Genomic DNA, 56259 nt, shown 5'->3' on the forward strand with positions numbered 1-56259 from the left:
TTACACATTGTCGGAGATTTGTGCGACGAAGCCGCTGCCGGTAAAAATGCCTACTGGGTTATCAGTCGCTATTGAGCAAGTATTGGCAGAGGGGGGCTTTGGAAACTGTCGGGTATTCCGAGTTTTGCGGTGGGTGTGCTCGCGAAAGCGATCTGTCAGTCGCCCGACTCCCCAAGCCCTTCCCGCCATTCGCTGTATCATCCGGTATCGTTTTTGCCCCCGACCTTTTCTCGACTCGCTGCGATCGCCGGCTAGGCTTTTGACTCCGCAGCAGTCAATGGAGTGACAGCTTATGCACAACACCCTGGAACAGGTTTTCGGTTATCCACAATTTCGACCCGGTCAGGAGGCGGCCGTCGGTGCTGTGCTGGCGGGGCGCTCGGCGGCGGCGATTTTCCCCACCGGTTCCGGCAAATCCCTTTGCTACCAATTGCCGGCGCTGTTGCTGCCGCACCTGACGCTGGTGGTCTCACCGCTGCTGGCGTTGATGCAGGATCAGCTGGCGTTCCTGCAACGCCACGGCATCTCGGCGGGCAGTATCGATTCTTCGCAGAATCGCGAAGACGCCAGCGATGTCATGGCCCGGGCGAAGTCCGGCGAACTGAAGATTCTGATGATCTCCGTGGAGCGCCTGAAGAACGAGCGCTTCCGGCATTTTTTGCAGCAAGTACCGATCTCGCTGCTGGTGGTGGACGAGGCGCACTGCATTTCCGAATGGGGGCATAACTTTCGCCCGGACTACCTCAAGCTTCCCGACTATCAACGCCAGTTCAACATCCCGCAGGTATTGCTGTTGACCGCAACGGCGACGCCCAAGGTCATTGCCGACATGCAGGCGAAATTCGCCATCGCCGTCGACGATGTGGTGACCACCGGTTTCTATCGCCCGAACCTCAATTTGCTGGTGGAGCCGGTTCGCGGAGCGGACAAGCGCAGGCGTCTTGTCGAGTGGATGAGCCAGCGTCCGGACCAGCCGAGCATCGTCTATGTCACCTTGCAGAAAACCGCCGAGCACATCGCTGAACACCTGAACCGCAACGGCATTCAGGCCGAGGCTTATCACGCCGGGTTGCCCCACGAGCAACGGGAAGCGATCCAGCGCCGATTCATGGGCGGGCAGTCCAATTGCATCGTCGCCACCATCGCTTTCGGCATGGGTATCGACAAGAGTGACATCCGCAACGTGGTGCATTTCGACCTGCCCAAATCCATCGAAAACTACAGCCAGGAAATCGGCCGCGCCGGGCGTGACGGGCAGCCGTCGGACTGCCTGGTGTTGGCCAACCGCGACAGCCTCAATGTGCTGGAGAACTTCGTCTACGGCGACACGCCCGAACTGGATGGCATCCGTTGCGTGCTTGACGAGATGCATGCCGCTGCAACCGAAGGCCAGTGGGAGTTTCTGCTGGGGCCGTTAGCAGACCAGAGCAATATTCGCCAGTTGCCGCTCAAGACCTTGCTGGTGCAACTCGAATTGCGCGGGCTGATCGCCCCGCGCTACGCGTACTACGCCGAGTACCGTTTCAAGTATGTGCAGGAGCCCGAGGTGCTATTGGCGCGTTTCGAAGGCGAGCGCAGGGATTTTGTCGCTGCGATCATCCAGACCTCCAGCCGCGCCCGGACCTGGGCCACGGTGAATTTCGAGGCGTTGTACGAGCAGCATCAGGCCGAGCGCAGTCGGGTGGTCAAGGCACTGGATTACTTCCAGGAAAAGGGCTGGGTGGAGCTCGAAAGCAAGCAGATGACCGAGGTCTACAGCGTGCTGCTAAGCGGTTTCGACAGCGCCGCATTGAGCGAGGAACTGCACAGCTATTTCACTCGGCATGAGCGCACCGAGGTCGCGCGGATTCACGCGATGCTGGACCTGTTCGCCACCGACCGTTGCCTGGGTTATCGCTTGGCCGAGTATTTCGGTGATCACAATGCCCCGCAGCAATGCGGGCATTGTTCGGTGTGTCATGGGCAAGTGGCGCGGCTACCGGCACCACCGGAGTTGCCGGCGCTTGTGGATAAGAATTTCGAGGCGCTGTGTGGCGGTTTTATCCACAGGCACGAGCAGCACACGGGCAACCTGCCATCGGCTGAACGCGTGACACGGTTTCTGTGCGGGATCAGCGTGCCGTTGTTCACAAAGCTCAAGGCGCGGTCGATTCCCGGGTTTGCGGCGCTGGAAGATTATCCGTATGCCGGGGTGCGCAGTTGGGCCGAGCGGCATCTTGCCGGCTGAACCAAAACCCTTTGGGATCTCAGGGCCTGGCAGTGCTACATCCATCCGCTGAATGTTGCTCATCACAGGAATAAATTTCAAAAAAACCCGGTGGCTGACTATGGTGGTGGCTGTCTTCGGATCGCCAACAAGAGAACAAAACATGAGCCAGACACCGTCGAATATTCAGCGCGCCGCCGTCATCGGCGCGGGCACCATGGGCCGTGGCATTGTCATGTGCCTGGCCAACGCCGGAGTGGCCGTGCAGTGGGTCGACAACAATCCGCAAATGCTGGAGCAAGCGCTGGCCACCGTGGCGGACGCCTACGCTCACAACGTACGTCAGGGCCGCATTGATCAGGGCGAGGCCGATGCCCGTGTCGCGCGCGTGACTGCGGCAGATGGGTATGTGGCCATCCGCGATGTCGACCTGGTCATCGAAGCAGTGTACGAAAACCTTGAGCTCAAGCAGAAAATCTTCCGTGAGCTCGATGGCTTGCTCAAGCCTGAAGCGATTCTGGCGAGCAATACTTCGGCACTGGACATCGATGCCATCGCCGCAGCCACACGCCGGCCGCAGCAAGTGCTGGGCCTGCACTTCTTCAGCCCGGCGCACATCATGAAACTGCTGGAAATCGTCCGTGGCGCGCAGACTGCACCGGCGGTGCTCGACGCGGCGCTGGCGCTCGGCCAGCGCATGGGCAAGATCAGTGTGGTGTCGGGCAATTGCGACGGTTTCATAGGCAACCGCATGCTCAATACCTATGTGCTCGAAGCGCGGAAAATGCTGCTGGAAGGCGCTTATCCGTATCAGGTGGACGCAGCGCTGCAGGGCTTCGGTTTCGCCATGGGGCCGTTCCGCATGTTCGACGTGGTGGGCGTCGACCTGCAATGGCGCTCGCGCCAGTTGTCCGGTATCGGGCAGGATGCACCGGAGGTCCAGGTGGATAACCGTTTGTGTGAGCAGGGACGTTTCGGCCAGAAGAGTGGCAACGGCTTTTATCACTATGAACCGGGCAGTCGTCAGGCCGAACACGATCCGCAGGTCGACGCACTGGTGCTTCAAGTCAGTGAGGAACTGGGGTTCCAGCGCCGCGAGATCGGCCCGGAAGAGATTCTCGAGCGCTGCTTGCTGGCACTGGTCAACGAAGGCGCGAAGATCTTGCAGGAAGGCATTGCCGGGTCGGCTCACGATATCGATCTGGTCTACCTCAACGGTTACGGTTTCCCGGCGGACAAGGGCGGGCCGATGGCCTGGGCGGATCAGCAAGGGTTGGCGGACATTCATCGGCGCTTGATGGACCTTGAAACGCGTCAGGGCGATCACTGGAAACCGGCGCGGGTGATTGGCGAGTTGGCGGCGGCTGGCAAAGGCTTTGCTGACAAGTGATTGTTGTGGCGCCTGTGAGGGCGCCTTCGTCGGATCGCCGCCCGGAGCAAGCCCGCTCCCACATTTGATCTTCGGTGAACACAGATTTTGTGTACGACCGATATCCAATGTGGGAGCGGGCTTGCTCGCGAAGAACGATAACGCGGTTTTCGCCTTAGACTTGGCGACCCAACTCCAGGAATCAACGCTGATGCCCCAACGCACCGACTACCCCCACTTCCAGCCCATCACCACCCGCTGGCACGACAACGACGCCTACGGTCACGTCAACAACGTGACCTACTACAGCTTCTTCGATACGGCGGTGAACACTTACCTGATCGAAGTCGGTGGCCTGGATATCCATGACGGTGAGGTGGTGGGGTTCGTGGTGAGCTCTTCCTGTGATTACTTTGCTTCCATTGCCTTCCCTGACCGCATCGAGATCGGTCTGCGGGTGGGCAAGTTGGGCAACAGTTCGGTGCAATACGAACTGGCCGTGTTCAAGCAAGGGGAAGATGAAGCCTGCGCGGCGGGGCGCTTCGTGCATGTGTTTGTCGATCGTGCGTCGAATCAACCCGTGGCGATTCCTGCCGGGTTGCGCGGTGCGCTGGAGCGTCTGGTGGTTCAGTAAGGCAAAAAAAATCGCAGCCCTTGGGCTGCGATTTTTGATGTACCAGTTATAGCCAGGCGATGGATGCCTTAGTCGTCGTCGTGCCAGCGATGCTTGCGGTGGCCATAGGCATGGCCGCGGCCCGGATGGCCGTCACGGTAGTAACGACGATCACCATGGCCGCGATAGTAACGACGATCGCCGTCATCATCATTATCGTACTCTTTGCCCATGTGGTTACCCAGCGCGCCACCGGCACCGCCGCCTGCTGCGGCGCCGATCAGGCTGCCGGTGGTGCCGCCCAAGCTGCGGCCGACCACGTTACCGCCTGCAGCACCCAACGCGCCGCCAATGGCTGCTTCGCCACGGCTGTGTTTGTTTGCGCCGACGGCGCTACCACCCGCGCCACCCAGGGCCGCGCCGATGGTGGAACCTGTACTGCCGCCTAACGACTGACCGACGACCGAGCCTAAAACCCCGCCCAATGCGCCGCCTACGCCGGCTTCGGTAGTGCCGCCAGCAGACGCAATACCGCTGACCAGGCCAAGGGACAACAAGAGAATCGAGGAGAACTTCATGGAGGAACCTCAAGGGGATGACGGCGCGATCCTGAGGCTCTGGAATGGGCGTGACAATCGAAATCCGACGAATAACACGACCTGTATACAATATTGCAAGTTACTGTTTTTTGGGCGGAACTTAACGTTTTTTTGCCGGTCTTTTACTTATTCGCAAAGGCCGTTTTCATTAGGAAACGGCCTTTTTTGTGGGCGATTGGAAAGTGCAGGGTCCGGAGTCTTTGGTGATTGGTCTGGCCTCATCGCGAGCAAGCTCGCTCCCAACAGGGGACCATCGTCGAGCACAAATTTTGTGTCCGCTTAAGATCTGAATGTGGGAGCGAGCTTGCTCGCGATGGGGCCAGTTCAGACAACCTGTTACGCCGACCTGGCCATGATCAACCCGGTCTCACTCGCCGCTTCCAGCCGGATCGCCACAAACTTCGACGTCGGCGTATGGCTGCCATCGCCGGTGCTTTCCAGCGGCACCAACGGATTCACTTCCGGATAGTAGGCCGCCGCTTGCCCGGCCGGGATATCAAACGCCAGCAGCGTGAAGCCTTTTACCCGACGTTCCACGCCATCGTCCCAGAGCGAAACGATGTCGGCCTTTTGCCCCGGCTTGAAGCCCAGGCGAATAATGTCGGCTTCGTTGACGAACAACACGTCCCGCTGGCCTTTCACACCGCGATAACGGTCGTTGAGGCCATAAATGGTGGTGTTGTACTGATCGTGAGAACGCATCGATTGCATGATCAGGTCCGGCAGCACACCAGTGGCGCGGGTGCGTTCGTGCACCAGGTCTTTGGGCAGCGCGTTCGAGCGGAAATTGGCCCGGCCCGAGGCGGTGTCCCACTTGCGTGCACCGGCACTGTTGCCCAGGTAGAAACCGCCCGGGTTCTTGACCTTCTCGTTGAAGTCCTTGAAGCCGGGAATGGTCTCGGCGATCAGGTCGCGGATGCGGCTGTAGTCGGCCACCAGCCAGTTCCAGTTCACCGGGTGGCTGCCCAGGGTCGCGGCAGCGATGCCGGCCAGGATCGCCGGTTCCGAGCGCATCTGGTTCGACAGCGGCTGCAGCTGTCCATTGGAGGCGTGGACCATGCTGAACGAGTCTTCGACGGTTATCGCTTGCGGGCCTTGGGTCTGGATATCGATGTCGGTGCGGCCCAGGCACGGCAGGATCAGCGCGTCCTTGCCGTGGGTCAAATGGCTGCGGTTGAGCTTGGTGCTGATCTGCACTGTCAGGTCGCAGTTTCGCAGGGCCTGGAACGTGCGCGGGCTGTCCGGCGTGGCCTGGGCGAAGTTGCCGCCCAGGCCGATGAAGACTTTCGCCCGGCCTTCAGCCATCGCATGAATCGCCTCGACCACGTTGTGGCCGTTGTCGCGTGGCACCTTGAACTGGAAGCGCCGCTCCAGGGCATCGAGGAACGCGGCAGGAGGGCGTTCGTTGATGCCCATGGTCCGGTCGCCCTGCACGTTGCTGTGGCCACGCACCGGGCACAGGCCGGCGCCCGGCCGGCCGATGTTGCCGCGCAGCATCATCAGGTTGGCGATTTCCTGGATGGTCGCCACCGAATGACGATGCTGGGTGATGCCCATGGCCCAGCACATGATGACGTTCTTGCCTTTGGCGTACATGCGCGCCGCTTGCTCGATTTCCACCAGGCTCAGGCCGGACTGCTCGACGATCTGCTCCCACGGGGTGTCGTCGATGACGGCCAGGTAATCCAGCACGTTGACGCTGTGCTCGTTGAGGAAGTCGTGGTCGAACACCGCCGGCTCACCGGTTTTCTGCGCGTCGCGCTCCCACAGCAGGAGGAATTTCGCCATGCCGCGCATGATCGCCATGTCGCCACCCAGGGCCGGGCGGAAGAATGCGGTGTTGGTCGGCTTGTCGCCGTTGGTGAGCATTTCGATCGCGTGCTGCGGGTGCTGGAAGCGCTCCAGGCCACGCTCCTTGAGTGGGTTGATGCACACCACTTGGGCGCCGCGCTTCACCGCTTCGCGCAGCGGTTCGAGCATCCGTGGGTGGTTGGTGCCGGGGTTCTGGCCCCAGACGAAAATCGCATCGGCGTGTTCGAAGTCGTCGAAGGTCACGGTGCCTTTGCCGACCCCGACGCTTTGCGACAGCGCGACACCGCTGGCCTCGTGGCACATGTTCGAGCAGTCAGGGAAGTTGTTGGTACCGTAGGCGCGCACGAACAGTTGATAGAGGTAGGCCGCTTCATTGCTGGCCCGGCCCGAGGTGTAGAACTCGGCCTGATCCGGGCTCGACAGGCCGTTCAGGTGTTTGGCGATCAGGGCGAATGCGGCGTCCCAGCTGATCGGCTTGTAGCGATCGGTCTCGGCGTCGTAGCTCATCGGCTCGGTCAGGCGGCCCTGGTATTCGAGCCAATAGTCGCTTTGTTCCTGCAGCGAAGTGACGCTGTGTTTGGCGAAGAATTTGGCATCGACACGGCGTTTGGTCGCTTCCCAGTTCACCGCCTTGGCGCCGTTCTCGCAGAACATCACCATGCCCTTTTCCGGAGAATCGCCCCAGGCGCAACCCGGGCAATCGAAGCCGCCGTTCTGGTTGGTCTTGAGCATGATGCGCAGGTTTTTCAGCGCGTTGTCGCTGGTCAACCAGGCCTGGGCCACGCTGATCAGTGCGCCCCAGCCACCGGCCGCGCCTTTGTAGGGCTTGTAGCGAGGGACGGGTTTCTGATCGGCTTGACGGTGTTGACTCACGCTTGATTCTCCAACGTTGGGCTGTAGACCCGCGGTGCATTCTTCTGTGGCAGATGGATGAGATTGAGGTTGTGGCGACGGGCCCATTGCACGGCAAGGCCCGTAGGTGACGACAGGCTGACCAGGGTCTGGATGCCGGCGCGCAAGACTTTCTGGATCAATTCGAGGCTGCAGCGGCTGGTGACAATTGCCAGGCCGCCAGCGGTCGGGATCTTCTGGCGGATCAATCCGCCGATCAGCTTGTCGAGGGCGTTGTGGCGGCCGATGTCTTCGCGACCGAGCAGCAACTCGCCTTTGTCGTTCATGAACACTGCCGCATGCACCGCACCGCAATGCTGGCCTAAGGGCTGGAAGGCGCCGATGCGCTCGCGCAGGCCATCAAGCCACTCGACCGGCGGCAACGGGGCGCCGGGCAATACCTGAAGGTCCGGCAACGCCTGCTCGAGCGCTTCCACGCCGCACAACCCGCAACCGCTGGTGCCGGCCAGCTGCCGACGCTGCTGCTTGAGGTTCCAGAACGCGCGATTGGCGATGGTCACTTGCGCGTATTGCGCCGACCCCGAGCCGCTGAGTTGCAGGTCGTAGATGTCCGTGGCGTCCTGGATGATGCCGCTGCCCAGGCTGAAGCCGACGATGAAATCTTCCAGGTCCGTGGGCGTTACCAGCATGACCGCCTGGCTGATGCCGTTATAGGCAATCGCCAACGCAACTTCTTCGGCCAGCGCGGTGCTGGCCGATTCGGAGTATTCGAGATTGCTATAGCTGTACGTCTGGCTGGCGGCGGGCGCGGGCGTTTCGAGGGCAGGCGCCGCGCATGCAGGGCGCTTGGTGTTCATGGCATCACCGACGGTTTGATCAGCTTTAAGACTAGGCGCGGCAAGTTGTCACGTCTAATCGCTAATACTGATCTACCGATAGATACCGTCGATCAAGCACCAATCAGCGATTGTTGATAGAGGGTAAAACAGGCTTCTGCCAGCGCTGAGCGCGGTGCGCTGCGACGCATGATCAGCCCCAGGCGGCCGAGGGTCTGGGCGTTCTCGATCGGTTGCAGGCGCAAGTGTTCGGTCAGCCCTTCGAGGCCGCCGTCCAATGGCATCACGGCGCAACACAGACCGCCGTGCACGGCTTGTAACAGTTGATGCACGGCATCGGTCTGCAACAACGGCTGCGGGGTCAGACCACGGCTGTGGAAGTTGTGGTCGATGGACTGGCGAAAGTGCATGCCGCTGGTGAGCATGCCCAGCGGCAGCTCAATCAAGGATTCCCAGCTCAGCGGCGCCTCGCCAAAGGTGAAGAAGCGTTGATCGTACAGCAGGCCCATGCGGGTTTCGCTGAAGGCCAGGGAGTCGAAGTGTTCGGTGTTGAGGCGCTCCAGATAGGAAACACCGAGATCCAGGCGATTGTTCGCCAATTGCTCGAGGATCTGCTCCGAACTCAGGGCCGAGAGTTCGAAGCGCAGGTTCGGGTGTTCGGCGTGCAAGCGTTGCATCAGTGGCAGCGGATCGAAGCTCGACAACGGCACTACGCCCAGGCGCAAGGTGCCGACCAGATTGCCGCGACAGGCAGCCGCCTCGGCGTACAAGCCGTCGTAGGCCGCCAACACCGTGCGCGCCCAGGCCAGCACCCGCTCGCCTGGCGCGGTGAAGCCTTCGAAGCGCTGACCGCGATTGACCAGCGGTAGGTCGAGTTCTTCTTCAAGGCTGCGCAGGCGCATGGACAGGGTCGGCTGAGTGATGTGGCAGCGCGCGGCGGCCTGTCCGAAATGGCGGGTTTCGTCGAGCGCGATGAGGAATTTCAGCTGCTTGATGTCCATCTGCGCTCCAGGGGGTGGGAAGGTGCGGATTCTATCGCAAGCGGGGTCATTGGTCGGGTTGGATTCGTAAGTGACGACCGTGGTCTAGGCTTTGACGTCTGGAACCCGAAACCCAAGGAGAGTGCACCATGAGTCTTTTGAGCTTTGTGAAGGAAGCAGGCGAAAAATTGCTGGATTTGCTGACCCCAGGCAACGCCAATGCCAGTGAGCAGTTGAAGGAGCACATCAGCAAGGTCGGCTTGGGCAACCCGAATGTGCAGGCGACGGTCGATGGCGACAAGGTCACGGTGACCGGTGAAGTGGCGAGCCAGGAAGAGAAGGAAAAGATCCTGCTGGCGGTGGGCAATATCGCCGGGGTTGGCAGTGTGGATGATCAGATTACCGTGACTGGGCCTGTCGTTGCTGCCGCAGTGTTTGTCACCGTCGTGAAGGGCGATACCCTCAGTGCGATTTCCAAGCGCGTGTACGGCGATGCCAACAAATACAACAAAATCTTCGAGGCCAACAAGCCGATGCTGTCGCACCCGGACAAGATCTATCCAGGGCAGTCGTTGCGGATTCCTGAGTAACACCAAATCTGTGGCGAGGGGGCTTGCCCCCGTTGGAGTGCGAAGCACTCCCAATTCGGCCAATGCGTTCTTTCCGATAGATCGCGTCAGCTGAAAGGCGACTGCTGCGCAGCCGAGCGGGAGCAAGCTCCCTCGCCACATTGACCGCGCCAGGTTCAAAGCCCCGCAATCAAATCCCGATAATCCCCGACCGCCGCAAACTCCGCCGTATCCTTCGGCCCCTTGCGGCTGTCCGGCTCACGCACGGCCAGCAAATGCGCCACGCCAAAGTCCCGTGCACTGCGCAGGATCGGCAACGTATCATCGATGAACAGGCTGCGCGCAGGATCGAAATCGATATCGGCTTGCAGCGCATCCCAGAACTGCGGGCTTTCCTTGGGGAAGCCGTAGTCATGGGAGCTGATCAAACGCTCGAAGTAGGGCGCCAGTTCGATTTTTTCCAGCTTCAACGACAGCGCATCCCGATGGGCATTGGTGATCAGCACCACGCGCTTTCCGGCCCGTTTGATCGCCGCCAGAAAGGTGTCGGCATCCGGGCGCAGGGCGATCAGATGCGCGGTTTCCAGTTTCAGGTCGCGAACCGACAGTTTCAGTTCGGCGCTCCAGAAGTCCAGGCAGTACCACTGCAACTGGCCGGCATGGCGCTCGAACAACGGCTGCAGTTCCATCTCGGCCATGGCCCGGCTGACCCCGTGCAGTTCGGCGTAACGCTGGGGCAGGTGCTCCATCCAGAAGTGGTTGTCGAAATGCAGGTCCAGCAGCGTGCCGTCCATGTCCAGCAGAACGGTATCGATGTCGGACCAGGGTAATGAAGGCATGGCAACGTCTCGGGCAGTAGAAAGATTTCTGGCGTAAACAATCGGGAAAGCCGCGTTATAGTAGCGCGTTCACGCCAAGGAGCTTTGCATGCGCCAGAAACCCACCATACTCGCCCGCGAAATTGTCGCCACCAGTCGATTGTTCTGCGTGGAAGAGCTGAAGCTGCGCTTTTCCAACGGCGTGGAGCGCACGTATGAACGCCTGGTCGGCAAGGGTGCCGGGTACGGCGCGGTGATGATCGTGGCGATGCTCGATGCCGAGCATGCGGTGCTGGTCGAGGAGTATTGCGGCGGCACGGATGAATATGAAATGTCATTGCCCAAGGGTTTGATCGAGCCGGGCGAAGACGTGCTGGCAGCAGCCGAGCGTGAACTCAAGGAAGAGGCCGGTTTTGGCGCGCGGCAACTGGAGCACCTGACCGAGTTGTCGCTGTCCCCCGGTTACATGAGCCAGAAGATTCAAGTGGTGCTGGCTACTGACCTCTACGAAGCGCGTCTGGAAGGCGACGAGCCAGAGCCTATGCGGGTGGACAAGGTCAATCTGCGGGAGCTTTCGGCGCTGGCGCAAAACCCGCAATTTACCGAAGGCCGTGCCTTGGCGGCGCTGTACCTGGCCCGAGACCTGTTGACTCAGCGCGGAGCGTTCCAGCCATGAATTTCCCGCATCCGTTGATGGCGCCGGTAATTGAGCTGGCCTTGCAGGCCGGTGATGCGATCCTGCCGTTCTGGCGCACAGGTACGGCCGTCACGGCGAAGGCTGATGACTCGCCGGTGACCGCTGCTGACCTGGCCGCGCACCACCTGATTCTGGCCGGGCTGACGGCGCTCGATCCGAGCATCCCGGTGCTCTCCGAGGAAGACGCCAACATTCCCCAAAGCGTGCGGGCCGGATGGCAGCGCTGGTGGCTGGTCGATCCGCTGGATGGCACCAAGGAATTCATCAACGGCAGCGAAGAGTTCACCGTCAACATCGCGCTGATCGAAAACGGTCGGGTGGTGTTCGGTGTGGTGTCGATGCCGACCAACGGGCGTTTTTACGTCGGTGGTGCGGGACTCGGCGCCTGGCGTGGCGATAAAGGTGGCACGCCCGTGGCGATCAAGGTGCGTGATGCATTAGCGCCCGGCGAGTCGTTCACCGTGGTGGCCAGTCGTCGCCATTCGAGCCCGGAGCAGGAGCGTTTGCTGGCGGGGTTGAGCGCCAGCCTTGGCGAGCTGCAACTGGCCAATATCGGCAGTTCGCTGAAGTTTTGCCTGCTGGCTGAAGGGACGGCGGATTGCTATCCACGCCTGGCACCGACTTCCCAGTGGGACACGGCTGCAGCGCAAGGTGTGCTGGAAGGTGCGGGCGGTGAGGTGCTGGAGTTGAGCGGTGAGCCGTTCAGTTATCCGGCAAGGGAGTCGCTGTTGAATGCGTTCTTCCTGGCGTTGCCGGCGAAGGCGGCTTGGCGGGAGAAGTTGTTGGAACTGGCACGGTCCTGAGCTCGCCTTTACTTTGTGGCGAGGGGGCTTGCCCCCGTTGGGCAGCGAAGCTGCCCCAAATCTGCCCTCGCGCAGTATCCGTTAGAATCGGTTGTCTGGATTGCGCCTGCTACGCAGTCGAACGGGGGCAAGCCCCCTCGCCACAGGTGTTGTGTCAGCCGGTTCAGCGGTGCAACACGTACTGCCCGACAAACCTAACCGCATCCTCATCACGGCCTTCATTGACGACCCGCGTATGCAGCGTCAACCGTGCTCGGCTGTATCGCTGGAAGGTGGTCAGGAATTTCTTCCAGATCACCGGGTCCGGCGCCTGGCAAATGGCATTGGCATCCCCCGTCACCGGCAGCGGATAGCTGATCTGCCCTTCCTGAATAACGATGTGCCCGTCGGTAATGCCTTCTTCCTTGAGGCGCAGATGCAGCCAGCCCCAACCGGCCAGGACCGCGCCGCAATACAGGCTGCCACCGAACATGGTGCTCTTGTGGTTGACGTTGGCTTCCAGCGGCAAGTGCAAACGCAGTTGCTGGTCATGCCAGTCGAGCACTTTGAGGCCCATGTCCCGGGTGAGAGGAATGTCGTGATGGAGAACGGATTCCAGTTGTCGACTGTCGCGGCTCATTGAGGGGCCTCTGGCGTGAAGTGGATGATTGGACGGTAGCTCAGTCGAGGTCGTCAGGGTGGGCCGAGGCACCACTGTCGGCGAAACTCAGACCGTGCTTGCGCAGTTTGTCGTGCAGGGTCTTGCGGGGAATGCCGAGGGCTTCGGCGACGCTGCGCACCGAGCTGTGCGAGCGTGCCAGTTCGGCGGCGATGAGGGTTTTTTCGAAGTTCTCCACTTGCTCGCTCAAACCGCCGCTGACGGCTTCGACCCTGTTGCCAGTGCCGCCTTCCGGTGTGCTGTTGTCGAGGGCCAGTTCCAGCCCGAGGGCAAAACGTTCGGCCGCATTTTGCAGCTCGCGCACGTTGCCCGGCCAGGTGTGGCGCAGCAGCAAGGCACGTTGTCCCGGTTGCAGTTCATGGGGCGGCAAGCCGTGGCGGGCACTGGCTTCATCGGCAAAATGCTGGAACAACATCAGCGCATCTTCGCCCCGTTCGCGCAGCGGTGGAATCCGTAGCGGCGCGACGTTCAGGCGGTAATACAGGTCGGCACGGAAACGCCCTTGATCCGCTGCCTGACGCAGGTCTTCCTTGGTGGCGGCGATGATGCGGATGTCCAGCGGGATCAGTTGATTGCCGCCCAGGCGTTCGACCACCCGCTCTTGCAGCAAGCGCAGCAATTTGACCTGTACATCCAGGCTCATGCTTTCGATTTCATCGAGGAACAGCGTGCCGCCATTGGCGAATTCGAACTTGCCGATGCGGCGTTTCTGCGCGCCGGTGAAGGCGCCGGGCTCGTGGCCGAACAGCTCGCTTTCGACCACTGATTCGGCCAGGGCACCGGCGTTGATTGCCACGAACGGTCCGTTGCGGCGACTCGATAAATCGTGCAGCGCCCGGGCCACGACTTCTTTGCCTGCGCCGGTTTCGCCGAGGATCAGCACATCGGCCCTGGTCGCCGCCAGGGCGCCGATCTGCTCGCGCAGGCGCAGCATCGAAGGTGAGTGGCCAACCAGCCGCGTGCTCAGCTCGTTGCGGTCACTCAAGGCCAGCCGCAGGCTTCGGTTGTCCAGCACCAGCCGGCGCAGGGCCAACGCGCGGCGCACACTGTCGAGCAGGGCGTCGCTGGCGAAGGGTTTTTCCAGAAAGTCATAGGCCCCGGCGCGCATGGCCTGCACGGCCAGCGGCACATCGCCGTGGCCGGTGATCAACAGCACCGGCAGCTCAGGGTCCTGGGCGTGCAGTTCAGTCAGCAGTTCGAGACCGTCCATGCCGGGCATGCGGATGTCGCTGACCACCACCCCCGGCCAGTCGCGTTCAAGTTGTGCGGCCAGCCCTTTGGCTTCGGCCAGCGGCAGGATTTTCAGGCCGGCCAGGTCCAGCGTCTGGCTCAAGGCCTGGCGCAAGTGGGGATCGTCGTCGATCAACACGACCTGAATGCGGTTGTCGATGGTCATGCACTTCGGTCCTCGGACGGTTGCAGGCTCACGCCCGGTGCGCCTGCGCGCAGCTTCAGGGTAATCAGGGCGCCGCCCTCCTTGTGGTTGGCGAACGACAGTTCACCGCCGAAGGCGCGCATCAGGGTTTCGCAAATCGCCAGCCCCAAGCCGAGACCCTGGGTGCGGGTCTTGGTGGTGTAGAACGGCTCGCTGGCGCGCCCAAGGGCTTCCATGCAAAAGCCGGGGCCATTGTCGCGAATGTACAGGTTGACGCCATCGGCCGTGGATTGGGCACTGAGCCAGAGTTTACGTGGCGGGCCTTTCTCCGTCAGGGCATCCAGGGCGTTGGCCAGCAGATTGCCGAGTACCTGGCGCAGGCGGGTTTCCCCGGCCTCGACCCACAGGGTGGCGGCGGGCAAGTCGCGGATCAGTTCGACTTCCATGCTGCGTCGACGCTTGGCCAGCAAGGCCAGGGCATCGTCCAGCGCCGGTTGCAGGGCGACGCTTTCCGGGGCGTGCCGATCGCGTCGGGCAAAGGCGCGCAGGTGGGCGATGATCGAGGCCATGCGACCGGTCAATTCGCTGATCAGCTTGAGGTTGCCGCGGGCATCGTCGGTGCGCTGGTGATCGAGCAACACTTCGGCGTTTTCCGCGTAGCTGCGAATTGCTGCCAGCGGCTGATTGAGTTCGTGGCTGATGCTCGCCGACATGGTGCCCAGTGCCGACAATTTGCCGGCCTGCACCAGATCATCCTGGGCGCGGACCAGCTCCTGCTGAGCCTGTTCGCGCTCCAGCACTTCCTGTTTAAGGCGCCGGTTCAGGCCTTCGAGATCGCTGGTGCGCTCGGCGACCCGGCCTTCCAGCTCGCGACGAGCCTTGGCTTCGAAAGCAATGCGCTCGAGGTAATGGCGGCGGCGCTGCATCATCAAGCCAAGCAACAGCATCAACACCAACAACGCTGCGCCACCGATGGCCACCACCGTGCGCACCGGACGGTCGATCAAGGTGCGCGGGGCGAGGATGCTGACGTCCCAGCCGGTTTCGGCGATCTGCTGGGTCTGGGTCAGCCAGGCATTGGGGTTGAGCTTCAGCGGTTTTGGATCGCGGGTTGGATAGGGCTGGATCGCAGTGATGGCTTTGCTTTCGTCTTCGCTCAACGAACGGGTCGAGCGGAATCGCCACTCCGGTCGCGAGGTGAGAATGACCACGCCGTTGTGATCGGTCAGCAGCAGTTGCTCCGGGGTTTTGCCCCACAGGCTTTCGGTGTGGTCGAGGTCGACCTTGACCACCAATACGCCGACGATTTTTTCGCCGTCGCGCACACCGGCGGCGAAGAAGTAACCGCGCTTGGCGGAGGTCGTGCCCAGGCCGAAAAAGCGCCCGAGCCGCCCGGCCATGGCTTCGCTGAAATATGGCCGGAAGGAAAAGTTGCGCCCGACGAAACTGTCGTGTTTGTCCCAGTTGGAGGCGGCCAGGGTCTTGCCGGTGGCGTCCATCAGGTACATGACTTCGGCACCGGTCTGGGTGGCGATGTTTTTCAGCAGGCGGTTGGCATTGCCTTGGGTGACGCCATCGTCCGGCGCGCCGAGCACGGCACGCAAGGCGGGCAGGTCGCCGAGGATCTGCGGCAACACTTCATAGCGGTGCAGGGTACCCAACAGGTTGGCGACGTAGAGGTCGAGGGTCTGACGATTCTGACTGGCCAGCTCGCTGCGGTAGTAACGCTCGGCGAGATGCTCCAGCGGCCACAGCAACGGCGCCAGGCACAGTGCCAGCAGGGCCAGGCTGCGCCAACGGGGTCTGGGGGGGAGAGTCGGTTTCATGAGCAGCATGCGCCTGTGGGTACAGGCGCATTATGCCTAGGCTTGCCCGCCTTGGGTCAGCTGCATCTTGATCGGCCAGCTTCAGCCGGCCTTTCAGGCAAAGACGTCGGCATCCTTGAAGAATACGCCGGCCTGATCTTTCGCCGACAGCTGCGGCGTGTCCTCCAGTTGCCAGTCGATGGCCAGGTCCGGGTCGTCCCAGCGAATGCTGCGCTCGGCCGATGGCGTGTAGTAGTCGGTGGTTTTGTATAGGAACTCGGCAAACTCGCTCAAGACCACGAACCCGTGGGCGAAACCTTCCGGAACCCAGAGTTGGCGATGATTGGCGGCAGACAGGCGCACAGCGACCCATTTACCGAAGTGCGGTGAGCTGCGACGGATGTCTACGGCGACGTCCAGCACTTCACCGGCCGTGACGCGAACCAGTTTTCCCTGGGTATTTTCCAGTTGGTAATGCAGACCGCGCAGCACGCCCTTTTGTGAACGGGAGTGATTGTCTTGAACGAACTCAGTGTCCAGTCCGGTGGCCTCTTTGAAAGCCCTGGCGTTGAAGCTCTCGTAGAAGAAACCACGTTCGTCACCAAAGACCTTGGGTTCGAGGATCAGAACACCGGGCAGGTCGGTGGTCACTACATTCATGGTCTTTCTCCAGTAACAGGCGTTTGATGGCCGCCATTCTTGCGCAAAGTGCAGATCGAGGCGAGTACGCAGGGATAAAACGCTCAATACCGCCCCGACAAACGACCGGCGCCGGCAGTGGGGGGGTTGCGTATCGCCCGAACCAGTGGCGATATAGGCGCCTAATAAAATTTCAGGGGTCGTTGTATGCCGCTCGCCACGTTGATTCATCGCGCCAGTTTGCCCAGCCCGCAGGTGTCTGTGGAGCAAGCGCTAGGGCTGCTGGAAGAACATTACGGGCTCAGCGGCAGGTTGCAGGCCCTTGGCAGCCAGCAAGACCTGAACTACCGCGTCGACAGCGAGCGGGGACGTTTCGTCCTGAAAATCTGCCGTGGCGACTACTCGGTACTGGAGATTCAGGCACAACACGCCGGGCTCAAGCATCTGGGCGAGCACCCGGATGTACAGGTGCCGCATGTTATCGCGGCGAAAAACGGTGCAGACCTGCTGTCGCTGGACGTGGACGGCCAGGCGGTACACGTTCGCCTGCTCGACTACATCGAAGGCCAGCCGCTGACGAGCCTCGGCCATTTCAACCCGACGGTGGTGTCCGGCTTCGGGCGCCTGTGCGGTGAAATGGACCTGGCCCTGGCGGATTTCGACCATCCGGGGCTGGTGCGAACCCTGCAATGGGACGCCCGCCATGCTCACGCCCTGATCGCGCATTTGCTGCCGGTGATCAAGGATGAAGCCAAGCGCAAACTCATCGTCGAAGCGTCCGGGCAAGCCGAGCGGCATTTGCAGCCGCTACAGGACAAACTGCCGGTGCAGGCCATTCACATGGACATCACCGACGACAACGTGGTGTGGCAGCGCGATGCGCAGCGCCATTGGCAGTTGCAAGGCGTGATCGATTTCGGCGACCTGGTGCGCACCTGGCGCATTACCGATCTGTCGGTGACCTGCGCCGCGCTGCTGCATCATGGCGAGGGCGATCCGTTCTGCATTTTGCCGGCAATCCAGGCGTATCACGCGGTCAACCCGTTGCAACACGAAGAACTGCTGGCGTTGTGGCCGCTGATCGTCGCCCGTGCGGCGGTGTTGGTGCTCAGCGGCGAACAGCAGGTCAGCATCGATCCGGGCAATGCCTACAGCCGCGATAACCTGGTCCATGAGTGGGAAATCTTCCGTGTGGCCACGTCGGTGCCGTTGGCGCTGATGGAAGCGGCGATCCTCACCGCCGTCGGCCAGAACCTGCCCACCATCGGCAGCGAAGGCTTCGCGCCGCTGTTGCCGAGCCTGGTGGGGCGTGAGTTCGCCTTGATCGACCTGGGCGTGCTCAGTCCGCATTTCGAAGCGGGGAACTGGGAGCAGGAGGGCGTCGATCAGCGCCTGCTGGATGAAGCGGCCGTGGCACATGGCCTGGCGGCCAGTCGTTACGGGCAATACCGCCTGTCCCACACCCGCCCGGACAGCGCCGCTGAACCGGACACTTGCCCGTTGCACGTCGAGTTGCGTGTGCCTCAGGGCACAGCGGTCGAAGCGCCGTTTGCCGGGGTGGTGCATCACCCATCGGTGGGCGTGCTGCAATTGGACGGCCCGCAACTGAGTGTGCGGCTTTGGGGTGTCAGGCCGTCTCTGCACAGCGGCGCAGCCCTGGTCAAAGGCCAGGTACTGGGCTCGGTCAGCGGGCCATTGATCGTGCAGTTGTGCCGTGGCGCGTCGATCAATGCGCCGTTGTTCTGTACACCTTCGCGCGCGGCGGCCTGGCAAGCATTGTGCCCTTCGCCGGCAGCGTTGCTGGGGCTGGCCTGTGACGCCGAAGCCGAGCTCGACGGCCCGACCCTGCTGGCCCGGCGCGATGCCAGCTTCGCCCGCACGCAAAAACACTACTACGTCGACCCGCCGCGCATCGAACGCGGCTGGCGCAACCATTTGATCGACATGCAGGGCCGTTCCTACCTCGACATGCTCAACAATGTCGCGGTGCTGGGTCACGGCCATCCACGCATGGCCGCCGTCGCCAGCCGCCAGTGGTCATTGCTCAACACCAACTCGCGCTTCAACTACGCTGCCGTGGCCGAGTTCTCCGAACGTTTGCTGAAGCTGTCCCCTGACGGCATGGATCGCGTGTTCCTGGTCAACAGCGGCAGCGAAGCCAACGACCTGGCGATTCGCCTGGCGTGGGCCTACAGCAGCGGCCGCGACATGCTCAGTGTGCTGGAGGCCTACCACGGCTGGACCGTGGGTGCGGATTCGGTGTCGACCTCGATCGCCGACAACCCCAAGGCGTTGAGCAGCCGCCCGGACTGGGTGCACCCGGTGACCGCGCCAAACACCTATCGCGGTGAATTCCGTGGCCCCGACAGCGCACCGGATTATGTGCGCAGCGTCGAACACAACCTGGCGAAAATCGCCGAGCAGAATCGCCAACTGGCCGGTTTCATCTGCGAACCGGTGTACGGCAATGCCGGCGGTATCTCGCTGCCACCAGGCTATTTGAAACAAGTCTATGCAATGGTCCGGGCTCGGGGCGGCGTGTGCATCGCCGACGAAGTGCAGGTGGGCTACGGGCGCATGGGCGATTTCTTCTGGGGCTTCGAAGAGCAGGGCGTGGTGCCGGACATCATCACCATGGCCAAGGGCATGGGCAACGGCCAGCCACTGGGCGCGGTCATCACCCGCCGGGAAATCGCCGAGGCGCTGGAGGCCGAGGGTTACTTCTTCTCGTCCGCCGGCGGTAGCCCGGTCAGTTGCCAGGTTGGCATGGCCGTGCTGGATGTGATGCACGAGGAAAAGCTCTGGGAGAACGCCCAGGTCGTAGGCGGGCACTTCAAGAAGCGCCTCGAAGCGTTGATCGATATTCATCCGTTAGTGGGCGCGGTGCACGGTTCCGGTTTCTATCTGGGCGTCGAACTGATACGCAACCGCGAAACCCTGGAGCCAGCCACCGAAGAAACCACCGCACTGTGCGACCGTTTGCGTGAACTGGGGATCTTCATGCAGCCGACCGGCGATTACCTGAACATCCTCAAGATCAAGCCGCCGATGGTGACTTCGCGCCAGAGCGTGGATTTCTTCGTGGACATGCTGTCGAAGGTGCTCGCGGAAGGGCTGTAAACACATCCCCCTGTGGGAGCGAGCCTGCTCGCAATAGCGGTCTTTCAGTCGAAAAGTATGTGACTGGAATGGCCTCATCGCGAGCAAGCTCGCTCCCACAGGGGTGGTAGTGCTAGTTCGATTGATATCGGCTTTCGATCGGTTGTTTTTGTAACTCTGGATGTAAGGTGCTTTAAAAGCCGATATTTATCGGATATAAAGTGGCCAGTCCACGGCGTGTATCAATGCGCTTCCATTTCTGTCAGGTATCAATGTCACTCCGGAGTCCTGAGCCATGACCACGTTGAACAGCTCCCCTCGCGCCGACGGCTTCTACATGCCAGCCGAATGGGCACCCCAAACCCAGACCTGGATGATCTGGCCCGAGCGCCCGGACAACTGGCGTCTGGGTGGCAAACCAGCACAAGCCGCCCACGTGGCAGTGGCCAAGGCCATCGCCCGTTTCGAACCGGTGACCGTGGCGGTTTCCGCCGGCCAGTACGAAAACGCCCGTGCCCGTCTGGACGTGCCGAATATTCGTGTGGTGGAAATGTCCAGTGACGACGCCTGGGTCCGCGACACCGGCCCGACCTTTGTCATCAATAACAAGGGTGAAGTCCGTGGCGTGAACTGGGACTTCAATTCGTGGGGCGGCTTCGACGGCGGCCTGTATTCGCCATGGAACCGTGACTCGCAGGTCGGCGGCAAGATCCTTGAGATCGAGCGCAGCCCGCGCTACTGCACCGAAGGCTTCGTGCTGGAAGGCGGTTCGATTCACGTCGACGGCGAAGGCACCCTGATCACCACCGAGGAATGCCTGCTCAATCGCAATCGCAATCCGCACATGAATCGCGCAGAAATCGAAGCGGTGCTGAGTGCAAACCTGGCTGTGGATAAAATCATCTGGTTGCCGGATGGCTTGTTCAACGATGAAACCGATGGTCATGTGGATAACTTCTGCTGCTACGTGCGCCCGGGTGAAGTGCTGCTGGCCTGGACCGATGATCCGCAGGACCCGAACTACCCGCGCTGCCAGTCGGCGATGAAAGTGCTGCAAGGCAGCACCGACGCCAAGGGCCGCCCGTTCACGGTGCATAAGATGCCGATCCCGGGCCCGCTGTTTGCGACCGAGGAAGAGTGCGCCGGTGTCGATCCGGTCGATGGTACGCAGGAACGTAATCCTACTGTTCGTCTGGCCGGTTCCTATGTGAACTTCCTGATCGTCAACGGCGGCATCATCGCGCCGTGCTTTGACGACCCGCAGGATGGCCCGGCAAAGGAGATCTTGCAGAACCTGTTCCCACAGCATGAAGTGGTGATGGTGCCTGGTCGCGAACTGTTACTGGGGGGCGGCAATATTCACTGCCTTACCCAGCAACAACCCGCGCCGCACAAGGAGTGAGTTAGGTCGTAACAGCTTGAGTTGATTGCAAAATTCCTCAGGCTGTCGATAAGCCACCAGCGTTGCACGGAGCCCGCGGCCCTACAGGCCTGCGGGCTTTTTTGTATATACAAGGACACACTTCAGAGACCTTGGCACAGCTCTTGTATCTCTGCTGTTGTAACTCGGGGAGGGGGAGGACTTCGATGTTCTGTCATAAACCTTGGATAAGTTAGCCGCTCACAAACCGGGAGAGAGCGCTGAAATGAACGCCGAAGTGAACGTAGTGAGCGACAAGGCGTTGCATCCCCTGGCAGTAAACAGCGAATCGCTCCAGATCCTGGCGCACTGGTTCAAGTCCAATGGAATGCGTCAGATCAGCGAAACTGATCCGCGCCGGACGATGATCGAGCGTTACCCTGCTGGTTTATTCAGCGAGGCGGAACTGGATGCGTTGTGGGATGTAATGGAAGGATAAGAAGAAAAACAACGGATTGAACAAAAAAAGCGCTGCCGGGATGGCAGCGCTTTTTTTTGCCCGCAGATTCCTGCAATCACCACGATCCCACAGGGTTTGAGACGCAACCATTCGACCGATTCAAGCAACAGACTGAAAGCCAATCCGGCGTTTTTCCGGGGTTGCTGCGGCACTAACCTGCCGACATCGAATTTTCCTGAATTTCTGTCGGAGCTCTCCCATGATCCTGCATTACATCTACGACCCCTTGTGCGGTTGGTGCTACGGCGCCAAACCGCTGCTGCAGGCCGCCCAGGCTGTGCTGCCCGTGATTGCCCACGGTGGCGGCATGATGACGGGGGCCAATCGGCAAAAGGTTTCGCCCCAACTGCGCAATTACGTCATGCCCCACGACCGGCGCATCGCCGAATACAGCGGGCAGCCGTTCGGTGAAACTTATTTCGAAGGTTTGCTGCGTGATCACACCGCCGTGTTCGACTCGGCGCCACCCATCGCTGCGGTACTGGCTGCCGAGCAAATGACCGGTCGCGGGCTGGAGTTACTGGGGCGTTTGCAAAGTGCTCACTACGTGGAGGGGCGCCGCATCGCCGACGAGTCAGTACTGTTTGAACTTGCCCACGGTATGGGGCTGGACCGCGAAGCCTTCGAAAAAGCCTTCAGGGCGGCCGACACCGAAGACCATATCAGGAACAGCCGGGCTCTATTGGCCAAGGTCGGCGGGCAGGGTTTTCCGACCCTGGCGCTTGAGCACGATGACCAATTCACCCTGATCGATATCGGGCCATGGCTGGGCAAACCCCAGGCATTTACGCAGTGGCTGAGTCAGTCGCTGCCCGATCAGGGATCATCCATTTCCGTAGCAGCCTGTGGCCTCGATGGCTGCACGGATTGAATATTCCTGCCGCGTAAAGCAATTTCTTAGACGGTTTTCGCCTGTTTTCAGACGATTCATGAAATTGACACATCGTTAAGGGCGCAGCTACGATTCGGCCCAACGCCTGTGGCCGACCGCCACGATCAAAAATTATAAAAAGGCCCGCCGCGATAAATCGTGGGCGGGCCTTTTTGTTTTCGTCATGAAAAAAGAGCGCGATAGCGCCGTTTCGGCCGTTCGACACAGCGCGTATCAACCGGAAATAAGGAAAAGAACAAAATGTTGAACAAGCGAATCAGCCTGATCGCTCTGGGGATGTGGAGTGCGACACAGGCCATGGCGAACGACCAGGCCGAATCCAAGGGTTTTGTTGAAGACAGCAGCCTCAAAGTGCTGCTGCGCAACGCCTACATGAACCGTGACTACAAAGACGGCAACCCGGATAAGTCCGAGTGGGGCCAGGCGGCCATCGGCACGTTCTCGTCCGGCTTTACCCAAGGCACCGTCGGTGTGGGTGTGGACGCTTTCGGGCTGTACGCACTGAATCTGGAGCGCAGCGAAGAGCGTAGCGGCGCGCAAGGCATCGATTTCTTCAAGAAGGGCGACAGTGGCCAGCCGGCGGACGATCTGTCCAAGGGCGGCGCAGCAATCAAGTTCCGCCTGTCCAGCACCACCCTGACCTACGGCGACCAGATGCCGGCCCTGCCGGTGCTGAACTACGACAACTCGCGCCTGCTGCCGGAAAGCTACACCGGCACCTTGATCACCTCCAAAGAGATCAAAGGCCTGCAACTGGACGCCGGGCGCTTCACCGCCGAATCGCGCAAAAGCGCCGAAGGCCGTGACAGCGGTGGCTTGAAATCGATCAACGTACTGGGCGGTAGCTACCAGTTCACCGAGCAATTCAAGGCCGCGCTGTACGCTTCCGACGTCGAAGACGTGCTGAAGAAGCAATACGTGAACGCCAACTACGTGTTCCCGATCGACAAGGATCAGTCCCTGACCCTGGACTTCAACGGCTACCGCACCAAGCTGGAAGACTCCTACGTCGGCGAAAACGGTATCACCGGCGACGACAACAAGATCTGGAGCCTGGCGGCCACCTTCATCACCGGCCCGCACTCGTTCACCCTCGCGCACCAGCGCAGCACGGGCGACAGCAACCTGGGCTACGCCTACGGCGGTTACCAGAAAGACCAGGGTCGCATCGGCGACGGTGGCAACACCATCTACCTGGCGAACTCCTACTGGTCCGACTTCAACGCCGAAGACGAACGCAGCTGGCAACTGGGCTACGGCCTGGACTTCAGCACCTTCGGTGTACCGGGCCTGAGCTACAACGTGGCCTATGTGCGCGGCGACAACATCACCACCTCCACCAGCGAAGGCGGCACCGAGCGCGAGATCTTCAACCAGATCAAATACGTCGTCCAAAGCGGCCCGGCCAAAGACCTCAGCGTGAAACTGCGCAGCTCGGTCCTGCGCGTGTCGCAGAAGTCGAGCGAGTACAACGTCAGCGGCAACGAAGTGCGTGTGTTTGTGGATTACCCGATCAATATCTTTTGATGATGGGTTGTGGTTTCGAGGCCTGATCACCGGCTGAGAAAAGAAAAGCCCCGACTGGTTCGGGGCTTTTTTGTGCTGTTGACTTGCTCATGTCGCCGAAACTCGATTTCGGTAACACGTCTTTCGAACGTGTTGTCCGCGGCGACATGTTCGGAAGACGTGTCGCAAAAAGTGGAAAATTGCGACACGTCTAGTACTTCAAATCGATTGCTCGAATATACGGCAATGCCGTATAGTTAGGTCCATGTTCACGATTATCGAAACCGAAATTTTCAAGCGTTATGCTGAATCCATCTGGGACGATGGCGAACGTCATGAATTCATTACCTGGCTGGCGGCTAATCCGTTGGCCGGCGACGTGGTTCCTGGCAGCGGCGGTCTACGCAAGGTCCGTTGGTCCCGTAGCGGGATGGGCAAACGAGGCGGTACCCGTGTCATTTACTACAACACGCTTTCTGAAGGCTCAATCTGGTTGTTAATCGCCTACACCAAGGCGAAGTTCGACAATTTACCCGCAGCCTTCCTCAAGCAACTGAAGGAGGAAATCAGCAATGGTCAATGAACTGGAGCAATTCCAGCAGGACTTGCTGGACTCTGTGCGTCAAATGAAAGCAGGCAAAGCCGCTCGTGTGACTGAGGTGCCGTTGTCTGCGGCAGCTGAAGCGCGGGCAAAAGTCGGTGTGTCTCAAAGTGCATTCGCCAAGCTGATTGGAGTCAGTTTGCGAACGTTGCAGGATTGGGAGCAGGGGCGGCGGCAACCGACGGGAGCGGCGCAGACACTATTGCGTGTGGCGAGTCAGCATCCTGAGGCATTGCGTGACCTTCAAGCGATTTAGCTAAGAAGGCAAACTCCCTTCTCAACACATCGCCGAGAGAAACTCGGCAGGTCTCTCGATGGGCGCCAGTACTTTGCATGCCTTTTCCTTTATTCATTACACCATGTAACGAATGAAGTTCCCGCCCCCACCTTTATCCCCTCCCACCAACCCCATACATTCATCTCCAACGCCTCTCCCATCATCCCGACGGGAAGGTCACTGGAGTTTCCCTCATGCCTTTCGTAACCGTACGCATCACCCGCGATGGCGTTACCACTGAGCAGAAAGCTCAGGTGATTGCCGAGATCACTGAAACACTGGAACGCGTGCTCAATAAACGCCCTGACCTGACCCACATCGTGATCGAGGAAGTCGACACCGATAACTGGGGTTACGCCGGCATCACCACCACCCAGTACCGCAAGCAGCTGGCCGAGGCGGAGGGGCAGTCATGACGTCCTCCGTCACCATCGATTTCATCTCCGATGTGGTGTGCCCCTGGTGCGCACTGGGGGCGACGGCGCTGGAGCAGGCGATCGAGAACGTGGCCGGGGAAGTCTCGGTCGAGCTGACCTACAAGCCGTTCGAGTTGAACCCGGACATGCCGGCCGAAGGTGAGCAAGCGGTCGAGCACTTGATGCGTAAGTACGGGAGAACGGCCGACGACGTCGCCGCCGGCAAGGCCATGCAAATCGCTCGCGGCGAGGCCATTGGCTTCAAGTTCGATCTGGAGAAGCGCACGCACTTCTACAACACCTTCGATGCGCACCGTTTGTTGCTGTGGGCGTTGCAGGAAGGGCGGCAAGTCGAGTTGAAGAAGGTGCTGCTACAGGCCTACTTCAGCGAAGGCCAGAACCCGAGTGATCACTCGACGCTGGTGCGCCTGGCGACTGAAGCGGGGCTGGATGCGACAGGGGCGAGAGAGGTGCTGGCGTCTGACGCATTCGCCAACGAAGTGCGTGAGCTTGAAAGCTATTACCGCCAGCACGGCATCAACTCGGTCCCGGCCATGGTGCTGAATGGTCGCCACCTGGTGTCCGGTTCGCAATCGGTCGGGTACTACGAACAAATGTTGCGGCAAATGGCGAACGCCCCGGCCGAAGCCTGATTACAGATTTCTACCCCACTTTTTATTGTCAGAGGTCTTCATCATGAGCATTTCGAAAAAAGTCATCGTAATCACCGGCGCATCCCAAGGTCTCGGCGACGGTATGGTCAAAGCCTTTCGTGAACTCGGTTACCGGATCGTCGCCACATCGCGCTCGATCAAACCATCCACCGATCCGGACATTCACACCGTGGCTGGTGACATCGGCGAACCGGAAACCGCCCAGCGCGTCATCCGTGAAGCGATGTCCCGTTTCGGTCGCATCGACACCCTGGTCAACAACGCCGGGATCTTCATCGCCAAGCCGTTCACCGCGTACACCGCAGAAGACTACGCCAATGTGTTGTCGGTGAACGTCAATGGCTTCTTCTACATCACCCAACTCGCCATCGCCGAGATGGAAAAGCAAGGCAGCGGCCACGTCGTCAACATCACCACCAGCCTGGTGGACCACGCCATCGACGGCGTGCCATCGGTGTTGGCTTCACTGACCAAGGGCGGCCTCAACGCGGCAACCAAATCCCTGGCCATCGAATACGCCAAGCGCGGGATCCGGGTGAACGCCGTCAGCCCGGGCATCATCAAGACCCCGATGCACGGCGAAGAAACCCACGCCGCACTGGGCAATCTGCACCCGGTCGGGCACATGGGCGAGATCGATGATATTGCACAAGCGGTCGTGTATCTGGACGGCGCCAAGTTCGTTACTGGCGAAATCCTGCACGTGGACGGTGGTCAGAGCGCGGGACACTGAACGCGATTTTTCAAAGCCCGGAAACAACGAAGCCCCTGCATTTCTGCAGGGGCTTCGTTTTGTATGGTGCGGCACCAGACGAACGGTAGATTTCGGCGGGACTAGGTTTTCTTACTTTTAGGTTCGTTCTTCATGAGTATTAGTGGGGTGTGCTTTTCTTGCATGTTAATTAGTGCTTCTCCGCGCATTATTTTAATAAAGCTTCGAAGAGTGTCAAAAGCAAAAAAGCCAAAGCATGGGGCAGTTACCAATGTAACCAACATGAATTTAGGCTCAAGATTTAATGGCTTTGCTAGTATCAAAGGTGAAACAGCCAGCAATGAGGCTAGAAAATATACTGTCAGGTATAATGTTTTCCGCCAGTTGCGTGACCATTTATCACTATACTTTTTTCGGAATTCAATTTTGTGATTTTGTTCACTAAGTACTACATATTTTCTGGCTAAGACATAGTCTTTAAGACTTTTGTCGGGGCTCGCAAGCGAGATTAAGTGAGCTATTTCCGATGCTTTTATTGATGATGTTCCTGCAACAGCATAATATCCACGCTCTATGGCTAGAGGATGTGGTTTTGGGGTTTGGTTAATATCCCAGAGGAACTCTTTGGCGAACCTATATTCATCTCTTAGTCTAAGCTTGCTTCCTGCGGAAAGCTCGTAGATTATTTTGGCTACCCCTAGTACGCCTATTACCGCAGTAAGGGTTTTTATAATTGTTTCTGCATCCATGATGACCGATTCCTGTGGTTCTATTTATCCTGGTGAATGTGATTTTTTTACTGTGGATCTGGATGAAACTAAGAGCTGGAATTGTGGACTTCCCACGCTCGGATGTTGTAGCGCATCCTGATATGTCTCAAAGACCTAGCGAAGGCCAAGTCATTGAGTTAAGCCTTTATAGAGGCGCAAACATTTAGTTAGAGATCTAACCACTATCTTCAAAACCATTGAGTGCAACCTTGCTCCAATTGCTGTTCTACGCTGAGGGCCGGTTTGTCGGATGGCCTCATGTAGCTTTCTCCAGGCAAAGAAAACCCGCACGATTTGAGCTTGTTGACTGGGTCAACCTAGGCTTGGCGGGTGTATTGGACGCATTTTAGGTTGCTGGAGGAGATCGTCAACGTCGCGCTGAAGTGAAATTGTAACCGGTCAGTCAGATTTGGCGCGGGGGATAAGACGGTATCGACTGGGGCTGTTTGTAGCTGTTGGATTTCTGGGATACCAGAAACAACAAAGCCCCCACATTTCTGTGGAGGCTTTGTTTTGTATGGTGCGGCACCAGACGAACGGTATGTTTCGGCGAGACTAGGTTTTTCGGGCGTCTGGAGTTCGCTGGAAAACTCGGCGTACCCCAACTAGTAACTATAAATAAATCAGCTAGTTATGGCGTTCGGTGGAATCGAACTCGGGATTTTTTAGATGTCAGCACGTTGTCCGTCTGCAAGTAATTCAGAGCCGCATACGGAATGGTAAACCTCCCGAATTCGAACGTTGTTGATCATCCCCTCCGTCGAGAATAGGTAGGAATCCGCCAAAAGCTGCCGTGGCGACAGGCAGCAGACGGCCAGAAGCTGCCATTCGCGAATGGCTCCCAGGGCTGAGAGAGGCTACACGGCACGCGTTCGTGCTCCGCTTGCATATCGCAGCGAAATAGACATTGAAGTCATTGGCCTTGATAGCACGCTGCCACCCGTCTATATTCCAGCAGCCGGCATGGAAACGTGCAAAATCTCGGCCTATAGGCTCGAAGCTCAACAGACACGACCCCATGGACACAAAAGAAAACTTCAATACCATATTAAATCTCATTGCTCGCCAGCCTTGGATTGGAGATAAAACTTCCGAGCTCAGCCATGTGCTATACGAGGAATGCAAATGCGCCAATTCCCGCGAGATGCTAATAAAAATCCTTGACAACTTCTCCTATCTATCAGCTCAAGAGTATAGCGAGAAATTAAACTCGTTAGCTGAAGAAGTTATGTCCGAAGCTGGTTACGAGGATAACGCTCAGATAGTAGCAATGGCAGCTGACTCTGGCCCAGACAGCTCGCAAGAGCTTTTATATAACTTAAAATATATTTTCACCAAAAGGGAGTGGCATAGCTTTTGCGGTGTGAATACGTTTGGCGGGGCTCTAAAAAACTTTAAACGCACTGGGCGTAAAAAAATCTATATTATTGATGACTTTGTTGGTTCAGGCCAGACCGTCATAGGGCGCTATAAAGAGCTAACAAGTGTTTTCACTAATGCAGGTGTGGCCGATTTTTCGATTGCTTTCAAAGTGTTAGTTTCAACTCTTCACGGTGTTGAGGCAGTTAGGGCGGCTGGAATCGAAATCTCTGCTCAACTCATAATTAAAAAGGCCATTGATGGATGTTTTCCGGAAGAGGTTGCGGCTCAATACCGATCCTTGATGGATGATTTAGAATCAGGTCTTTCCCAAGATTATGAAGGCATAAAGCTGCCAAAGCTTGGGTACAACGGCGCTCAGGCCGCTTACTGTCGAGAGGCTGCGAATACTCCGAATAGCGTATTTCCTATTTTTTGGTGGCCATTTTATATTGACAATCAAAAACGAAAAACCATGCTTCACAGAGCTATGAGGGATGCATGATTAAATACACTACGCCCAGCATGCTTCGTGCAGACTTTGTGATAATGAAAGTTTTGCAGGAGTCATTATCCGGCTTGCAACCATATACAATATTAAAACGCAGCAAGCTCTCTGGCGAAATATTCTTCAAGGTGTTCAGCGCTCTAGCTGCAAAGAAATTAATAGTTGAACACGACTCTCTTATTCACTTAAGTCCGGCAGGAAGAGAAGTATTTTTAGCAGGTTCCGGAAGGGTGCTATCAGGCCGAAAAAGCTGGCGACAAGTCCCTAGCGAAATGAAAGGTCGCAAAATTCGAGTTGACGACTTCTACGTGCCTAACATCTATCTACTAGATCAATGACCTAGGACATAATAGAATTTGTTTTTTTGTTTGAATTTCTGTATTCTCACCTTCGCCCACAGAGGCTAGTACGTTGGAGTGCAGTCGCTCCCTAGGTTAAGGTGTCCGATAACCGATATTGCAACCACTGGCGGTGAAGCATACCAGTGGCTGCAATGCTACAACGCTTCGCGTTTCCGCAAACCGCAAGGCGCACAAAAGCGGGCTTCGCCCACTTCCGCACGCCTCGCGGTTTAGAGCGCAAGTCTAGAAGGTAGCCATCTGTGGGCTTATTATGAAAATAATAAATGAATGGAAGCACTTTTTTTTAAGTCGCGGAATCCCTCAAAAGACAATAGATCAATACCTTGATCAAATAAAGTCACTTACAGCATCTAACTCTCCAATCATATTCGAGGTTGAGCACTTATCCCTGTTGCTTGGAATAGAGTATTTAACCATCCAGGCAATGATAAACGGAACCCCCAGATTTTATAGGGAGTTCACTATTAAAAAAAGAACTGGCGGTAATCGTACTATACATGCCCCCTACCCCAGTCTTCTTCAATGCCAGGATTGGATCTACCAAAATATCCTTCTCAACTGCGCCGTTCATGATAACGCGCACGGCTACATTCCTAAACGATCAATTTTCACTAACGCAAGCCCCCATCTTAACTGCAAAGTTTTGCTTAAGATGGATCTAAAAGACTTTTTCCCATCAATAGGAATTGGTTGGGTAATAAATCTTTTCTCAGGGCTTGGTTATTCGCACGGCGTGTCATACGCACTGGCGTCTTTATGTTGCAACAAGGGCTGCTTGGTTCAGGGCGCGTCTACAAGCCCCTACCTTACGAATATTCTGCTGCATGGGTTGGACGAACGACTGGCCAAATTAGCATCCAAGAGCAACTTGAAATATACCCGTTACGCTGATGATATGACCTTTTCAGGTGGCTACATCTCGAACAAACTGCCCGCACTTATAGAATCTATAGTGAGTGATTATGGGCTTGTAGTGAATGCTACAAAAACTAGATTAATGATAAACAAAAACAAAAAAATTGTTACAGGCCTGTCAGTTGCTGCTGACAAACTTAGAATTACTAGAGAGCTCCGGCGCTCCATAAAGCAGGCGGTGCACTATATCGAGCGATATGGCTTTCTCTCTCATGTGTCACAAGAAAAAATCAAAGACCCGTTTTACCTAGATTCTATTTTAGGAAAAGTTAATTTTTGGTTGCAAGCGGAACCTCATAGTTCCGATGCTAAGATTTGTCGCGACATATTACTACCCCATTTCGGTAAAAATTATCAGGCATAACTACTTCGTAGAAATGTCTATAGCCCACCTTTTGCACTCCACTAACTTTACAAGGTGCTAACGACCGCTATTGGCCGATTTCTGCCTGTCGCCACCCTCAGTTAGGTGGCTTGGGGCTGGCGACCAGTTAAACATTGAGAGTTAGATGGAGTGATGGTGTTAAATCCAGTCAGGGATACGGCTATCGCCCCCTAATGTTCAGAAAATATGATCCGGGTACATCGAGGTAACTGACCATGGCCGTTTTGATGTTCTGCCCCGGCAGTGACCACTTCAGCGAAGCCTCTGCGCTGATAGAGGCGTTGTCCATATGGTTATGCACCCCTGCCGAACAAGGTCACGGTCCGATCCAGCACTCAGTGTCAGGCGGCAAACCTTCGGTTTCAGAAATCCACCGACGGATGAGCAGCCGGCGCGACGAGTTGTTGTGATCGTCGAACAGACTCCGCTGTTCCGGCGAAGGCTCGACTTATTAGGCAGATTTCTGCACCCATACCAACAACCAGTAAATAGACCAATAAAGCAAAGTTGATGCTCCAACAAACATCAGCCCCCAAACTACAGCGAGCTGAAGTTTGCTTGGCTGAATGGCGGGAGTAATATTTATGTACTTTGCCGCCATTTCATCTGACTTGCAGTGAGAGTGAATTTGACTCCATAAGCTAGGAGGAAAATACAAGTAAGAAATACTTATCTGCTCGCCAGGAACTAGGGTGGGAATAACTATCTCGGCTGAGTTATCTTTGCCTCTGATGATTTCATGTGCAAGTTGAGGGTGAATTTGAAAAGCCGGCAAGAAGTAATGACCAATGCGTACATTGTGCGCAGTTCTCTTCCCTGCATTGCGCACGACAATGCTGTGAGTATTGACGTTCGTGTTTTTTTCATCATGTAGAGGTATTGCTGAGGAATGAACAAGATAGGTTATAAGTTTTGGCCTTGCCTCAAGGTAGCTCTTAACAATTAAGCCAACTATGGCTGTAAGAGCTGGCGCCAGCAGCTTGGCAAAGACATTAATATCAAATTCCATCTATTTTCCCTGGCTAACGCTTGGTAAAGGGGCGGGCTTTAGCCCGTCCCGAGTGAGAGAAGCGAACGGCCTTGAACCGTTTGTTAGGGATCATGAACCAATTACTGCTTTACATACAGGGCATGAGCGACTCTTTGTATTTACTCTGTTGGTTAGGCTCTTTTTGTTTTTTGAATCATAGCACGCGGAGCAGTATAGACCTTCTTCGCCTTCAAATTTATAGCAGCCCCATTTGATGGAGGGCTTCTGCTTGCTCTCTGGACTTGCGGCCTTTAAAGCTCGTAAATTTTCTGTTTGATTTGCAAGCTGGGTTTTTAGGTCTGCAATTTGAAGCTTCGCGTCAGCAAGCTCGTTCGATAGATCTGCTAGTAAATTTTTGAACTCCGCTTCCGACAGATTTTTAGATATGTCGCGAAGCCTGCTCACTATGGAGATGGAGTTGTTGATTGTTGATACGATATCCATGGAGTCTCCTTGGATTCCTAGTGATTAAGCTAAGGGGCGCGCGGAACGCGGTCCCAGTGAGTGAAGCGAACGACTTGAACCGTTTGTTATGCGTGCTTGCTAGCTGCTTAATTTCGGTATTATTTCGAAGGCGTACTCATGTTGAGAATTTATAATGCTGTCGAGGACTTCATAATTTCCGTTCTCTAACTTAACCACAGGAAGTTTCACTGAGATCATGCCACTTTTACTATTATGAGCCACTTCAAAAAGCCATGCCAATGCGCCATGTTGATCTTGCTCATAGGAGGCGACAGACATTGGGATCTCGGCATGCTCGGATTCCCATTCAAACTCGCAATCCAGACCAAGACGTACAAATTCGTCATCATAATAATAGTAAAGGGTATCTTCGCCAGCATTACTAAATGATGCCTTTCCCACGCCATCTTCGCTGGTCGCTGAGTTAAGTAAATCTTGCTTGTCTCTAACTGAAAGCCTGCATATATCCAATAATGAAATCATGTTTATTTTGTCTAGGGACCATATCTTGTCACCAAGCTCATGCTGTAGTGGCTTTAGCCCTAGCTTTGCAATTTGGCCTGGCCCAACATACGGCCTTATGCTGCGAATGTTTTTGATGTTTATATGATGATACAGGAAGATAAACTTTATAAAATCTAGTGGAATCCTTTCCGGCGATAGATCCTTTAATGTGACAAGAAATATTTTCGAGCCGGATTGTCCAGCTTTCTCCTTGATGCTGGAAGCAAAGTCTTTTCTAGAAACACATATAAGATGTTGAGCTCCAACATCTTCAATTTTTCCTAGCCAGCCACGGAAGGTATTGATGTCGACTTTAGAGTTGCGATCTTGTACTTCTACAATTGTAAGTGTCTCTCTGGGAGGCGATCCATTTCTTATCACAATGTCACACTGAGCAGTGTGGCCTTGCGTTGAAGTCAACACCGGAAGAAATACGTTTTGTTCTATTCGTGCTGTAGGTGAGATAGAGCGCTCAATTATCTCTACAATCTTTTCAAGGTCATCACCTGGCTTGCTCATTCTTGCTTCTCAAAAGATTATCTGTGGGCAGTAAAGATTCAGCGCAACAGGTCGACGCTACCGATTTGCCACTAGTTTGTCCACAGGCTGCTTTTGGCCGTTTTCTGACCTTCGTTTAGAGGTTGAACTGCCAGGATTTTCCTAAGCGATGAGTGAGTAATTGCATGGTCAGCAAATAGTAATAGCGCGTCGATTGAGTGTGCTGGTTTAGGTGGTGATTCAAAAACCACGCAAGGTGTTTTCTCTGCCAAGTCCATGGATTGTCGCGTTGCCAGCGCTCAGCGATCGCTGTTTGGATGGCCTTCGCCTGACGCAGGTGGCGTTGGCGCGTGGTATGCGACCCGGTCAGGACACCCGTCAGGAACAGATCCATATCGAATACCGTGCTCATGCGCGACCACCAATGTAAGCGGCCACCACGACGATACGGTTGTGCCCCAGCTCATAGCTGATTTGTACTCGGGCTTCCTGATCGAGACGTCGGTCGAGTTGATAGCAATGGCCACCGTTGATGGGGGCGGGATGGTGGGTGATTTGCTCATAGCGTTCGCACGCATAGGCTGCCCGCAATTCGTGGAAGCCTTTGAGGTTGTACTGATGGAGGATGTCCCGTGCAGGACGAACGATTCCCCGTTGGAAATCGAGGTAGGTTTCGTTCGGTGCAAGTAGGTTGCGGCTACCGTCGGGTGAGACCTGTTCGGCGAATCTCAGCGCCTCGCGAATATGATCATCCGCCCTGATCCAGCGAGGTGCCGAGGCACCTGAGCGGCCCCCCTTGGTGCCATCCTGGATGTTGATCTTGCCGTATTGTTCGGCCTCACGTTTTAAGCGCGGAAGGTCGGCCAAAATGGCCTCACGTAAGCGCATGCCGGTGGCTCGCGCTAATTGAGCGATGGCCGCGGCACGCGGCTGCTGGTGTGCGCAAAGCACCTCTACGACCCTCTTCACATGTTCGCGGTCTTGGCCTTGCGGCACCGAACGACGAACACTGGTGCGCCGCATTCCTAGCGCCTTGCTCGGACTCGGTACTTTCACATATTGATCACCGCGAAGCGCTGCCAGGGTCCGATTGACGCTGGACAATCGGTTTTGCGCAGTGGCGATGGTGAGATCGCTGCGCTCAACCAGGTGACGCAGATGCTCCGCGTAATCCAGCAAGGTCTGCCGATCAATCTGCCGTGCGTCATTAATTCCCGGGCCATCCTCCGACCGACACCAGCGTACAAACGCCAGCCAACGATCACTGTGTGCTTTGACCGTCCCGTAATGCCCGCCGCCAAACAGATCACGTAGCGCCTGTGGCCCGGCATAACTCAGTTGCCGGCCATAGCCAAAATTGCGCCCGTCACGTTTACCTACCAGTGCCATGATCAAATTCCTGTCGAAGCCAAATCTTTGAAGCTTTCCCCACGTCATCCCGCCAAGAATGTTGAGTGTTATCAGGGATCAAGGCCCCTGCGACCTGTGAGGGTTGTCCACTAACGCGGGACTGGCGGCTCTTTACGACCGGGAGCTTGGGCATCTCATGATCTGGCCTCCTGAGCACTTCCGAAGAAGTGGGCGGGTGGAGGCTGCGCTGGCTGACGAGACCAGCGCCGCGAGATCCTGAGTCGGGTGAAGGCAGTGAAGCGATGACCGGGGCATGCCTGACTGTCAGTCAGGTACAGTCCATTCCTTGGGCTGCGGCACCATTATCTGCATTGCTGTTGCTGGTGACTTCGGTGTTTGTCACGCCGATTGTCACGAGGGGAATGCCGCAAAGCCTTGTACGAGTTGGGCTGCAGCAGCGGTAGGAGCGCCCGTCTCTTTCCAGAAGAAAGAGACGGGCGCAGGTTGGCGCAGTGAAATGGCCACGCGGATAGGTTGCTGCAGGGCAGCTGGGTAGGGGGATGTATTTGCCGCAATGGCAATGATCTGAAGTAGGCATCCATCACTCGGTGAGTGACTGTGCGAGCCGCCGGACGCTAATCGCACTTTGGGAGAACCACCACGGTGTGGCGTAGCCTCAAAGGTTCTGGCTACCTGGGTTGCTGTCGACGACAGCGCTTTGCCCGATCTTTTCTACGCCTGTGGATAATTCGGGTCAAGGCTCGAATTTTCGGGGATTCTGCGGCTGTGGATGAAATTATCCACCAGTGGAAATCAGTAGTTTTCCACAGACAGTTTGCATGGGTTTTAGATTTTTTAAATGAGGTCCATCCAAGCAGGGCGGCTTTGCAGCCCCGCTTGGATGGACCCGCGTGGAAGGGCGGACGGCGGTGATCTCAAAGGCTTACCCACGTTTGGATGCGCCACGGCTATTTTGTAGGGCGGTGATGTTGTTGCCGACTGGGTGAGCGAATTCGTGGGGCGTCACATGACCATGGCGGTTGGCGTCGATGTAGTTGCTCCACCACGCCATGATCAGCCGGCGCTGCTCCAGAAATTCAGCTTTGTGGATATACGCGGCGCGCACGCGGTTGCGTTCCTTGTGACTCATTTGCCGTTCGATGGCTGCGTCGGTCCATAACCCGGACTCAAGCAGGGCGCTACAGGCCATGGTCCTGAAGCCGTGGCCGCACACCTCCTTGCTGGTGTCATAGCCGACGTTGCGGAGCATGGTGTTCACCGTGTTCTCGGACATGGGCTTCCAGTACTTGTGGTCTCCCGGTAGCACTAACTCTGAAAAACGACTGAGGCTGCGCAGGCGCTCCAGTATTTCGATGACCTGCGGCGATAACGGAACCATTTGAATGTCGCCGTTCATCTTGGTCCCGCGTGTGGAGTTGCGTACCCCTTCAATCGGTGCGCGTGTATCGGGGATTTCCCACATGGCGCGTTGGAGGTCGAACTCACTCCATCGAGCGAAACGCAGTTCGCTGGAGCGGACAAATACATGCAACGTCAACAGGACGGCAAGGCGCGTCAGTTCGCGGCCGTTGTAGTTGTCGATACGGTGTAGCAGTTCGGGTAGGCGGTTGAGGGAGAGGGCCGGGCGATGGACTGTGCGCGGCGCGTGAATCGAGCCTGCCAGATCCAGTGCAGGATTCATGGTGATCTGCCGGGCTCTTTTGGCCCCGCGCATGATGGTGGATAAGTAGTTCTGTACCCTTAACGCCACATCCATGGTGCCGCGTTCCTTGATGCGCTGGGTGATTTCTAGCAGGTCATGGGTATCGAGTTCAGCGATGGGGCGTTGGCCGATCAGCGGGAAGACGTGGGTGCGCAGTCGGCTCATTACGGTTTTTGCGTGGCCTTCGGTCCAGCGGCGGGACATATCAGCGTGCCACTCTAGGGCAACGGTTTCGAAAAGCAGTGCCGCCCGCTGGGCTACGATCTTGGCCTTCTTCTTTTCTTCCATTGGGTCGAGGTTGTCGAGCAGTAATGCCTTGGCTTCGTCTCGCTTACGCCGTGCGACTGAAAGGGTAACTATGGGGTAATTGCCGATGATGAGCGTACCTTCCTTGCCGTTGGGCTTGGTGTACTTCAAGCGCCAGGTCTTCACGCCATTGGGTTTGACGAAAAGGTACATGCCGCCGCCGTCGAACAGTTTGTAGGCGCGTTCGCGGGTTTTGGCCGTGCGGCATTGCAGGTCGCTGAGGGGGATCGCTAGACGTGGCATAGGGGTACGCGCTCCTGACCGGGAAATCGCAGTACCCCTAACATACCCTTGGGGAAGGGGGATTTTGTTGGATCCCGACAGAGGGTCCTGGAACGAAAAAACCCGCCAAAGGGCGGGTTTTCGGGGCTTCCAGAGCATTCAGTGGAATGCAATGGAGCCTAATGTGGTGCCGGCACCAGGAATCGAACCCGGGACCTACTGATTACAAGTCAGTTGCTCTACCATCTGAGCTATACCGGCGTGTCAGGGCGACGATTATAGCGATTGGCTGGCTTCTGTAAACCCCTGAATTTTGACTATTTTTGTTCGGGCTTCAGGTCAGGTGCGCAGCAGGGTTTTCTTGAGTTTCTGAATGGCTTGCCAGGTTCGACTGTTTTGCATCGCGCGCAGCTGTGCTTCGGCCTGTTCGGCGCGTTGCAGGGCGGCGGCGAGTTGGTGTTCGGCGTCGCTGAAGGGGTGGCTGAAGTTGTGGCCTTTGCAGAATTGGAACTCGTCCAGGTTGCACGGCGGGATGTCGAAGGCGGGTTTGAGGTTCAGGAGTTCTTCGGCGAGGTAGTAGGTGTTGATGCCGTCGAACAGGATGGAGTGGTAGCCGGCGTCGGTGACGAGGGTTTCCCAGGCCTGGTCGCGGGCCCAAGGGGTTTCGATGAGGATCACCCATGGCCGCCATTGGCTGAAGTCCATGCCGCGCAGGACGGTCTCTTCGTGGCCTTCGACGTCGATTTTCAGGAAGTGAATGGCGCGGCCCTGGGCGTGTTCTTCGCAGATGGAGGTCAGGGTGCGGGACTTGATCGTTTGACTGCGCACGTCCATGCCGGCGTCTTTGTGCAGTTTGGCCATGGCCGGCTCGAGGGTCGAGAGGCCGGTGCCGGCGATGCCGTAGAAGGTCAGGTCGTCAGCGCTTTCCCCGGCCGCGCACTGCAGGTTGGTGTCTTTGGGACGTTGCTGGCACAGGGCTTCGTAGTAGTTGGGCATCGGTTCGACGTTGATGCCGGTCCAGCCGTTGTCGTAGAACGCCCTGGTGACAGAGTCATGGGTGGGATCATTTGCCCCGACGTCGATGTAGAAGCCGTTCTCGACGGTTTTGAGGGCGCGCCACAGGCGTATGTCTTCGAAATTCTGTGCGTAGGAAATGAACGTCACTGGCGCATCCTGTCGGAGGAATGTTCTTGTTCGTGGCCGCGCTGCCGGCGCCCTTGCCTGTGTGTATATCAAGAGTGATGAAAGGGTGCAATTTCCCCTGTCTGCGGTCCGGGATTAGGCGTTTATGTCGTTTTGATTAAATGCTTATGCACATTGCAATTGGCGGCGCACTGGGTTTAGGCCGAATTTGTGGATCTGTTCTCATTTGTCCGCAAATGCCTGTTTTTTCGATTTTTTATGTGGGTGTACAAAAAATGAACAGTGCGGTTTTTGCCCTGAAACTGGCATGAATATTGGATCCATGATAATTCCATCAACAGAGTTATCCACAGGTCGGATGCGTTTAGGTGCGTTCGGCCAGGAGCAGGAAATTACGCGGCGTGAGCGGGGTTTCGCAGAAGGTGCCGATGCGGACGCTGTAGCCCTGCTCGGCGAGGAAAAGTGCCCGGTCAAGGACCAGCCAAAGCTCCAGTGGGCGTCGGAAAAGTCCGCGCAGTAGTTCAAGGTTGCGCACTTCGGCCAGTCGCTGCCAACCGGCGGCTTCGAGGGCTGGCCAATCTTGCGGGCCGATTGTGGATAACTGTTTGAGTGCGGCCAGGTGATGGCAGTAATCGGCGAAGGGTTTGTCCAGCCAGGCGCTGGGCAGGGAAGGGGTTGGCAGGTACTCGTCCAGGCCGCGCATTTTCCGTTGCAGCAAGTCGAAACCCAGGCGTCGGGCCATGGAGGTGTCGCGTTGACGTCGCACCCGGGCACCGGCGGTAACGGTTTCGCTCATGGGCAATGCGAGGTCGTCGAGGGAAAGCTGTAGGCGGGAGTCTTTGGCGGCCGAGGAAATCGGCGCGTATTGGGCAAGACTGATCCGGTTGTAGCAGCACGGCGCAATGGCGAGCTGTTTGCAGCCTGTGGCGCTGGCGAGTTGAATCAGCCGTATATGCAATTCACCGCAGGCGTGAAGCGCGACGGGCGTGTGATACGCACTCAGTAAAGTAGCTGCGTCTGCCGCGAGCACATCCTGTTCGATATGCAGAGCATGCAGGTGATGGTGTTGGCTGAGTGCCTGGCCGCTGGTTACCAGTACCGGGTCGTATTCCAGGCACGTCAGTTGTTGCCCCGGTTGCAGCAGGCGGCGGCCCAAATGCCCTTTGCCTGAGCACCAGTCCAGCCAATGCTGCGGTGCTTCGGAAAACTGCAATCGACTGGCGAAGGCTTCGATCTGCTGCCATTTGCGCCCCGGTACATCGACGTTCAATCGATGGCCGGCCGCTTCGAGCGCGCGTGCGGGCAATTCATCCACGGCACTCAAGGCAACAGACATCCTGGCCAAGGAAGCAAAGGGCTCCGGTGCATTCAGGAGGGCAGGTTGGTTGTGAGCGTTTTCCGCGTCTTCCAGCGTTCGCTCGCGTAGCCATGCGGCCAGCTCCGGGTAAGACGCTTCCCACGGTAGCTGTAGATGAGTGAACGGCCGAGGTTTCCACAGTGCCTGATGCTCTGTCAGAAAAGCATCCAGCGCGGTGAAGCGGGCGAGCAGGGCCTCGCCCGTCAACACGTGGGAATCAACGCCCTTGGCAGGCATCGACGCGCAACCAGCGCTCCAGCAGCTTGAAACCGCGTACCAGCACATAAGCCATTACCAGGTAGAACATGCCCGCAGCGAAGAATATCTCCACCGGCAGGTAGGTCCGGGCAATGATGGTGCGGGCCATGCCGGTCAGTTCCAGCAGGGTCACGGTGCTGGCCAGGGCGCTGGCCTTGAGCATCAGGATCACTTCGTTGCTGTAGGCCGGCAGGCCGATGCGCGCGGCGCGCGGCAGGATGATGTAGAACAGCGCCTTGGGTCTGGACATGCCCAGCGCCCGTGCCGCTTCGATCTCGCCCGGTGGAATCGCCTGGATGGCGCCCCGCAGGATTTCCGCAATGTAGGCTGCAGTGTGCAGGGTCATGGTCGCCGTGGCGCACCAGAACGGATCGCGCAGGTACGGCCACATCGAACTGTTACGGATCGCGTCGAACTGCGCCAGGCCGTAGTAGACGAGGAACAGTTGAACCAGCAACGGCGTGCCACGGAAAAAGAAGATGTAGCCGTAGGGAAATGCCCGCACCCACCACAGGCGCGACGAGCGGGCGATGCCCAGTGGAATAGCCAGTAGCAAACCGGCGATCACGGCGATGGCCACCAGTTCCAGGGTCAGGGTTGCGCCCTGGGCCAGTTTCGGCAGCCACTTGATGATGACTTCCCAGTTCATTGGGTGCTCCTCGCGAAGCCGCGAGCGGCGCGTTTTTCCAGGAAGTGCATGCCGGTCATCGCCAGCACCGTCAGGCTCAGGTACATGAACGCGGCCACCATATAGAAGGTGAACGGCTGTTTGGAGACGGTCACGCCGATTTGCGCGTGACGCATGATTTCTTCCAGGCCGATCACCGACACCAGCGCGGTGTCTTTCATCAGGATCATGAACAGGTTGCCCAAGCCGGGCAGGGCGATGCGCCACATCTGCGGCATGATCAGCTTGGTGAAGATGCGCCACTTCGACAGGCCCAGGGCCACGCCGGCTTCACGATGGCCTTTCGGGATGGCGAGGATCGCGCCGCGAAACACTTCCGTGGCGTAGGCGCCGAAGCACAGGCCCAGCGCAATGACGCCAGCGGCGAAGGCGTTGAGTTCAAGGTCGGGGTTGCCGAAGAACTCGCCCAGGGCACGCATCAGGTTGACCGTGCCGAAGTAGATCAACAGCACCCAGAGCAATTCCGGGATGCCGCGAACCAGGGTCGAATAAGTGCCGCCAAGCCATTGCAGCGGCTTGTACGGGGAAGTCTTGGCCAAGGCGCCGAGCAGACCGAGCACCAGCCCCAGGCTCAGGGCCGAGAGTGCCAGTTTCACAGTCATCAGCGCGCCAGCGGCGAGCGCCGGGCCGAATCCGTAGAGGTCGATAATCATGGATTTCTTTTCAAATCGCGGCAGGCAAGGCCGAGAACCGGCGCCATCAGGCGCCGGTCAGGCAGGTCAGTATCAATAGATGCTGAACGGGAAGTACTTGTCGTTGATCTTCTTGTAGGTGCCGTCAGCGACGATTTCTTTGAGCGCAGTGTTCAGCTTCTCGCGGATCGGGTCCTTCTTGCGCACGGCAATACCGATCTTGTCGCTTTCTTCCACCGGGTCGCCCTTGAACTCGTAGCTACGGCCGGCGTCGCTTTTCAGCCATTCGTAGTTGACATACTTGTCGGCCAGGATCCCGTCCAGACGACCGGAAGTCAGGTCGAGGTAGGCGTTTTCCTGGGTGTCGTAGAGCTTGATGGTGATGTCGTCACCATAGTGGTCTTCCAGGAAGGTGCCGGCCAGGGTCGCGCGCTGGGCGCCGATGATCTTGCCTTTGAGCGCCGCCTTGTCGGTTTTGAAGTCGATGTCTTTCTTGGCGATGAACTGCAGCTTGTTGGAGTAGTACGGGTCGGTGAAGTCCACCGCTTGCTTGCGTTCGTCGGTGATCGACATCGAGGAGATCAGGAAGTCGAACTTCTTGGCGTTCAGGGCCGGGATGATGCCGTCCCAGTCGGAGGTCACGACGGTGCACTCGACTTTCATCTTGGCGCACAGGGCGTCGCCGATCTCTTTGTCGAAGCCGACGACATTGCCACTGGCATCTTTATTGTTGAACGGCGGGTAAGCCGCTTCGATGCCCATCTTCAGGGTTTCGGCCATGGCACCGGCGCTGAACGCCAGGGTGACGGCGGCAGCCAGGAAGACCTTTTTGTAGTTCTGCATGTGGGTAGCTCCGTTAGCGGTTGCTGGACATGAATTGTTTGCAGCGCGCCGAAAGCGGGTTTTCAAACACCTGCTGAGGCGATCCTTGCTCTTCTACCAGGCCCTGGTGGAGGAATACCACTTCGCTGGAGACCTGACGGGCGAAGCCCATTTCGTGGGTCACGAGCAGCATGGTGCGGCCTTCTTCGGCTAGCGCGCGGATGACATTAAGTACTTCCTGGACCATTTCCGGGTCAAGCGCCGAGGTGGGCTCGTCGAACAGGATGACCTTGGGCTGCATGGCCAGGGTGCGGGCGATGGCCGCGCGTTGTTGCTGGCCGCCGGACAACTGCGCCGGGTAGGCATGGCGCTTGTCGGCGATGCCGACCTTGGCCAGCAGGGCTTCGGCCACTTCGATGGCTTCGGCCTTGCTCTGGCCGAGCACGCGGCGCGGGGCTTCGATGATGTTGTCGAGCACGCTCATGTGCGGCCACAGATTAAAGTTTTGAAACACAAAACCGATTTCGCTACGCAGGCGATTGATCTGCTTGCCGTCGGCGGCCACCAGTTCACCGTTCTTCGCGGCCTTGAGCTTGAGTTCTTCGCCGGCGACCAGGATCTGGCCCTGGTGCGGGTTTTCCAGCAGGTTGATGCACCGCAGGAACGTGGACTTGCCGGAGCCGGAGGAACCCAGGATCGAGATCACATCGCCGTCGCGGGCGGTCAGCGAGATGCCTTTGAGCACCTCCAGCGAACCGTAGCGTTTGTGCAAGTTGCGGATTTCAAGCGCGGGCGCGGCCTCAGCCATGTGCGTTCCTCATATATGTTGCGCTCCTGCTGTTGGCGGCCTTCCTGGCGAGGCGGCCAACCTAGCATAGCGTTTCAATGGCAGCCAACAGCGCTACGGACGGTAAACGGCTGGTGCGTGGCAGGTTGTCGCATCGGCGCAGCAGACTGTCGCCCCATCAACAACCGAACAGCCGTTTGAACCTTGCCTGTCGATAAAAAGCGCGGTGGCTGCCGCAAAAAAAGGCGCGATGTTGCCAGCTTTGACAGGGTGTTGGAAGCGCTATCCGGCCAAATGCACCGCTTGTGCACTTTTAATGTGCGCGGAGCCATTTTCAGGTGTGTTTCCGGTGCGCTGATTCACCCCACAAAGTGGGTGGCAGGGTAACGCTCTAGCGAAGTGCCATTAAATTCAATGGGTTGCGATGACTGTCCGGTCTAAGCGAGATCGCCGGGTTAGAGGGTTTTGAAATATTTTGGCGCAATTATTGCGTGCAGAATCCAGAACGCCCCGTTGGCTTCTTTTTACGAGAAGGATTGCCGAACGGGATGCACGCATTCGCTTCTCCTTACAAAGGTAGTTTTAATGAGCAGTACCCAAAGCTCTAATGGCCTCGAACAGGGGCTCAAACCGCGCCACGTGACCATGCTGTCGATTGCCGGGGTTATCGGCGCCGGCTTGTTCGTTGGCTCGGGGCACGCCATCGCCGCTGCAGGTCCGGCTGTTCTGTTGGCTTACGCCGCCGCCGGCATGTTGGTGGTGCTGGTGATGCGCATGCTCGGCGAAATGGCCGTTGCCTCGCCGGACACCGGTTCGTTTTCGACTTACGCCGACCGCGCGATCGGTCACTGGGCCGGTTTCACCATCGGCTGGTTGTACTGGTGGTTCTGGGTGCTGGTGATTCCGCTGGAAGCCAACGCCGCCGCGACCATCCTGCATGCCTGGTTCCCTGGCGTGGACATCTGGGCCTTCGCTCTGGTCATCACGATGCTGCTGACCGTGACCAACCTCTTCAGCGTAAAGAACTACGGTGAGTTCGAGTTCTGGTTCGCCCTGATCAAGGTTGTGGCAATCATTGGTTTCATTGTGCTCGGCGTCCTGGCGATCTTCGGCTTCCTGCCGAACAGCCAGGTCAGCGGTGTTTCGCACCTGTTCGACACCCAAGGCTTCCTGCCAAACGGCATGGGCGCGGTGCTGGGTGCGATCCTGACCACCATGTTCTCCTTCATGGGTACCGAGATCGTGACCATCGCAGCCGCGGAATCGAAAGATCCGGGCAAGCAAATCTCCAAGGCCACCAACTCGGTGATCTGGCGGATCGGCTTGTTCTACCTCGTATCGATCTTCATCGTTGTGGCCCTGGTGCCATGGAACGACCCGATCCTGGCCAGCCTTGGTTCTTACCAGACTGTGCTTGAACGCATGGGCATCCCGAACGCCAAGATGATCGTCGACATTGTGGTACTGGTTGCTGTGACCAGCTGCCTGAACTCGGCGCTCTACACGTCCTCGCGCATGATGTTTTCCCTGGGCAAACGCGGCGATGCGCCGGCGATGTCTACGCGCACCAACAAAAGTGGCACGCCTTACTGGGCAGTGATGTTGTCCACTGGCGCAGCGTTCCTGGCAACATTCGCCAACTACGTGGCTCCGGCTGCCGTGTTCGAATTCCTGCTGGCCAGCTCCGGTGCCATCGCATTGCTGGTGTACCTGGTGATTGCGATTTCGCAACTGCGCATGCGTAAGCAGCGTATAGCGCGCGGCGAGAAAATCGCCTTCAGCATGTGGCTGTTCCCGGGCCTGACCTACGCGGTGATCGTCTTCATCGTCGCGGCCCTGACCATCATGCTGTTCCAGGATGCCCATCGCGTGGAAATTCTCGCGACCGGATTGCTCAGTGCTCTGGTGGTAGCGGCCGGCTTGCTGGTGGCTCGCCGTCGCAACCTGGAAAAGCGTGGCGCGGTAGTGCTGAACTGATCCATATCGCGTAACGCAAAACGGCCGCTGTCAGAGATGACAAGCGGCCGTTTTTGTTTGAGTCGTAACCTTTACTCGGCTTTTTCTTCCGGCGCTTCCAGCGACTCGCGGTAGACATCCAGTGCAGCGCTGAAATCGGCGATGAACTGCGGCTCGCTCAGCCAGGCCTGGGCGCTCTCGCGATCCATGCCGTCGGCCCACATGCGGTAGTCGATCAGCATGTCGGCGGCCAGGTGGGTGGCGGCCATGCCTTCGTCGTCGGCGTTTTCCATGTCCAGCAGTTCTGGATGGTCGATGATGATAAAGGCCAGGTTCGTCAGCAGAATCGAGAGCATTTCGTTGCGGCTGACGGCTTCCGCGTCGCGCATTTTGCTGAACATCGCCAGGGTGTATTCCGGGATCGGTTCGGCGAGGTGGCCAAGGTCATCGTCCAGTGCGGCGGGTTTGCGGCCGTGGATATTGATCTGCTTGGCTTTGGCTTTTGCGCGCTTGGCGCGTTTCTGTTGCTTGTTCAGGGAGGCCATGGGAACTCAGTTCGGTTTCTGTTGGGTTTGCGCGGCAATGGCGTCGGACGCCGCCACGTAGTCGGCCTGGAAGGCCGGTGATTCGATCCACGCCAAGGCGCCGGCCTCGTCGGTTTCGGTCGCCCATTGGCGATACTCGATCAGCGCGGCAAGGATGAAGTCCATCGCGCCTTCCTCGCCTTCCTGTTCGTACACCAGTTCCAGCAGCGGGTCTTCGAGGAAGGCCGTGCACAGGGCTTGCTGGCTGATCTTTTCGGCGTCGATCATTTTCTTGAACAGTTCGGTCAGGTCCACCGACTCGAAGTCGATGCGATCGTCGTTCGGGTCCAGTTCCACCGGCGCGGCAGCCCGCTGGGTGCGGTTCTGCTTGGCCTTGGCCTTGGCGCGGGAGGCGCGTTTGTGCTGCTTGTTGGCGGAGGCCATGGGTGTCGTTCCGTATTCGTTGAGAGGGCAAAGGGCCTAGCTGCGTGGCACTCGCCGCCCGGGGGTATCGGGGGCCAGTTCGCCGTTTTGCAGCCAGGCCAATGCAATGGGCCATAGTGTGGCTTGGTATGCGCTGCGAAAAAAGGCGAAATGTCCGACTTCTTCTTCGCCGATGTCTTCGGGATGGATACGCAGGTGGGAGTTTGTGCTGCCGGTGAAGTAGCCGAGCAAGCGTTCGATGGCCGGGACAGTGCCGTAGGGGTCATCGCTGATGCTGATGGCCAGGGTTTGCGCGGTGACGCTGGCAAAGGGCAACTGCCCGGTGGTTTTGTTGATTGTGCGGCCGCTGGAGCGTTTCTCGTAGCGGGCAGTGGAGAGGCTCCAGTCACGGACCACGCCGGCGGGTGTGTCTTCCAGCCAGCCAAGGCGTTTGCCCGGAAAGTAGCCGTAGATCATCGTCACCAGCGGCATCAGCACATGCCACTTGCCGAACATGCGCCAGCGATGGGCCGGCGCATAGTCGCGCCAGTAGGCGAATTGCGCACCGACCGTCACCAGACGCCGGATCAGGTGCCCGGACGCCCCCAGGCCCGCTGCACAGCCGCCAAAGCTGTGGCCGACCACATCGACAGGCTGGCCAGGAAACTCGCGCTGTGCGCGCTTGAGCATCGCCTCGAAATCCAGCGTACCCCAATCGGTCCACGAGGCTTGAAGCCCCTTGAGCGATGCCGGACGCGACTCGCCGATGCCGCGGTAGTCATAGGTGATGACATCGAAGCCGTGGGCGAACAGGTAGTCGGCAAAACGTGAGTAATGCCGGCAACGGACCGACGTGGCGGCATTGATGATCACCACCGGACGAGCTGCGTCCTGAGAGGCGTGTCGCCAGGTGAAGCCACCGAGGATGAAACCGTCCGGGGCGGTTTCCTTGAACGGATTGCCGGGGGTGGTATCCGGCAGCGGCAACTCGATGCGAGTGGGGGCCAGTGGAGGCGTGTCCTGCAAACTCATCGGTGTCAGTCCTTTGTGGGTAGCTGCCAACGATAGTCCTGATGCCGTTGATGAACAATCCGTTCGCCTCAGCGCGGTTGTTGATTAGTCAATCGCTCTTCAAGTGCTGCTCGCTCCCGATCCAGTGCGTCACGCAGTTCCTCTTCACTCGGCAGGACAAGCTTGTACTTGCTGGCGAGCAATTGTTCGATCAGCGCTTGTTCGATCTCGCTTTCCTGAAGCTTGCCGGCATTGGGTAAGCCAAGAAACTCCAGTACCACCGGATCACGGATGAAATCCCGAGGGCTGGCCTTCATGTTTTGAATGTGGGTGGCGGCCTCCTGCTTGACGCTGCCGCGATCGCGGCTCGCCAGCAGGCGTTCGTAGTACAACGTATTGATCTGGCGCTCCAGCGCTCGGCTTGACCAGTTTTGGGTGGCTGATTCGTTCATGTACCAGAGACGAGCGCTGTCGTTGTCGACTCGAAGCAAGCGGCGGTAGTGGGTCCAGCTCAATTCGTGACGCAGTGCGTCACGAATTGGAAAGGCTTGATAGAACAGACGCATATACCGCAGGTTGGAAGCGTCAAATCCCTTTCCGAACTCCGCAGTTAGCACTTTGGCCAAGGTCGACAGTAACTCTTTGCCATACCTGGCCCGTCGCGCGCCGTTCTGTTCGAACTCAACGATGTGCCGGCCAATCTGCCAACAGGTCTGCACTTGAACGGTATCGACCGCCCGAAGCACCTTCTGACGTGCCTGATGGATCAATTTTCCAAGGTTGCCAAGCAGTGATGCCAGATGTGGGTCGTGAGTGTCGTGGGGTGTGAGGGTCGTCATGAGGTCTTCCGCAGCAGGTTGAACAGCGAAAGAGAATGACAAGTGAGCACCCTTCAAAGATGCCGGGTGTTACTGAGAAACAGGCAGGAAATACCGGGTTCTCAGGCAGGACGGGTCTAAATCCTGGCGAGGGATGAGGAACAAATGGCGTAGTACGTTTCGTACTCAGGTCAAATCAATCTAAACCCCTCCCTCCGAATGGAAATCCAAAGGATGTAACGATTGGGTTCTGCAGAACCCGGGAGTCGTCATCATGAAATACCTCCATACACTCCTGTTGCCCCTCACCGCTGTAGGCGTGCTGATGTTTCCTGCGATGTCACCTGCCGCCAGCCTCGAGCCCATCGACAGCCAGGGGGTGCAGGCGCAAAGCCAGGAACAAAACGGCATCACCTACCTGTCGGGCGGTATTGGCGAGGATGAGTCCAAGGCCATCCAGCAGACCACCGGCTATAACTTGCACATGACGTTCTCTGTCGGGACGGGAAATGAATACGCTCCAGACGTGAATGTGGTTATTCAGAAGGCCCCGGGACAGACCGTGCTAACGCTCAATGACGCTGGTCCGCTGGTCTACGTGAAGCTGCCAGCCGGGAAATACACCGTCATTGCGACGCATCACGGAGAAACACGGCATGACGTTGCCGATGTTGGCAGTGGTGCAGCCCGTAACCTGGTTTTCCACTGGAATGATGCGAGTTAGCGAGAGGCTGCAAATCAAGGGGCGCAACCAGATCCTGAATCTTGTGATTCAGGGTTTCTTGTATGTGGTCTCATGAACGGCGTACAAACCCGTCTGGGGCGCCGATCATTATCGACGTGATGATCATAACGACGCCAATGTCTGGATGAGTGCAACGCGTAAAGGGTTGGTTTCTACGCTCAGCAGCTTGATGGCCAAGGCGCAGCAGACCACGATCAACATAGGTTTGATCAACCGTGGTCCGACCCGGACAGCGGCCCGTGCACCCAATTGAGCGCCGACGAAGGCCGCCAAAGCCATGGCAATGGCTATCGGCCAGATAATCACACCTTTGGTGATAAAGACCGACAGGGAACCGAGATTGCATGAGGCGTTGGCAAGTTTGGTAAAGCTCATGGCCCGCATCATGCCCAAGCCGCAGAGCAGTACGAATCCGACGATAAAGAAAGAGCCCACACCGGGGCCAAATATACCGTCGTAAAAGCCCAGAATCGGCGCCACGCTAAACGAAAAAAGCAGAATGCCGATTCTCTTGCGTCGATCTTCATTGGCCAGCTTTGGAGAGAGCGCAAAATAGATGGCCACCAGAATCAGCATGATAGGTACGCAAACTTCCAGGTAGCGCTTATCAATAGAGCTGACCAGCAAGGCACCACTGGCGCCGCCAATAAACCCGCAGATAACCAGGAAACGCCCTTCGCGCCACTCGATCATTCCTTTGCGAGCAAAGGTTACAGTTGCCGAAACAGTTGCCGAAGCGGCCTGGAACTTGTTCGTGGCAATCGCACTGATAGGGTCCACCCCAGCCAGAAAAAGTGCAGGCAAGGTTATCAGTCCGCCCCCACCCGCAATTGCATCAAAAAAACCGGCGCAGAACGCCACGAGCGCCAATAGGCCAATTACATCCCAAGACATTCCGATCCCTCTTTTACAGTTACTGGCAAGTCATCCAAAAGTCAGCCCAGCAGCCTCAGCGGGTCTTCTGAAATAACGATAGGAGACGAAAATTTCGACAGGCCAAAAATGCGAACTAGCACCCGTCTGTTGTCTTGAATGATGTCCCGGCCGTGCAGCGCCCGAACGTTATTGATGAGCAAGGCGGACTCTTGCGTCAGTGTGTATTCGATTGGAGTTGCTTCGCGCACACCCTGGCAAAGGGCGGCATAGGCCGTTTTGACGAAACGTGAGGCATTGCCGTTAACCGAAAATCGGTATGAGTTGAAACGGGCGGCGAACCCGACGTTGTCATCGAACTCCAGGATTGAAACATTGTGACCATCCTCTCCCTTGCCTCTGACGAAGGAGTCACTGCGGGTGAACTGAAAACTCCCCGTAGTCAGCGCGAGGCAGTTGGTTACGCCGATTTTTTCGAGTATGGGAGTCAGTGGAATGACTCGTGTTGGCTCCAGGCTCGGGTTCCACAAGGCTGAGAGTATCAGCGACGACGGCGAGGGTGAGTGCCCGTCTTTCGCGTTTATGGCGCACCAGTAAGGAGCCTCGGTGTGTGGACCTAGCGCCAGGCCGGAGTGGGAACTCAGTTCTTTGATATCCGGCTCGGCAGGGATTCTGATCAGTCCGCCGCCCTCGAAGTTGGCCACCAGTCGAACCAGTTTTCCTTCATTGTCCATGTCGTAGGCAAAGGCCCTGTTATCTACCAGTTTCAACAAAATCTGATTACGGGCGGCCAGGCAAAGGACGTCGTATCGGTTTTCCAGGAAAGTCTGGTCTGGTAGTTCATCTGGAGGGCTGGCGTCTGAGATTTTTTGCAACCCATCAAAGATCAATACGGAAACAAGCCCATTGGAATAGGCACTCAACAGTTCGCATTGGTCTTTCGAGAACGAGAACTTCAATTCAATAGCTGCACAAGCGGCTTTGGACTTGGCTCCCGGTGCCTGCGGTCCACCGATGGCGGCCAGTTCTTCGGCGAATGTGTGAAGCAACGTTGACTGCGGAATATCAAAGCTGAAAGTTCTGATTTCTTGTTCGGTAAAAGGCTCAGCGGTTTCGACGTCTGGTTGAACGGCGTCAGTCATTTTCTACATCCCTGCTGTGTATCTGCTGCCGGTTATGCGGCAGCTCCTCCTTTGATTCTGCACAAACTGTTAATCGGCGTATGTCATCCATTTCCGTTAAAGCAGACGGAGCGTTCTGACAGGCCGGGGGGCAACCAGGAATTACCGATATCCGATGCCTGAAGGCTTTTCGGGAGTCAGCCTCGGCAACCGTTACGGGCGCTTGCTGGCGTGGTGACAGGAGGTGGGGAATTGTCGCTTCGATGGTGGCTGGACCGATGCCTCATCAAATCGCAGGCATAAAAAAACCCTGAATCTTGCGATTCAGGGTTTTCGGTATTTGGTGCCCAGAGACGGAATCGAACCGCCGACACGGGGATTTTCAATCCCCTGCTCTACCGACTGAGCTATCTGGGCAACGGGGCGCATTAAACGGGTTTTTCAGGGGGTCGTCAAGCAAGTTTTCAAAAAAATTTTAATTATTACCGTCGCTTACGTTCCGACCCCCGAGAAATCGGGGTTACTCCGACGGCGGCACGTAGCCTTCGGCCTTGGCGTAATCCTCGCCGGAGAAGTACTTGTCCATCTCGCCCTGAAGATATTTGCGGTCTTCGGCGTTCATCATGTTCAGGCGTTTTTCGTTGATCAGCAGGGTCTGGTGCTTTTGCCAGTCGGCCCAGGCCTTTTGCGAGACGTGGTCAAAAATGTCCTGGCCCTTGGCGCCCGGGAAGGGAGCGCGCTCCAGACCTGGCAATTCTTCTTTGTACTTGCGGCACATGATGGTGCGGGTCATGACGACTCTCCTGCGTTCAATACGGCGGCCGCGCGTTCGAGCAAGGTTTTGACCGGGGCGGCAAGGCCCAGGCGCGGCGGGGTGGCGAGGTTATACCAGAGCCAGTCAGCCTCGGCCACGTGATGGCCGGACTCCTGGACCTGAACCAGCCAGGGTTCGATGGATAACTGAAAATGGCTGAAGGTGTGCACCAGGCTCGGCAATGCCTGTTGGGTGCCCAGTTCCAGCGAGTGCTGCGATGCCAGGTGCGGCAGGTCGTCGAGGTCGTCGAGTTCCGGCAAGCTCCACAAGCCGCCCCACAGGCCCGTGGACGGGCGACGGTAAAGCAGGATCGCGCCCTCGCCGTTGGCCAGCATCGGCATCAGCGTGCGTTTCTGTGGGATGGCTTTACGCGGCTTGGGGATCGGGTAGCGGGTTTCCAGGCCGAGCATGTGCGCCTCACAGCCCTTTTCCAGCGGGCACAGCAGGCAGCTCGGTTTGCTGCGGGTGCAGAGCGTGGCGCCCAGGTCCATCATCGCCTGGGTGTAGGCGTTGACCCTATCGTGAGGCGTAAAGCGCTCAGCGTTGGTCCAGAGCTGTTTGGCGACCTTCGGCTCGCCGGGGTAGCCCTCTTGCGCGGTAAATCGCGCCAGCACCCGTTTGACGTTGCCGTCGAGGATCGGCGCGCGCAGGCCCATGCTGATGCTGGCAATGGCGCCAGCGGTGGACAGGCCGATCCCCGGCAGATCAGTGAGTTTTTCCACGTCCCGGGGAAACTCGCCGCCATACTGCTCGACGACGATCTTCGCGGTCTTTTGCAAATTGCGTGCGCGGGTGTAGTAACCCAGGCCCGTCCACAGGTGCAGCACTTCGTCCTCCGGTGCCGCCGCCAAGGCTTCGACCGTTGGCAACGAGGCCATGAAGCGGTCGAAGTAGTTCAGCACGGTGCTGACCTGGGTCTGCTGCAACATGATTTCCGAGACCCACACCCGATACGGGTTGATGTCCTGCTGCCAGGGCAAATCGTGACGGCCGTGGCGGTCGAACCATTCCAGCACCGCCGTTGAAAACTGCTCGGCTCTCATCGCTTGAACAGCTCCTTGAGCGCGTCTTTCAGTTTCGGGTCGACCTTGTCGCCCCATTTCGCGTCGATTTTTTCGCTGATCCTGTCGCCAGCCAGTTTGGCCGCGACCTGGCTCATGCGCTCGTTATCCAGGCGGCAAGCCTTGGCGCCCAGCTCCAGCGGGCCGCGGCAGCGCAGTGGCCACTCAATGCCGACAAACTTGTCGCCGACCTGGCAGGCCGGGTCCGGCATGGCGCTGGTATCGCCTTCGACGATGATGCCAACGCGGTAGTCCATGCCCAGCACTCGCAGATCGATGTCACCGCCACCGTTGACGGTCATGCCCGGGATGCGCACTTTCAGGTCCGGATTACTGGCCACGCCGTTATGGAAGGTCAGATTGCCTTTGAGTTCCTGGAAGGGTGTGTCCTTGCCCCGGGGTTCGCCGTTGAGGGTTTTGCGGTTGAGCGTGGCGATGCCTTTGCACAGCTGTTGCTCAAGGTTGGCGTTGAGCAGCACGCCATTGTTGATGATGAAACTGGCGTTGCCGTTGAGGGTTTCGATCAACGCTTTCTGGCTGTTGCCGCTGCCGGTCAGGCTGCTGTTGAGCGTGACCAGGCCTTTGACCGGCGGATTCTTGCCCTGGCTTTCGAGGATTTTTTCTGCCGGTACCCGGCTGATCTTCGTCTGCAGGTTCAGCGCCGGCACCGGCTGGCGCACATCGAGCGTGCCGGTGGTTTCGAAGTTGCCCTCGTACAGGTCGCCGCGCAGGTTGGCCAGTGTCAGCAGGCCGCCCTGGCCGGTAGCCTTGAGTGCGGCGTTATGGATCGGCAGTTTTTGCAGGGTCAACTGGCCGAAGGTCAGGTCGGCGTCCACATCGAGCTTGCTCAAGCGTTCTACGGGCAACAGGCGCTCACTGCTCCAGGCGTCCTTGGTCGGCGCGGGAGGCAACGGAGTACTGCCGGCGCCGGCCATGGCTTCGGCTTCGGTGTTGGCGACTTCGGCCTGACGCACTTGTGTTGCGCTATTGGCCTCGGCGGATTTCGGCGGCAGGTAACGGTCGACGTTGAAGGTGTCGGCCTTGAGTACTGCGCGCAGCGATTGCTTGGCGAAATCTTCGACGGCAATGCGGCCGCTGAAGGTGCTGTCGTCGACTTTCAGGTTGAGGTTGTCGAGCGCCAGGCTGGTGGGTGTAGCTGCCAGACGGCTGACCAGTTCGACCTTGCTCAGGCTGCCTTCGGCCATAGCTGGGAGTTTCTGGCCGATGCTGTCGACGAATTTCGCCAGGTCGAACTGGGCAATCGAGATACCGCCGCTGACTTGTGGGGTCTTGTCGAGGTCGTTGACTTTCAGTTCGCCCAGTGCCCGCAGTTGGTTGGCGGAGATCTTGATTCCGGTCCACTCGGCGACATTGGCGGCCTTGTCCAGCACCAACTGGCCCTGGGCGGAGAACGTCATGGTCTTGCCTTGCAGCGGGTCGCCGGTCACTTCACCGGACAACTTCATGTCTTCGAGCTGATAGCGCTGCAGTGCACGTGCGATACGCACCTCACCATTGAGCTCGGTACGCACTCGCAATGCCGGCTGGTTGGCGGACAGGAAAGCCGTGAGTTTGAGCGGAATGTTGACGGAGTCGTGAACCGCGCCGGTGCTCAACTGGATGCTTTCGGCGCTGAAACTCTTGCCGGTTTTTTCGTCGCTGTATTCGACCCGTGCGTTGTTCACGGTCAGGCTGTCGATGTCCAGGCGGATCGGCTGCGGCGGTTTTTCGGCCGCGACGCTGGTGGCAGGTGCAGGTTCACTCGCTGCGGGCGCAGTGCTGGTCGTGTCGGTGTTGGCCGGTGCCGGTACCTTGCCGACGTCTTGCCAATTGCCGTGGCCGTCCTTGTCACGGTTCAGGCGCAGGTTCAGGCCCTCGACTCGCACGTCGCTCATCTGCACTTCACGGCGCAGCAGCGGCAGTACGCGCACCGACAGGCCGAGCATCTGCAAGTCGGCAAACGGTTCGGCCGGTTTGATCAGGGTCGCCACACTGGCGTCGTGCAGTTCCAGGCCCAGCCAAGGGAACAGGCTCCAGCCGATATCGCCATTGAGTGTCAGCTCGATGTGCGCCTTGTCGCGGGCAATCTGGCGGATCTCGTCTTTGTAGTCGTTGGGATCGAATAGGTGGGTCAGGGCAAAGCCCAGCGCCACAATGATCAGCAACAGCCCGAGAAGTACCAGACCCAGGATTTTGCCGAACGCTTTCATGGGCGAGTCCTTGTAATTAATCGAATTCAAAATTTAGCCGAGGAGTATAGCGCCCCCGAACAGACGACCGGTCAGTGATCACGCCGGCAATACGTCCAGAGGCAGTTTCAGCTTGGCGGCCAGCGCCTGAGCCTCCAGATGCCCGGCAGGCGCCAGCAGGCGCAGGGGCATGCCCGATTGCGCGGCCATTTTCCGGGCTTCGGCGACCAGTCGCTCGGCAACACCACGGCGACGGGTAATTTTTCGCACACATATTTGGGACAAGTGCCAGGCGTCTTGGTGCCTTTGCAGGCGGGCCGCGCCCAGCAGGCGATCATTGAAGCGCCCGGCGATCAGCGTGCCGTCGCGCAAACAGTCTTCGATCAACTGCTCGGCCCCGGAAAAAGGGGCGAACAGCCAGTCCGGGGCGTCGCTGTAGATCTTCTGCAGATCCTGCCGATCCTGGGCAGTGACTTGGTTCAGCGGCTCGACAATGATCGGCATGGTGATTCCTGTGAGGTCATGAAGCGATAGAGATCAGATGACGTACAAAAGGTGATGTCAGTTTGGTTTTTCTGTCACTTGCAAATGGTAACCTTTGCCCGTTCGTCCGTCCTTCTGCGACCTGTTGTCGCACAACAAGGTGCTCCACCAAAAAACGGTCATGCCTGCGTGCATTAAGGCCGGGAGCGGACAGTGGCTGGCGAACCATACTGATAATTGGGGGATACACAATGACCACGAGCATCACGGCGGGTGGCTTCAGCGCCGACCAGCCTGCGTTCCTGTCCAAGGAGCGGATCATCGCCAAGCCCGGTTTCAACCGCTGGCTGGTGCCACCGGCCGCGTTGGCCATCCACTTGTGCATCGGCATGGCCTACGGTTTTTCGGTGTTCTGGCTGCCGCTGTCCAAGGCGCTGGGTATCTCCACTCCGATGGCCTGCGCACCGGACATGAGTTTTATCGCACAAGTCTTTTCGTCCCAGTGTGACTGGCCGATCTCGATGCTCGGCTGGATCTACACCCTGTTCTTCATCTTCCTGGGTTGCTCGGCCGCCATCTGGGGTGGCTGGCTGGAACATGCCGGACCGCGCAAGGCTGGTGTCGTATCGGCACTGTGCTGGTGTGGCGGCCTGCTGATTTCGGCGCTGGGGGTGTATACCCACCAGATCTGGCTGATGTGGATCGGCTCCGGGGTCATCGGCGGTATCGGCCTGGGCCTTGGCTACATTTCGCCGGTGTCGACCCTGATCAAGTGGTTCCCGGACAAGCGCGGCATGGCGACCGGCATGGCGATCATGGGCTTCGGCGGCGGCGCAATGGTCGGCGCTCCGCTGGCGGCGGCGCTGATGGGGCATTTCGCCTCGCCAACCAGTGTCGGCGTGTGGCAGAGCTTCCTGGTGATGGCCGCGATCTACTTCGTGTTCATGATCGGTGGCGCGCTGTCCTACCGTGTTCCGCCAACCGGCTGGAAGCCAGAAGGCTGGGCGGCCCCGGCGAAAAAAGCCTCGAACGCGATGATCACTCATCGTCATGTGCACGTGAATGTGGCCTGGAAGACGCCGCAGTTCCGTCTGGTGTGGCTGGTGCTGTGCCTGAACGTATCGACCGGTATCGGCATCCTCGGCATGGCGTCGCCGCTGTTGCAGGAAGTGTTCGCGGGCAAGTTGCTGGGGAATGACCTGACCTTCGGTCAACTGGACGCCTCGCAACTGGCTTCGATTGCCGCCATCGCTGCCGGTTTCACCGGTTTGCTGAGCCTGTTCAATATCGGCGGGCGCTTCTTCTGGGCTTCGTTCTCGGATTACCTGGGCCGTAAAAACACTTACTTCGTGTTCTTCGCCCTTGGCTTTGCCCTGTACGGACTGATTCCGAACCTTGGTCACCTGGGCAGCATCGCGCTGTTCGTGGCGGCGTTCTGCATCATCCTGTCGATGTATGGCGGTGGTTTC

At 58.0% G+C, this 56259-nt stretch carries 54 protein-coding genes and 2 tRNA genes (1 of these 56 only partly in view); 22 read left to right on the forward strand and 34 right to left on the reverse strand.

All coding sequences use genetic code 11. The features are described 5' to 3' along the window. Positions 1-292 precede the first annotated feature (292 nt). The 3 genes from VC35_RS13905 to VC35_RS13915 all read left to right on the forward strand — a co-directional run bounded on the left by VC35_RS13905 (position 293) and on the right by VC35_RS13915 (position 4209). Positions 293-2227 carry a RecQ family ATP-dependent DNA helicase gene (locus tag VC35_RS13905; RefSeq protein ID WP_046040802.1) on the forward strand — a complete coding sequence of 645 codons (1935 nt, stop codon included), beginning with the start codon at positions 293-295 and terminating at the stop codon, positions 2225-2227. Positions 2228-2369: 142 nt separating this feature from the next. After that, entirely contained in the window at positions 2370-3596 is a 1227-nt protein-coding gene (locus tag VC35_RS13910; RefSeq protein WP_046040803.1) for a 3-hydroxyacyl-CoA dehydrogenase, read from the forward strand. A 190-nt stretch (positions 3597-3786) separates the two neighbouring features. After that, the gene (locus VC35_RS13915) at positions 3787-4209 is read left to right on the forward strand and encodes an acyl-CoA thioesterase (protein WP_007972849.1); all 423 of its coding nucleotides are present in this window, start codon (positions 3787-3789) and stop codon (positions 4207-4209) included. Between the two features lie 68 nt (positions 4210-4277). Here VC35_RS13915 and VC35_RS13920 read toward each other — a convergent pair whose 3' ends face one another. From VC35_RS13920 to VC35_RS13935, 4 genes are all read right to left on the reverse strand, one after another. Continuing rightward, positions 4278-4766, reverse strand: a complete 489-nt coding sequence (locus VC35_RS13920; protein ID WP_046040805.1) for a glycine zipper domain-containing protein — start codon at positions 4764-4766, stop codon at positions 4278-4280. A gap of 357 nt (positions 4767-5123) precedes the next feature. Continuing rightward, entirely contained in the window at positions 5124-7472 is a 2349-nt protein-coding gene (locus VC35_RS13925) for an FdhF/YdeP family oxidoreductase (protein ID WP_046040806.1), read from the reverse strand. Beyond that, positions 7469-8308, reverse strand: coding sequence for a formate dehydrogenase accessory sulfurtransferase FdhD (gene fdhD, locus VC35_RS13930; RefSeq protein WP_046040807.1), 840 nt, complete (start codon positions 8306-8308; stop codon positions 7469-7471). Before fdhD ends, VC35_RS13925 begins: the two co-directional genes overlap by 4 nt. A 92-nt stretch (positions 8309-8400) precedes the next feature. Then, positions 8401-9288, reverse strand: coding sequence for a LysR family transcriptional regulator (locus tag VC35_RS13935; RefSeq protein WP_046040809.1), 888 nt, complete (start codon positions 9286-9288; stop codon positions 8401-8403). Positions 9289-9416: 128 nt separating this feature from the next. Here VC35_RS13935 and lysM point away from each other — a divergent pair, with 128 nt between their 5' ends. Next, entirely contained in the window at positions 9417-9857 is a 441-nt protein-coding gene (gene lysM, locus VC35_RS13940; protein WP_046040810.1) for a peptidoglycan-binding protein LysM, read from the forward strand. Positions 9858-10012: 155 nt separating this feature from the next. On the opposite strand, the gene yrfG is transcribed toward lysM, so the two are convergent. Beyond that, positions 10013-10675, reverse strand: a complete 663-nt coding sequence (gene yrfG / locus VC35_RS13945; protein WP_046040812.1) for a GMP/IMP nucleotidase — start codon at positions 10673-10675, stop codon at positions 10013-10015. Between the two features lie 88 nt (positions 10676-10763). Here yrfG and nudE point away from each other — a divergent pair, with 88 nt between their 5' ends. After that, complete coding sequence (gene nudE, locus VC35_RS13950) at positions 10764-11330, forward strand: ADP compounds hydrolase NudE (RefSeq protein WP_046040814.1); 567 nt, start codon at positions 10764-10766, stop codon at positions 11328-11330. After that, a complete protein-coding gene (gene cysQ, locus VC35_RS13955; RefSeq protein ID WP_046040815.1) occupies positions 11327-12154 on the forward strand; it encodes a 3'(2'),5'-bisphosphate nucleotidase CysQ in 828 nt (275 codons plus the stop codon). Before nudE ends, cysQ begins: the two co-directional genes overlap by 4 nt. 163 nt (positions 12155-12317) lie before the next feature. On the opposite strand, the gene VC35_RS13960 is transcribed toward cysQ, so the two are convergent. The 4 genes from VC35_RS13960 to rfbC form a co-directional block, all read right to left on the reverse strand. After that, positions 12318-12773, reverse strand: coding sequence for a YiiD C-terminal domain-containing protein (locus VC35_RS13960; RefSeq protein ID WP_008003181.1), 456 nt, complete (start codon positions 12771-12773; stop codon positions 12318-12320). Between the two features lie 40 nt (positions 12774-12813). Continuing rightward, on the reverse strand, positions 12814-14208 hold the full coding sequence (locus VC35_RS13965; RefSeq protein WP_046040818.1) for a sigma-54-dependent transcriptional regulator: 1395 nt from the start codon (positions 14206-14208) through the stop codon (positions 12814-12816). Next, the gene (locus VC35_RS13970) at positions 14205-16013 is read right to left on the reverse strand and encodes a sensor histidine kinase (RefSeq protein ID WP_046040890.1); all 1809 of its coding nucleotides are present in this window, start codon (positions 16011-16013) and stop codon (positions 14205-14207) included. Before VC35_RS13970 ends, VC35_RS13965 begins: the two co-directional genes overlap by 4 nt. Before the next feature lie 93 nt (positions 16014-16106). Further along, the gene (gene rfbC / locus VC35_RS13975; RefSeq protein ID WP_046040819.1) at positions 16107-16652 is read right to left on the reverse strand and encodes a dTDP-4-dehydrorhamnose 3,5-epimerase; all 546 of its coding nucleotides are present in this window, start codon (positions 16650-16652) and stop codon (positions 16107-16109) included. Positions 16653-16838: 186 nt separating this feature from the next. Between rfbC and VC35_RS13980 the strand changes: the two genes are divergently transcribed. From VC35_RS13980 to VC35_RS14025, 10 genes are all read left to right on the forward strand, one after another. After that, positions 16839-19751, forward strand: coding sequence for an aminotransferase (locus tag VC35_RS13980; protein WP_046040821.1), 2913 nt, complete (start codon positions 16839-16841; stop codon positions 19749-19751). A gap of 274 nt (positions 19752-20025) precedes the next feature. Then, complete coding sequence (gene aguA / locus VC35_RS13985) at positions 20026-21132, forward strand: agmatine deiminase (protein WP_046040822.1); 1107 nt, start codon at positions 20026-20028, stop codon at positions 21130-21132. Positions 21133-21376: 244 nt separating this feature from the next. Continuing rightward, complete coding sequence (locus VC35_RS13990; protein WP_007972820.1) at positions 21377-21589, forward strand: hypothetical protein; 213 nt, start codon at positions 21377-21379, stop codon at positions 21587-21589. 220 nt (positions 21590-21809) lie between these two features. Continuing rightward, the gene (locus VC35_RS13995; protein ID WP_046040824.1) at positions 21810-22481 is read left to right on the forward strand and encodes a DsbA family protein; all 672 of its coding nucleotides are present in this window, start codon (positions 21810-21812) and stop codon (positions 22479-22481) included. 261 nt (positions 22482-22742) lie between these two features. Continuing rightward, positions 22743-24029 (forward strand): OprD family porin, encoded by a 1287-nt coding sequence (locus VC35_RS14000; RefSeq protein ID WP_046040826.1) that lies wholly within the window; start codon positions 22743-22745, stop codon positions 24027-24029. A 244-nt stretch (positions 24030-24273) separates the two neighbouring features. Continuing rightward, complete coding sequence (locus tag VC35_RS14005) at positions 24274-24591, forward strand: hypothetical protein (protein WP_046040827.1); 318 nt, start codon at positions 24274-24276, stop codon at positions 24589-24591. Beyond that, positions 24581-24865, forward strand: a complete 285-nt coding sequence (locus VC35_RS14010) for a helix-turn-helix domain-containing protein (RefSeq protein WP_008003166.1) — start codon at positions 24581-24583, stop codon at positions 24863-24865. The genes VC35_RS14005 and VC35_RS14010 overlap by 11 nt, the downstream gene beginning before the upstream one ends. 215 nt (positions 24866-25080) lie before the next feature. Beyond that, positions 25081-25302, forward strand: a complete 222-nt coding sequence (locus tag VC35_RS14015) for a tautomerase family protein (protein WP_008046542.1) — start codon at positions 25081-25083, stop codon at positions 25300-25302. Continuing rightward, positions 25299-25955, forward strand: a complete 657-nt coding sequence (locus VC35_RS14020; protein WP_046040829.1) for a DsbA family oxidoreductase — start codon at positions 25299-25301, stop codon at positions 25953-25955. Before VC35_RS14015 ends, VC35_RS14020 begins: the two co-directional genes overlap by 4 nt. Positions 25956-25998: 43 nt before the next feature. After that, the gene (locus VC35_RS14025; RefSeq protein WP_046040831.1) at positions 25999-26709 is read left to right on the forward strand and encodes an SDR family NAD(P)-dependent oxidoreductase; all 711 of its coding nucleotides are present in this window, start codon (positions 25999-26001) and stop codon (positions 26707-26709) included. Between the two features lie 101 nt (positions 26710-26810). On the opposite strand, the gene VC35_RS29520 is transcribed toward VC35_RS14025, so the two are convergent. Further along, the gene (locus VC35_RS29520) at positions 26811-27437 is read right to left on the reverse strand and encodes a hypothetical protein (protein ID WP_185754784.1); all 627 of its coding nucleotides are present in this window, start codon (positions 27435-27437) and stop codon (positions 26811-26813) included. A 1039-nt stretch (positions 27438-28476) separates the two neighbouring features. On the opposite strand from VC35_RS29520, the gene VC35_RS14030 reads away from it, so the two are divergent. The 3 genes from VC35_RS14030 (at position 28477) to VC35_RS28920 (ending at position 30966) form a co-directional block, all read left to right on the forward strand. Next, the gene (locus VC35_RS14030; protein WP_046040833.1) at positions 28477-29322 is read left to right on the forward strand and encodes a phosphoribosyltransferase-like protein; all 846 of its coding nucleotides are present in this window, start codon (positions 28477-28479) and stop codon (positions 29320-29322) included. After that, a complete protein-coding gene (locus VC35_RS29525) occupies positions 29319-29663 on the forward strand; it encodes a hypothetical protein (protein ID WP_185754785.1) in 345 nt (114 codons plus the stop codon). Before VC35_RS14030 ends, VC35_RS29525 begins: the two co-directional genes overlap by 4 nt. 448 nt (positions 29664-30111) lie before the next feature. Continuing rightward, complete coding sequence (locus VC35_RS28920; protein ID WP_223465571.1) at positions 30112-30966, forward strand: reverse transcriptase family protein; 855 nt, start codon at positions 30112-30114, stop codon at positions 30964-30966. Between the two features lie 472 nt (positions 30967-31438). On the opposite strand, the gene VC35_RS14035 is transcribed toward VC35_RS28920, so the two are convergent. The 13 genes from VC35_RS14035 to VC35_RS14090 all read right to left on the reverse strand — a co-directional run bounded on the left by VC35_RS14035 (position 31439) and on the right by VC35_RS14090 (position 42793). Further along, complete coding sequence (locus VC35_RS14035; protein WP_038978440.1) at positions 31439-31996, reverse strand: hypothetical protein; 558 nt, start codon at positions 31994-31996, stop codon at positions 31439-31441. A gap of 90 nt (positions 31997-32086) precedes the next feature. After that, entirely contained in the window at positions 32087-32461 is a 375-nt protein-coding gene (locus VC35_RS29530) for a hypothetical protein (protein ID WP_038978441.1), read from the reverse strand. 99 nt (positions 32462-32560) lie between these two features. Further along, positions 32561-33505, reverse strand: coding sequence for a hypothetical protein (locus VC35_RS14040; protein ID WP_046040834.1), 945 nt, complete (start codon positions 33503-33505; stop codon positions 32561-32563). Between the two features lie 115 nt (positions 33506-33620). After that, positions 33621-33896: a hypothetical protein gene (locus VC35_RS14045; protein ID WP_046040835.1), complete on the reverse strand. Its 276-nt coding sequence runs from the start codon at positions 33894-33896 to the stop codon at positions 33621-33623. After that, positions 33893-34873, reverse strand: a complete 981-nt coding sequence (locus VC35_RS14050) for an integrase domain-containing protein (protein WP_046040837.1) — start codon at positions 34871-34873, stop codon at positions 33893-33895. The genes VC35_RS14045 and VC35_RS14050 overlap by 4 nt, the downstream gene beginning before the upstream one ends. 904 nt (positions 34874-35777) lie before the next feature. Next, a complete protein-coding gene (locus VC35_RS14055; protein ID WP_046040838.1) occupies positions 35778-37106 on the reverse strand; it encodes a tyrosine-type recombinase/integrase in 1329 nt (442 codons plus the stop codon). A gap of 164 nt (positions 37107-37270) precedes the next feature. Continuing rightward, a tRNA-Thr gene (locus VC35_RS14060) sits at positions 37271-37346 on the reverse strand. Between the two features lie 78 nt (positions 37347-37424). Beyond that, on the reverse strand, positions 37425-38249 hold the full coding sequence (locus tag VC35_RS14065; RefSeq protein WP_046040840.1) for an FkbM family methyltransferase: 825 nt from the start codon (positions 38247-38249) through the stop codon (positions 37425-37427). A gap of 343 nt (positions 38250-38592) precedes the next feature. Next, positions 38593-39822 carry a methyltransferase gene (locus VC35_RS14070; RefSeq protein WP_046040841.1) on the reverse strand — a complete coding sequence of 410 codons (1230 nt, stop codon included), beginning with the start codon at positions 39820-39822 and terminating at the stop codon, positions 38593-38595. Continuing rightward, entirely contained in the window at positions 39803-40492 is a 690-nt protein-coding gene (locus VC35_RS14075) for an ABC transporter permease (protein ID WP_008046525.1), read from the reverse strand. Before VC35_RS14075 ends, VC35_RS14070 begins: the two co-directional genes overlap by 20 nt. After that, positions 40489-41184: an ABC transporter permease gene (locus VC35_RS14080; RefSeq protein WP_046040843.1), complete on the reverse strand. Its 696-nt coding sequence runs from the start codon at positions 41182-41184 to the stop codon at positions 40489-40491. The genes VC35_RS14075 and VC35_RS14080 overlap by 4 nt, the downstream gene beginning before the upstream one ends. A gap of 72 nt (positions 41185-41256) precedes the next feature. Continuing rightward, positions 41257-42006, reverse strand: coding sequence for an ABC transporter substrate-binding protein (locus tag VC35_RS14085; protein WP_046040845.1), 750 nt, complete (start codon positions 42004-42006; stop codon positions 41257-41259). A gap of 13 nt (positions 42007-42019) precedes the next feature. Then, the gene (locus VC35_RS14090; RefSeq protein WP_046040846.1) at positions 42020-42793 is read right to left on the reverse strand and encodes an ABC transporter ATP-binding protein; all 774 of its coding nucleotides are present in this window, start codon (positions 42791-42793) and stop codon (positions 42020-42022) included. A 564-nt stretch (positions 42794-43357) separates the two neighbouring features. Here VC35_RS14090 and gabP point away from each other — a divergent pair. Further along, complete coding sequence (gene gabP, locus VC35_RS14095; protein ID WP_046040847.1) at positions 43358-44749, forward strand: GABA permease; 1392 nt, start codon at positions 43358-43360, stop codon at positions 44747-44749. A 71-nt stretch (positions 44750-44820) separates the two neighbouring features. Here gabP and VC35_RS14100 read toward each other — a convergent pair whose 3' ends face one another. The 4 genes from VC35_RS14100 to VC35_RS14115 all read right to left on the reverse strand — a co-directional run bounded on the left by VC35_RS14100 (position 44821) and on the right by VC35_RS14115 (position 47525). Beyond that, entirely contained in the window at positions 44821-45273 is a 453-nt protein-coding gene (locus VC35_RS14100) for a hypothetical protein (RefSeq protein WP_046040849.1), read from the reverse strand. A 6-nt stretch (positions 45274-45279) separates the two neighbouring features. Then, positions 45280-45696: a hypothetical protein gene (locus tag VC35_RS14105; protein WP_046040850.1), complete on the reverse strand. Its 417-nt coding sequence runs from the start codon at positions 45694-45696 to the stop codon at positions 45280-45282. Positions 45697-45732: 36 nt separating this feature from the next. Further along, entirely contained in the window at positions 45733-46707 is a 975-nt protein-coding gene (locus tag VC35_RS14110) for an alpha/beta hydrolase family protein (RefSeq protein ID WP_046040852.1), read from the reverse strand. 68 nt (positions 46708-46775) lie between these two features. After that, complete coding sequence (locus VC35_RS14115) at positions 46776-47525, reverse strand: DUF1016 N-terminal domain-containing protein (RefSeq protein ID WP_046040854.1); 750 nt, start codon at positions 47523-47525, stop codon at positions 46776-46778. A gap of 253 nt (positions 47526-47778) precedes the next feature. Here VC35_RS14115 and VC35_RS14120 point away from each other — a divergent pair, with 253 nt between their 5' ends. Continuing rightward, complete coding sequence (locus tag VC35_RS14120) at positions 47779-48228, forward strand: hypothetical protein (protein ID WP_046040855.1); 450 nt, start codon at positions 47779-47781, stop codon at positions 48226-48228. Positions 48229-48351: 123 nt separating this feature from the next. Here the strand turns inward: VC35_RS14120 and VC35_RS14125 are convergent, their stop codons facing one another. The 7 genes from VC35_RS14125 to panM all read right to left on the reverse strand — a co-directional run bounded on the left by VC35_RS14125 (position 48352) and on the right by panM (position 54811). After that, positions 48352-49143 carry a TSUP family transporter gene (locus tag VC35_RS14125; protein ID WP_046040857.1) on the reverse strand — a complete coding sequence of 264 codons (792 nt, stop codon included), beginning with the start codon at positions 49141-49143 and terminating at the stop codon, positions 48352-48354. Between the two features lie 41 nt (positions 49144-49184). Continuing rightward, the gene (locus tag VC35_RS14130; protein ID WP_046040858.1) at positions 49185-50264 is read right to left on the reverse strand and encodes a hypothetical protein; all 1080 of its coding nucleotides are present in this window, start codon (positions 50262-50264) and stop codon (positions 49185-49187) included. 320 nt (positions 50265-50584) lie between these two features. Further along, positions 50585-50660, reverse strand: a tRNA-Phe gene (locus VC35_RS14135). A gap of 103 nt (positions 50661-50763) precedes the next feature. Further along, the gene (locus VC35_RS14140) at positions 50764-51036 is read right to left on the reverse strand and encodes an oxidative damage protection protein (protein ID WP_007989188.1); all 273 of its coding nucleotides are present in this window, start codon (positions 51034-51036) and stop codon (positions 50764-50766) included. Then, a complete protein-coding gene (gene mutY / locus VC35_RS14145; protein WP_046040860.1) occupies positions 51033-52100 on the reverse strand; it encodes an A/G-specific adenine glycosylase in 1068 nt (355 codons plus the stop codon). The genes VC35_RS14140 and mutY overlap by 4 nt, the downstream gene beginning before the upstream one ends. Continuing rightward, complete coding sequence (locus VC35_RS14150) at positions 52097-54328, reverse strand: AsmA family protein (protein ID WP_046040862.1); 2232 nt, start codon at positions 54326-54328, stop codon at positions 52097-52099. Before VC35_RS14150 ends, mutY begins: the two co-directional genes overlap by 4 nt. Positions 54329-54406: 78 nt before the next feature. Further along, positions 54407-54811, reverse strand: coding sequence for an aspartate 1-decarboxylase autocleavage activator PanM (gene panM / locus VC35_RS14155; protein WP_046040864.1), 405 nt, complete (start codon positions 54809-54811; stop codon positions 54407-54409). A gap of 230 nt (positions 54812-55041) precedes the next feature. Between panM and VC35_RS14160 the strand changes: the two genes are divergently transcribed. Beyond that, on the forward strand, positions 55042-56259 hold the 5' portion of the coding sequence (locus VC35_RS14160; protein ID WP_046040866.1) for an OFA family MFS transporter. Its footprint extends 447 nt past the window's final position; only the first 1218 of its 1665 coding nucleotides appear in the window; it begins with the start codon at positions 55042-55044; the stop codon falls past the right edge of the window.

Source organism: Pseudomonas fluorescens (genome assembly GCF_000967965.1).
Classification (GTDB): Bacteria; Pseudomonadota; Gammaproteobacteria; order Pseudomonadales; family Pseudomonadaceae; genus Aquipseudomonas; species Aquipseudomonas grandcourensis.

Excerpts from the sequence above, each read along its gene's own strand:
- VC35_RS13905 (WP_046040802.1), top strand. The coding sequence starts at position 293 with ATGCACAACACCCTGGAACAGGTTTTCGGTTATCCACAATTTCGACCC.
- VC35_RS13910 (WP_046040803.1), top strand. The coding sequence starts at position 2,370 with ATGAGCCAGACACCGTCGAATATTCAGCGCGCCGCCGTCATCGGCGCG.
- VC35_RS13915 (WP_007972849.1), top strand. The coding sequence starts at position 3,787 with ATGCCCCAACGCACCGACTACCCCCACTTCCAGCCCATCACCACCCGC.
- VC35_RS13920 (WP_046040805.1), bottom strand. The coding sequence starts at position 4,766 with ATGAAGTTCTCCTCGATTCTCTTGTTGTCCCTTGGCCTGGTCAGCGGT.
- fdhD (WP_046040807.1), bottom strand. The coding sequence starts at position 8,308 with ATGAACACCAAGCGCCCTGCATGCGCGGCGCCTGCCCTCGAAACGCCC.
- VC35_RS13935 (WP_046040809.1), bottom strand. The coding sequence starts at position 9,288 with ATGGACATCAAGCAGCTGAAATTCCTCATCGCGCTCGACGAAACCCGC.
- lysM (WP_046040810.1), top strand. The coding sequence starts at position 9,417 with ATGAGTCTTTTGAGCTTTGTGAAGGAAGCAGGCGAAAAATTGCTGGAT.
- yrfG (WP_046040812.1), bottom strand. The coding sequence starts at position 10,675 with ATGCCTTCATTACCCTGGTCCGACATCGATACCGTTCTGCTGGACATG.
- nudE (WP_046040814.1), top strand. The coding sequence starts at position 10,764 with ATGCGCCAGAAACCCACCATACTCGCCCGCGAAATTGTCGCCACCAGT.
- cysQ (WP_046040815.1), top strand. The coding sequence starts at position 11,327 with ATGAATTTCCCGCATCCGTTGATGGCGCCGGTAATTGAGCTGGCCTTG.
- VC35_RS13960 (WP_008003181.1), bottom strand. The coding sequence starts at position 12,773 with ATGAGCCGCGACAGTCGACAACTGGAATCCGTTCTCCATCACGACATT.
- VC35_RS13965 (WP_046040818.1), bottom strand. The coding sequence starts at position 14,208 with ATGACCATCGACAACCGCATTCAGGTCGTGTTGATCGACGACGATCCC.
- VC35_RS13970 (WP_046040890.1), bottom strand. The coding sequence starts at position 16,013 with ATGAAACCGACTCTCCCCCCCAGACCCCGTTGGCGCAGCCTGGCCCTG.
- rfbC (WP_046040819.1), bottom strand. The coding sequence starts at position 16,652 with ATGAATGTAGTGACCACCGACCTGCCCGGTGTTCTGATCCTCGAACCC.
- VC35_RS13980 (WP_046040821.1), top strand. The coding sequence starts at position 16,839 with ATGCCGCTCGCCACGTTGATTCATCGCGCCAGTTTGCCCAGCCCGCAG.
- aguA (WP_046040822.1), top strand. The coding sequence starts at position 20,026 with ATGACCACGTTGAACAGCTCCCCTCGCGCCGACGGCTTCTACATGCCA.
- VC35_RS13990 (WP_007972820.1), top strand. The coding sequence starts at position 21,377 with ATGAACGCCGAAGTGAACGTAGTGAGCGACAAGGCGTTGCATCCCCTG.
- VC35_RS13995 (WP_046040824.1), top strand. The coding sequence starts at position 21,810 with ATGATCCTGCATTACATCTACGACCCCTTGTGCGGTTGGTGCTACGGC.
- VC35_RS14000 (WP_046040826.1), top strand. The coding sequence starts at position 22,743 with ATGTTGAACAAGCGAATCAGCCTGATCGCTCTGGGGATGTGGAGTGCG.
- VC35_RS14005 (WP_046040827.1), top strand. The coding sequence starts at position 24,274 with ATGTTCACGATTATCGAAACCGAAATTTTCAAGCGTTATGCTGAATCC.
- VC35_RS14010 (WP_008003166.1), top strand. The coding sequence starts at position 24,581 with ATGGTCAATGAACTGGAGCAATTCCAGCAGGACTTGCTGGACTCTGTG.
- VC35_RS14015 (WP_008046542.1), top strand. The coding sequence starts at position 25,081 with ATGCCTTTCGTAACCGTACGCATCACCCGCGATGGCGTTACCACTGAG.
- VC35_RS14020 (WP_046040829.1), top strand. The coding sequence starts at position 25,299 with ATGACGTCCTCCGTCACCATCGATTTCATCTCCGATGTGGTGTGCCCC.
- VC35_RS14025 (WP_046040831.1), top strand. The coding sequence starts at position 25,999 with ATGAGCATTTCGAAAAAAGTCATCGTAATCACCGGCGCATCCCAAGGT.
- VC35_RS29520 (WP_185754784.1), bottom strand. The coding sequence starts at position 27,437 with ATGGATGCAGAAACAATTATAAAAACCCTTACTGCGGTAATAGGCGTA.
- VC35_RS14030 (WP_046040833.1), top strand. The coding sequence starts at position 28,477 with ATGGACACAAAAGAAAACTTCAATACCATATTAAATCTCATTGCTCGC.
- VC35_RS29525 (WP_185754785.1), top strand. The coding sequence starts at position 29,319 with ATGATTAAATACACTACGCCCAGCATGCTTCGTGCAGACTTTGTGATA.
- VC35_RS28920 (WP_223465571.1), top strand. The coding sequence starts at position 30,112 with ATGATAAACGGAACCCCCAGATTTTATAGGGAGTTCACTATTAAAAAA.
- VC35_RS14035 (WP_038978440.1), bottom strand. The coding sequence starts at position 31,996 with ATGGAATTTGATATTAATGTCTTTGCCAAGCTGCTGGCGCCAGCTCTT.
- VC35_RS29530 (WP_038978441.1), bottom strand. The coding sequence starts at position 32,461 with ATGGATATCGTATCAACAATCAACAACTCCATCTCCATAGTGAGCAGG.
- VC35_RS14040 (WP_046040834.1), bottom strand. The coding sequence starts at position 33,505 with ATGAGCAAGCCAGGTGATGACCTTGAAAAGATTGTAGAGATAATTGAG.
- VC35_RS14045 (WP_046040835.1), bottom strand. The coding sequence starts at position 33,896 with ATGAGCACGGTATTCGATATGGATCTGTTCCTGACGGGTGTCCTGACC.
- VC35_RS14050 (WP_046040837.1), bottom strand. The coding sequence starts at position 34,873 with ATGGCACTGGTAGGTAAACGTGACGGGCGCAATTTTGGCTATGGCCGG.
- VC35_RS14055 (WP_046040838.1), bottom strand. The coding sequence starts at position 37,106 with ATGCCACGTCTAGCGATCCCCCTCAGCGACCTGCAATGCCGCACGGCC.
- VC35_RS14070 (WP_046040841.1), bottom strand. The coding sequence starts at position 39,822 with ATGCCTGCCAAGGGCGTTGATTCCCACGTGTTGACGGGCGAGGCCCTG.
- VC35_RS14075 (WP_008046525.1), bottom strand. The coding sequence starts at position 40,492 with ATGAACTGGGAAGTCATCATCAAGTGGCTGCCGAAACTGGCCCAGGGC.
- VC35_RS14080 (WP_046040843.1), bottom strand. The coding sequence starts at position 41,184 with ATGATTATCGACCTCTACGGATTCGGCCCGGCGCTCGCCGCTGGCGCG.
- VC35_RS14085 (WP_046040845.1), bottom strand. The coding sequence starts at position 42,006 with ATGCAGAACTACAAAAAGGTCTTCCTGGCTGCCGCCGTCACCCTGGCG.
- VC35_RS14090 (WP_046040846.1), bottom strand. The coding sequence starts at position 42,793 with ATGGCTGAGGCCGCGCCCGCGCTTGAAATCCGCAACTTGCACAAACGC.
- gabP (WP_046040847.1), top strand. The coding sequence starts at position 43,358 with ATGAGCAGTACCCAAAGCTCTAATGGCCTCGAACAGGGGCTCAAACCG.
- VC35_RS14100 (WP_046040849.1), bottom strand. The coding sequence starts at position 45,273 with ATGGCCTCCCTGAACAAGCAACAGAAACGCGCCAAGCGCGCAAAAGCC.
- VC35_RS14105 (WP_046040850.1), bottom strand. The coding sequence starts at position 45,696 with ATGGCCTCCGCCAACAAGCAGCACAAACGCGCCTCCCGCGCCAAGGCC.
- VC35_RS14110 (WP_046040852.1), bottom strand. The coding sequence starts at position 46,707 with ATGAGTTTGCAGGACACGCCTCCACTGGCCCCCACTCGCATCGAGTTG.
- VC35_RS14115 (WP_046040854.1), bottom strand. The coding sequence starts at position 47,525 with ATGACGACCCTCACACCCCACGACACTCACGACCCACATCTGGCATCA.
- VC35_RS14120 (WP_046040855.1), top strand. The coding sequence starts at position 47,779 with ATGAAATACCTCCATACACTCCTGTTGCCCCTCACCGCTGTAGGCGTG.
- VC35_RS14125 (WP_046040857.1), bottom strand. The coding sequence starts at position 49,143 with ATGTCTTGGGATGTAATTGGCCTATTGGCGCTCGTGGCGTTCTGCGCC.
- VC35_RS14130 (WP_046040858.1), bottom strand. The coding sequence starts at position 50,264 with ATGACTGACGCCGTTCAACCAGACGTCGAAACCGCTGAGCCTTTTACC.
- VC35_RS14140 (WP_007989188.1), bottom strand. The coding sequence starts at position 51,036 with ATGACCCGCACCATCATGTGCCGCAAGTACAAAGAAGAATTGCCAGGT.
- mutY (WP_046040860.1), bottom strand. The coding sequence starts at position 52,100 with ATGAGAGCCGAGCAGTTTTCAACGGCGGTGCTGGAATGGTTCGACCGC.
- VC35_RS14150 (WP_046040862.1), bottom strand. The coding sequence starts at position 54,328 with ATGAAAGCGTTCGGCAAAATCCTGGGTCTGGTACTTCTCGGGCTGTTG.
- panM (WP_046040864.1), bottom strand. The coding sequence starts at position 54,811 with ATGCCGATCATTGTCGAGCCGCTGAACCAAGTCACTGCCCAGGATCGG.